Below are 56,250 nucleotides of genomic sequence, written 5' to 3'. Positions count from 1 at the left end.
AGACGGAGGACCCGATCCGTCCGGCCTGAGCCTTCGCCGCTGAACAGCAGCACCAGCTCGGGATGTCCGGCGATGTTCCGACTCGTCCAGCTCTCCATTCCGGTCGCGATGAACAACGTCCCACCGTCGACCACGAACCAGAGCGGGGTGATGAACGGACGCGCGTTCGCCGAGCGCGTCGCCACCAGCGCGACCATCGAGTGGCGGAGGAAGGCCCGCACCTGGGGATGGACGGGCGAGAGCACCGGTCACACCTCCCGCAGGGCGCCGTAGTCCCAGGCGTGGATACGGCGCGGCTCGACCAGGTACCAGGCGAGCGCGTCCGTCTCCCCCGACGCTGCGCGATCGATCCGCCTGGCCCGGCCCCGTACGGAAATACCACGGAGCTCGAACCAGGACTGCCCGTCGTCGATCACCAGCACGACCTCCCGATTGCCCAGGTCCGTCGCGGCCTGGGGGAAGATGCCGAATCGATAGGTATCGCCAGCGTATCGAGCCCGGACCGGAAGGACCTCGACTTGATCGCGGTCGACAAAGGCCACGGTGGCCCGCGGCGGCTGTTGGCGCAGATCGTCGAGGACGGCCGGGTCGACGTCGCGAGTCACTCCGCGCCTCGGGTTCCCATCACGGCTTGTCATCGCCTCGCGCCTCCCGCCGGAGCAGTCGTTCGTGCTCTCTCGGGCGATCATCTCATCGGTTGTCTGCGCCTTGCCGGGCAAGATCGAGACCCTCGATCGGGGCGCGCGCTGTGGGTGTACGCTTCGCACCGGAGAGACGCGGCGACTGGATGGCGGAACGACGGCAGGACTCGGGGTGACGGTGCAGACGCTGCAGTCCGTGTCGCGGTCGCTCGGCGCGCGCGGCGACCGGCTCGCCATGCTGATCTTCACGCGGCAGGGCCTCGAGCGGTGGTCGTTCTCGGCCCTCGACGAACACGTCCGCCGCCTCTCGGCGGGCCTCGCCCGGGCCGGCGCGACGGGAGAGCCGATCGGGCTGTTCGCCCCCAGCAGCCCGGAGTGGGTGGTCGCCGCCCTCGCCGTGCTGGACGCCGCCGCCGTGCTGGTGCCCATCGACGCCCACGCCCGCGGCGACGAACTGGCCCACCTGGTCCGCGACAGCGGGATCCGGCGCATCTTCACCGCGCAGGAACATCTGCACGAGCTGGAGGCCGCCGGGCTGCGCGCGCGCCTGGACATCTTCTTGCTCGACACCGACGAGCGGGACGAGCGGAGTTGGCGTCGGCTGCTCGCCGGAGACGGGGACGCGGGGACGGCGGCGCGGCGGGACGATCGGGCAGCGATCTTCTACACGGCGGGGACGACGGGCGTGCCGAAAGGGGTGCCCCTCACCCACCGCAACTGCGCCAGCAACCTGGCCGCCATGCTGCAGGAGAACCTGGCCGGACCGGACGATCGCGTGCTCGTGCCCCTGCCCTTCCACCACGTCTACCCGTTCATGATCGGCGTCATGCTCGTGCTGGCGACCGGCGCGGTGCTCGTCACGCCCGCGGGTCTCACGGGCCCGCAGATCGTCCGGGCGCTGCACGAGGGAGAGGTGACGGCGATCGTGGGCGTCCCTCGCCTCTACGAGGCGCTGGTGTCCGGCCTGGAGGCTCGAGTCAAAGGGCGCGGGCGGGTGGCCACGGCGCTCTACCGTGGCGCGCTGCGGCTCTCCAACCTGGCGCGACGCGTGACGGGGCTGCATCTCGGCCGCAGCCTGCTGCGCGGCGTGCGGGGGGCGCTCGCGCCGCACGTGCGCGTGGTGGCGTCCGGTGGCGCCGCCCTCGACCCCAGGGTGGCGAGCACGCTGGAGGCCCTGGGCTGGGACGTCGCCACCGGCTACGGCCTCACGGAGACCTCGCCGATCCTGACACTGAATGTCCCGGGCCGAAGCCGCCTGCACACCGCGGGCCGTCCGCTCGCCGGCGTGGAGCTGAAACTGGACGACCCCGACGGCGACGGCGTGGGCGAGGTGCTGGCGCGGGGCCCAGGCGTCTTCGCCGGCTACCTCAACCTGCCGGACAGGACCGCCGAGGCGTTCACCGACGGCTGGTTCCGTACCGGAGACCGCGGCCGCTTCGACGGCGCGGGCTACCTCGAGCTCGTGGGGCGCGTCTCGGAGATCCTGGTCCTGGCGGGCGGCAAGAACGTTCCGCCCGAGGACCTGGAGCGGCAGTACGCCGCCGAGCCGGCCATCCGCGAGATCGGCCTGCTGCTGCGCGCCGGCCGGCTGGCCGCCGTGGTGGTTCCCGAACCCTCCGAGGTGCGACGCCGTGGCGGCCCCGTCGAGCCGCCGGTGCGCGACGCCCTGGGCGCGGTGTCGCGGCGTCTGCCCACCTGGCAGCGCGTCGGCGAGTACGCGATCACGCACGAGGCGCTGCCGCGCACGCGCCTGGGGAAGTTGCGGCGCCACCTGCTGGCTGACATCTACGAGCGCGCCCGGCGCGGCGAGCAGACGGAGCCCGGCGCGCGTCGGCCGGCCCGTGTGGACGAGCTAGGAGCCGACGACCGCGCGCTGCTGGCGCAGCCCGCGGCCAGGGCCGTGTGGGACTGGCTCACCGCCCAGTACCGGCACGAGCGGGTCACGCCGGACACGAGCCTGCATCTCGACCTCGGCGTCGACTCGCTGGAGTGGCTCAACGTCACCGTCGCCGTGCGGGAGCGCGCGGGCGTTAACCTCACCGAGGCCCAGATCGCGACCGTCGAGACGGTGCGCGATCTGCTGTGGGCGGCCGTCGAGGCGGCGGGCACGGGCGCCGTCGGGCCAGTCGCGGATCCTCTGGAGCATCCCGAGGAGGTGCTGGACGCCGACGAGCTGCGATGGCTCGAGCCGGTTAGCGGGCCCGTCCGCGCGCTCGCTAGCGCTCTCGACGCGATCATCCGCGCCGTCGTGCGAGGTGCTTTCGCCGTGCGCGCCGAGGGCGGCGAGCGTCTGCCCGCCCGGGGCCAGGTCGTGCTGGTGCCGAACCACCGCAGCTACCTCGATCCATTCGTGCTGGCCGCGGTGCTCCCGCGGTCCTGGCTGACAAGGACGTTCTGGGCCGGCTGGGCGCCGCTGCTGTTCCGTAACCGCCTCATGCGGTTCTTCAGCCGCCTGGCGCGCGTGGTGCCGGTGGACCCCGAGCGCGGGGCGCGCTCCCTGGCCATGGGAGCCGGCATCCTGCGCCGCCAGCACAATCTCGTCTGGTTCCCCGAGGGTGGCCGCTCGCCGACGGCCAAGCTTCAGCCGTTTCAGCCCGGCATCGGCATGCTCCTCGAGCACTTTGGGGTCCCGGTTGTGCCGGTCTTCATCGACGGTACGGAGCGCGCCCTGCCCCCCGGACGCGCCCTGCCGCGGCGCGCGCGCGTCAGCGTCGTGTTCGGCGCGCCGCTGGACCCGCGAGAGCTCGCCACCCGGGGCCGCGGCGACGACGCCGCGCACCGGATCAGCGACGCGCTGCGCGACGCGGTGGCGGCACTGGACCCGCAGATGCCGCGCGCTCGAGCCGGCGCGTCGCCTGACCGCCCGTCTCAACGGTAAGCGCAGGGCGGGACCGCCGTGCGGAACGGCGCCTGGGTGAGATGGCCGCCGGGCGGGAACAGGCCGAGCTGCCGAGGCGCCGGGGCCGCCGCCAGCCGGTGACCGCGTAGCTGGAGGTAATAACCGGCGCGCACCGTGTCGATGCCGAGGCGACGCAGGTCGCGCGGGTCGCGGATCCGGGCGTGCCGCCGGGCCTGGACGAGGGCGCGGGCCGCCTTGGGGCCGACGCCCGGGACCCGAAGCAGAAGCTCGAGGGGCGCGCGCATGAGCTCCAGCGGAAAGCGCTCGGGGTGAGCGAGCGCCCACGCGGTCTTGGGGTCGTGCTCGAGGGGCAAATTGTCATCGGCCTCGAATGCCAGCTCATCCACCCCAAAGCCGTACTCGCGCAGCAGGTGCTCGGCCTGGTACAGACGCGCCTCGCGCGCGGCCGGGATGGGCGCCAGGCCTTCGAACGGCGTCCCCGCCACGGGCTGAAAGGCGCTGAAGTGAGCGTGGTGGAGCAGGCGCTGGGCCTCCAGCCGGGCGACCAGCCGGAGCACTTCGCGGTCGCGCTCCCCCGCGGCGCCGACTACGAACTGCGTGGTGACGCTACCGCGCGGCCCCGGCCCGCCCTCCTCGCGGGTCTGACGGTACAGGCGGCCGGCCAGCTCGAGCTTGGGCAACAAGTCGCCCGAGAGATCCTTTTCCGTGGCCAGCGTGCGGACGTGCGCGTCGGTCGGGCCTTCGAGATTCACCGAGATCCGCGTGGCCAGCTGCGCGGCCGCCTCGACCTGCGCGGTCTCGGCGCCGGGCAAGAGCTTGACGTGGATGTACCCGGTGAAGCGCTCCCGGCCGCGCAGGATCTCCAGCGTCGCCAGCATGCGATCGGTTGCGCGGGTGGGCCGACCGGGGACGCCGGAGGTCAGGAACAGGCCGTCGGCGAGCCCCTTGCGGTTCAAGTCCATGAACGTGGTGGCGACCTCCTCGGGGCTGACGGTCGCGCGCGGGACGTCGCCACCGCAGAACATCGGGCAGTACCCGCACGACAGCGAGCAGGCGCTGGTCTGCATGACCCGCATGAGGTTGACCGAGCCGCCGCCGGGGAGCCGGGCCTGGGCGATCCCCATGGATGCGACGGGCCGGCCGCTGACCGGCACGGACCGGCGATGGGTCGGCATGCCCTGCTCGCGATCGGGCAGCGCCGCCTCGGCGAGGAGCTCCATACGCCGGCGGAGGTCCATGGCGACTATATACCAAACAATTGACGAGTAATCCATCCAAGCCGGGTTTCTGGCTTGCCGCGAGCGCCGGGAGGGAGTAGAGCGTCACGACATGACCCGACATTTCGGCGTGCTGATTCCCTCCACCAACCGGACGGTCGAGATCGAGTCCCGGCTCTTGCCCGCCACCTACCAGGCGCACTTCGGGCGCCTCAAGTCGAGCGGCGGCAGTTTCTCGCCCAGCCGCGACGAGGACATCGACTATCAGTCGCAGCTGTTGGGGACGGCGAGAGTCGAGCTGGTGATCCTCGCCCAGACCTCGGCCAGTCTCTTCGCCGACGACTACGACGAGATCGTGACCAAGCGGATGAGCGTCGGGGCCGGCGCGCCGGCCATCACGTCGGCGCAGGCGGTCGGCCGCGCCGTGCGGGCTCTCGGCGCGCGCCGCATCGCCATCGTGTCGCCCTATACAGAAGAGGTGGGCCAGCGCGCCGCCCGCTACTTCGAGACGAAGCACGCACTCCACGCGGTCGCCGTCGAAGGCTTTCGCGCCACCGACGCCTATGCGATCGGCCAGCTCGGGCCCGAGCACGCGCTCGAGGCCTTTGCCCGGATCGATCGGCCGGAGATCGAGGTGTTCGTGGTCCCCGGGGGCAATTTCCCGACGATGTCGTCGGTGGCCTCCTGGGAACGGCAATTCAACAAGCCGGTGGTGACGACGAATCAGGCGTCGTTCTGGGCGATGTTGCGCGCGTTCGACAGCGCCGACCGCCTGCCGGCCTTGGGCCGGCTCCTCGCCGAGCTGCCGGCCGGCGCCTCATAGCATCGTACCGACGTTCGGCGCGACCGCGATCTCCATCTCCGTCAGCGCCACGACCTCTTGGGGAGTGAACCCCGGCGCCACTTCATCCAGGACGAAGCGGTTCCGCTCCCGGCGCAGCAGCGCCAGGTCGGTCACCACGTAGCTGACACAGGCTTTGCCGGTCACCGGATAGCTGCACTCCCGCCGCAGCTTGGGCCGGCCCTTGCTGTCCACGTGCTCCATCACGATGATGAGCTCGCAGCGTCCGGACAACAGATCCATGGCGCCGCCGATGCCCCCACGCCTGGCATCCGCCGTGCTCCAGTTCGCCACGTCGCCCTGCTGATCTACCTCGTAGGCGCCCAGGATGACCGTGTCGATCCGGCCGGCGCGCGCCATCTCGAAGGACGTGACGCTGTCGAAGAACGACGCGCCGGGGGTCAGGGCCACGAACTGGCCGGCGGCATTGTAGACATCCGGGTCGATCTCGCGCTCGTCGGTGACCATGCGGCCATAGCCGAGGACGCCGTTCTCGGCGTGGAGAATCACCTCGCGGCCGTGGAGATAGTTCGACACCATGGTGGGGATGCCGACGCCGAGATTGACGTAGGTGCCGTCCCGGACGAGCCGGGCCGCGGTCCTGGCGATCCCCTCGCGTGTCAGCGCCGGTTTGCCGCCGTACAGGCGCGGCTGATCCGCGGGCCGGCGGACGGGCCGGCGCCAGGTCTTGCCGTCGACGACGTGCGTCGTCTTGACGACGCGTGACACGAAGATGCCGGGGAGATCGACGAGCTCGGGAGGAATCTGGCCGGGCTCCACGATCTCATCCACCTCCACGATGGCGACCCGCGCGGCCTTGGCGAAGCTGGGATTGAAGTTCTGGCTGCCGCCGCGGAACTGGACGTTGCCGAGACGGTCGGCCCGATACCCCCGCAGCAGCGCGTAATCCACGCGGATGGCGTACTCGAGAACGTGCGGCTTGCCGTCGAAGTGTCGGATCTCCCGCCCCCCCGCCAGCGCGGTGTCGACGCCGGTCGGCGAGTAGAAGGCCGGTATCCCGGCGCCGCCCGCGCGGCAGCGCTCCACCAGGATCCCCTGGGGAACCAGCTCGACCTCCAGCTTCCCGGCCGCGATCTGCTGCTCGCTCGCCGTGGGCGTGCCGGGCCGCACCGAGAACGCCGCAATGAGCTTCCTCACCTGGTTGTTCTCCGCGAGGATCTGACCGCGGGTCGCCCCGGCGTCACCCAGGGAGTTGCAGACGACGGTGAGGTCCTTCGTGCCCTGGTCCCGCAGGGCGCAGATCAGGCTCGTAGCGAAGCGGTGCCCGACACTGAAGCCGGCGATGGCCACCGTCGCGCCGTCGGCGATGTCGGCGACGGCCTGTTGGGGCGACTCGACGATCTTGTTCATGGCAAGCGCTCCGGCCGGGGTTACGCGGCTCGTTTCGGCCATGCCGGCGGGTGGTAGCCGAGCGGCACCGTGGGCCGGGCCCAGTACGGGGGCGTTTCGGAGAGGCGCAGCACCGGCCGCAGATGGCGCAGCCGACCGACCGGGGTCTCGCTCGTCATCGACCAGCGCTCGAGCTCCAGCGGCGTGAACTCCTTCGGCACGTCCTTCAGCTCGGCCGCGGGCACCTCGCCGCGACCGACGAGCCACCGGCCGACCTGCGCGAGCGAGATCCGCACGAGCCAGCTGCCGCCCTCGCGCGCGCGACGCGCCAGGGCGACCAGCGCGCCGAAGGCCATCAGATAGCCGGTCAGATAATCGATCGCCGAGACCGGATAGAATTGCGGGCCTGGCTCCGGGCCGGGGAACAGCTCGCCCTGGCGGCTGCTGATGCCGCTGACCGTCTGCACGACCGTGTCGAAGCCGCGGCGCGACGCCCACGGGCCGGCATGGCCGAAGGCCGACAGCGACACGAACACGAGGCCCGGGCGCAAGCGGGCCAACTCCTCGGGTGAGAAGCCGCGATTGCCCAGGGTGCCCGGCCGGTAGCCCTGGGAGAACACGTCCGTCTCGCGCACCAGCCCCCTCAGGATCTTCACATCGCTCCGCTCTCGGAGATCGAGATGGGCCGAGAGCTTGCCGTGACCGGTGTCGTACTCCTGGTAGCCGATGTTCGGCAGGTGCGCCGCGGTGATCTTCAACACGTCGGCGCCGTGCTCGGCGAGCGTGCGAGCGCAGGTGGGCCCGGCCAGCACTCGCGTGAGGTCGAGCACCCGGATGCCCGACAGCGGCCGGTCGCCGTCGGGGAGCTTCTCCGGCGGGCTGTCGCCGATCTTGACGATCTCCATCAGCGGCAGCGACGCGATCGCGGCGGCCTGCGGGTGCCGGGCCCACTCGTCCCCGGTGCGCACCATGCCGCCCGCCCCGTTTGCGACGATGATAGCCTCCTCGAGCTCGAGGGCGTCCCACCTGGCCACGGCTCGCCGAACCGCCTCGCGGTCTTCCGCCACGCCGAGCACGCGGAGGGCGGCGGCCCGGTGGTTCGGGAAGTTGCAGTGGAGGTAGCTGAAGCGTCCATTCCGGGCTGGATAGACACCCATCACGACGTTGCGCTCGGTCGACACGTCCGCTCCGTTCATCTGCAGATAGTGCCCGCTACGGAGCGAGGCGGTCGCCTGCCGGGTGTCGACGGCCACCTCCTGGGAGCGTCCGGTCCGCAGGGCCCACACGTCCGAGACGGCGAGGCCGACCGCCGCCAGGGCAGCCGCGGCGGTCTCGCCGATGCGGAACGGCGTGGGCAAGATCGGATCGGTGCCGCCGGCGATCTCGACCGCGCGGGCGCGCTCGTCGTCCCAGCCGGCGACCGCCAGGATCGTACGCAGCGCGTGACTGGTCATGGTCGGAACTCCTCAGGAGCCGATCCGGTTAGCGGCGCGCTCCGGCTTCGCCCGGGCGCGCCGAACGTGGGCGGCATGGGGGCCATGTCGGGGCCCCCATGTCAATCAAAATCCGACAGATCGATCGCATCCCCCATGGCGCGGTAGCCCAGGTCGCTCGGGTGGAGGTGGTCGCCACAATCGTAGATCGGCAGCATCCGGGTCGGATGGTCGGGATCCCGCAAGGCCCGGTCGAAATCGGCGATGGCGTCGAAGGCGTCGGTCTTGCGCAGCCACTCGTTGACTTCCTGGCGGATCGCCTCGCGCTTCGGATTCCAGGCGCCGGGCAGGAAGGTTTCGTTCTCGAATGGCGTCAGGGTGCCGCCGATGACCCTGACGCCGCGCGCGTGGCCGCGCAGGGCGAGCTGCTTCAGCCCGGCGATCACCTGGGGCGCGGTGACTTCTTCTTCGAGTTTGCCGTGACGGTTCCGCAGATCGTTGGTGCCCAGCATGATGATGGTGTGGGTGACGCCGGGCTGGGCCAGCACGTCGCGGTCGAAGCGGCGCAGACCGCTATCGCCCCGGATGTCGTGCAGGACCCGGTTCCCGCCGAGCCCCTGGTTCATCACCGCCATCGGCCGCCCGCCCGGCCGGGCCAGGAGGCGGCGCGCGAGCTGGGAGGGCCAGCTGTGATGGCCGTCGTGGGTCGAGATGTTGGCGTCCGTCAAGGAGTCGCCGAGGGCGACGACGGCGCCCGTCTCTCGCGGGGCGATGACGTCGACCCCGCAGACGAAATACCAGTCGTCGGTGAGGCGGCCGACCGGCATGCGCTCGTCGGCGGTGAAATTCCCCGGCGGCGAGATGTAGTTGGTTTGCCGCGCGTAGCGCCCCGTGATGCCGAAGCTCACCGGCAGGTCGTCGGGCAGATGCACGCTGACGGCCAGGTCCGACAGCGGCGCGACCACGAGATCGACCGGATCGCTGACGATGAGCGCGCCCGCCGCGACCGTGGCGCTGGTGGCGCCGGCGAACGTGAGCTGCCGGTACGAGCCCGGCACAAGCGCCGGACCGGTGCTGCGCAGGCCAATCGACGCCGCGCCGATCGCCAGCGGCCTGGCGCCGTGCGCGTTCGAGATGCGCACGCGTAGCCGGCTGCCCCCGAGACTGACCCGCGGAATCATCCGCAGGGTATGGTTGCTGAAGGCCGCGCCTTCCGCGGGCGCGGGTGCCGCCGTCCAGGTCCCGACCCAGCGCGTGGTGTCCGTCATGGCCGCGAGCATAGCAGGGCCCGGGTCACTCTTTCACCTCGAAGAGCGCCAGGCAGGTTCAGCGCAGGGTGGCGGCGATCTGTCGAAGCTGGGCCGCCGAGTGCTCGCCGGCGAACGGCGTTCCGGGCACCAGATGCTTGCCCATGGTCAGGCCGCCGACCAGGACGGGCTCGAACCCGATCTCGCGAATGAGCATCTCGGCGACCGCGATGGCGTTCGCGTCGTCCCCAGCGATCGGAACCCCGACCGGCTCGCCCGCGCGATGCGCGAGCTGAGCCAGTCGTGCCGAGCCGATCGCGTTGAAGGCGCGAACGAGGCGCGCGCCGGGGAGGAGCTTGGCCGTGGCCAGCCCGGCCCCGCCCTGTTCCCTCACCCACGTGACGAGCGCCTCACCGTCACGCCGCGCGATCGGGTTGCTCACGTCCATCACCAGCCTTTTCGTCGCCAGGGCGGTGGCGTGCACCTTTCCGATCTCATCCATCGCGCTGTAGGGCACGACGACCACCACGACGTCCCCGAAGGCGATGGCCTGCGCGACGCTGCCGGCCTGCGCCAGCGATCCCAATCCGGCGACCATGTCCTTCAACCGCTCGGGATTCCGGGACGAGAACATAACCCGGTGTCCAGCCTTGACCAACAGCGCCCCGAGGGCACTGCCCTGGCGGCCCGCGCCGATCATCCCGATCTTTGCCGGCGCCTGTGCCCCGGCCAGGCGCGGCCCCGGCGCGAGCGCGATGATAGCCAGGCCGCTTCCGGCAAAACGTACAAAGTCTCGACGGTCACGGTCGGCGGGGTCATTCCGCGTCATGGAAGTCTCCGTTCCCGGATGCTCGCCTGCGCTCCGGACGGACCCAGGGTACACCGAGCGCCAAGCTTGACTTGCGCGCTTCCGCCGCCGACACTCTCGACCATGCGGGTCATCCTCTATGACCGGGCATGCGACTGCCCGTCCTCCGAGCTTGCCCGGCGCGCTCTGACGCGGGCGGGTGTCGAGTTCGAGCGCCGCCCCCTGGACACGCACCCGGTGGACCACGCGGGCGCGGTCGCCCTTGCCCGCAGCGCCCGGCGTCTCCTCGTCAAGACAGGCGACGGCTTCATCGAGCACGATGCCGCGGCCGAGCCCGTGGACGATGCACAAGCGCTCCGGTGGCTTCTCCACGAGGACGGCCTCCTGCGCGTGCCGGTACTCGTGCTGGGCGACACGCTGGTGCGTGGCTACACCGACGAGTTGTACGAGCGTGCCCTGGCCTCCCTGTCGGCGCGCTCCGGATCCTGACCTAGCCGGGAGACTTCCGCCTGACTGGCGGTCTTCCCTGCGCGCCGCCGCCGGAATCGCCGCTCTGCCCATGAGTGACGCCACGCTCCCGGACACCCTGAATGTTCTGGTGACGATGCCCTTCGACGAGGCCAAGCTCGACCGGATGCGGGCGGTATCCCCGCGCGTCACCGTGACCCGCGCCGACGCCCAGACGGCCGACTACGCGCGCGCCGACGTCCTCTACGCAGGGACGGTCCCCGCCGACCTGGTGGGCGGTGGCAACGGACGCTCGCGCGCGCCGCGGCTCAAGTGGGTGCAGCTTCACATGGCCGGGGTGGACGCGTTCCACACTCATCCCGTCTACACGCAGAGCGAGGTGCTGCTGACGACCACGAGCGGGGTGCACGCTCCGGCGATCGCAGAGTACGTCATCACGGTGCTGCTGGCGCTCGCGCATCGCGTCCCCCGCATGGTGGAGTGGCAGGCCAAGGGCGTGTGGCCGCCCGACCGGCAGCGCTGGCCCCTCTTCGTGCCCACGCCGGTGCGGGGCGCAACGCTGGGCATCATCGGCTACGGCAGCATCGGGCGGGAGCTCGCGCGCATCGCCAAGACGGCCTTCGCCATGACGGTGCTCGCCTGCAAGCGCAATGTGGCGCGCCGGGCCGACACCGGCTATCGCCTGCCCGGCACCGGCGACCCCGACGGGGCTCTGCCCGACGAATGGCTCGCGACCGAGGAGCTCTCGGTGCTGCTGACGCGAGCAGACGTCGTGGTCCTGTGCGCGCCGCTGACATCAGAGACCCATGGGATGATCGACGCCGCCGCGCTGGCGGCAATGAAACCGTCTGCCTATTTCATCAATGTGGGCCGCGGGGCCAGCGTCGACGAGTCCGCCCTCGCCCGGGCCCTGGCCGAGCGGCGGATCGCCGGGGCTGCCGTCGACGTGTTCGCCGAGGAGCCCCCGGCGGCGGGCCACCCGCTCTACGCCCTCGACAACGTCATCGTCTCGCCGCACGTGTCGGGCTTCATGCCCGGCTACGACGAGGCCTGCACGGCGCTGTTCGCCGAGAACCTGCGTCGCTATCTCGCCGGCGCGCCGCTCCTGAACCTGGTCGACCGCGCCCGCGGTTACTGAGGTCCCCGCGTTCTCCGCTCCACCGCGCGTGAGACGCCCGTCCAACTTGCACTTCGGGGCTTTTTACCGGAACCTGTAACCAGAAGGGATGGCAGGAAGATACCTTATGCGGTTGAAGCTCGGCCTCGGGGCGCTCGCTGCTGCGATTTTGCTCAGCGTGCCGGCCGCTGCCCAGCGGGTCGATGCGCCGGCCTCTGGCGGCGGAGGGGCTTCCGGACTGCGAGAGATTCGCCCGTCGGCGCCGAGCCCCGCTCGCCCGGCGGCGCCGAGCCCCGCGGCCCCGCCGGCATCGAGTGGAGAGTACCCGTCTGCCCAGGCGCGTCCGGGGTTCGAACGCCCGGCAGCGCCGAGCGGAGGAACTCCGGCGCCGGGTGGCGGAGGACCCGCGCCCGCCCAGTCGGCACCAGCGCGTCCGGGATTCGACTACACGCCCGCGCCGGGCGGATCGCGTCCGCGCCACGACCACGGGGTTGTCGTGGGATTCGGCACGTACTGGTGGGGCTGGCCGTATTCCTACTGGGATCCGTACTATCCCTACTATCCCTACTATCCGTTCTATCCGTTCTATCCGTACTATCCCTACGCTCGTTCCTATCCCTACTACACGTACAGCGCTCCCGCGGTCGTGGAGCCGCCTGTGTACGTCGAGCAGGCCCGTCCAGGCTACTGGTACTACTGCGCCAGCGCACGCGAGTACTACCCGAAGGCGGCCAAGTGTCCGGAGCCTTGGATCCCGGTCGCCCCGAAGCCCGGTGCCGGCTAGGCCCAAGAGGTGATGCCATGTCGTTGAGGTTTTCCGTGCTTGCCCTCGTCGCAGCAGTGCCGCTGGCCGCGTGCACGATGGCTCCCCGCGTAGTCGCGCTCCCCGGCACGGGAAAGACCTTCGAGCAGTTCACCGCCGACGATACCGCTTGCCGCACCTGGGCCTCGCAGCGGCAAGGCTCGAGCAGCCAGTGGCAGTACGACATGGCGTACACGCAGTGCATGTACAGCCGGGGCCACCGGGTGCCCATCTCGGGCGGGCAGTACGTGTCGCCGGGGGCGATGCCGGCAAGCACCCTGCCCGCCGATGCTCCGCCCCCGCCCCCGGGCACGCCGCCGCCCCCGCCCCCCGGACCCTCGCGGTAGCGCCGTCCAACGCGCCGGACCGCTAGTGTCCTGCACGCATCACGACACACCAGGGAGGACGAGCTGATGGACCCCAACGCGAAGAGGACCGCGCTGCGGATGATCCCCTATGGCCTGTACGTCCTCACGGCCGCGAACAAGAGCGGCCAGGTGTCCGCCGCCACCGTGAACTGGGTCACGCAGGTCGCGTTCGAGCCGCCGCTCGTCGCGGTCGGCGTCAAGGTCGACTCGCACGCGCACTCGCTCATCAAAGAGACGAACGCCTTCGCCCTCAACGTGCTGGGCAAGGGGCAACAGGCCCTCGCGTACACCTTCTTCAAGCCGGCCGAGGTCGCCAGCGGCAAGCTCTCCGGCGAGCCATTCCGTGCCGGGACGACCGGCGCGCCCATCCTGACCAACGCCCCCGCGTTCGTCGAGTGCACGCTCGAGGCGACGGTCGAGAAGGGCGATCACTCCGTCTTCGTGGGCCGCGTGGTCGAGGCCGGCATCGCGAAGTCGCCCGACGGCCGTCCGGACGACGCCACTCTCTGGCTCAAGGAGCTCGGCGACAAGGTCTTCTACGGCGGCTAACGACGGCCGCTGCCGACCGACCTATCAGGCGGGTTTGCCAGCCGTCTTGACGAGAGGCTGGGACAGGATCCACAGGCTGCTCACTGTGTACAACACCATCAGCACAAGCATCGGGATCTGGCTCCGAAGAGCCTTGCGCGCGTCGCCGTAGACCCGCAGCGCCATCATGTGCGCCAGGCAGACGGCGGACTCAACGTCGGTCCGGATGCGCACGTTCTTGGCCAGCGTATTCGGATACGGCCGAATCCCCGAGCAACCGGTCATCAGCCCGATGGCGAGAACCGCGAGCGCAATCCTGAGACGATTCGCCACGGTAACGTCCAGACCAGACTCACGCCCGATGCGGATGGCCCGCTCTAGCTCTTGGTCATATCCGGACAGCCGAGATCTTCCCCGGTGGCCCACGCCCTGACCGCTCGAATCAAGACCCCGTGACCAACGGAGGGCCTGAACATCTGCACTTTCGTCCGGCGCTGATCCACCGGGTAGGCATCGGCCACGAGCAGGTAGTACCCTCCGGCGGGCTCCTTGGTCACCTTCAAGACACCCGCCTTGTGATGCTGCTGCACGTGTAACTCGGCTCTCTTCTCGGTCACCACAACGGTCGGATTGAACTCGGTGACGATGACCTGGTAACTGGTGGTGGTTCGCGACGTGGTCCTGACCGTCACCTCCAGACATTCGGGCGCTTTCTTTCGAAATGTCGCCGCCACATCGCGAAACGGGCGATCGACCTCGAACGTCTCGGTCTTGGCCATGAACGCCCCCGGGACAGCTCGACGAAACTCCTCCGCTGTTTGTGGATGATGAGTGACACAGCCGCTCAACAATACCGACACGAGCGCACCTGCCGAAATCATGGACAGCCTCATCACATTCTCCGTTCTCCAAAGTCTATCTATTCCTGACACTCTCCCGGCGTGGGAGTCAAGAAATGGGGCGTGTCAAATGGGCTCCCGGAGGGGCTCGCGCGAGGGCGATGCCTTCCGGGCCCCGGGCGCGACGATCCCTGCACCAACGGGAAGCAGGGCGGCGCGCTCGCCTTGCCAGGAGATCGGAGAAGGGAGACAATCCAGCGCGCCGTAGCGTTCCGACGGACGATCACGATCCCGGAGTACGCACGGAGCTCACCGGCGTCGGCCGCCTCTGACCCGGCCACGTGATGAGAGTCGCTCGAGACCACAATGGACACGGAGGAGCAAATATGGATCGACCACGTGCCCGTCGATGGCACGGCCTCGCGGGTCTTCTCAGTGTGGCGATCCTCACCCTGCCGCTCACCAGCCCCGCCCAGACTCCCCGTGCGCGAGCCAAGGTATGGCACATCGGGCTGTTTCACGTTGGGCTCGACCACGTCCCACCATCGGTTCCGGCCCTACGCCAGACACTTGCTGAGCTCGGCTACGAGGACGGCAAGAACATCCGCTTCGATTTCCGAAACCAGAAGGACGAAGAAGCCGCACGGCGTACCGCCCACGACTTCACCCGTGAGCGTGTCGATTTGATCGTTGCGGTCGAGAACCAGGCGCTCCGCGCGGCGGTGGCCGCCAAGACCGATACGACGATACTATTCCTGCACGTCCTTGATCCGATCGGTGGCGGATTCGTGCGGAGTCTCGCGCGCCCGGGCGGGAACATCACCGGCTTCGCCTCGCCGGAGCTGATCGCCAAGCGGCTCGAGCTGTTCAAGGAAGCGCATCCGAACCTGCGACGGGTCCTGAGCCTGGCAAATTCGAAGGACCCGACCTCGGATCCCCAGCTGGCGGTGGCGCGTCGCGCGGCGCAGGCGCTTGGCCTCGTCCTGGTCGAGCGCACCGTGTCGACCCTGGCCGAGACCGAACGCGTCTACCGTGCCCTCCAACCGGGCGAGGTCGACGGCGTGCTGGTTGTCGCGTCGAGCTTGCGGACCACCTTCTCCAACGCTCTCATCCGCTTGAGTGTTGAACACCGGCTGCCAATCGTGGGGCACCGCAGGGAGTGGGCAGAGCGAGGGGCGCTGCTTTCCTACGGCGATGACTTCGCCGCCGTCGGCCGGGCCGCCGCCAGCTACGTCGACAAGCTGTTAAGAGGGGCCGCGCCGGCTGATCTCCCGGTGGACGAACGCTCGGGCATCTTGTTGACGGTGAACCTGCGGACCGCGAAGGCGCTCGGAATCACGGTTCCGCCATCGATCATCACCCGCGCCAACGAGGTGATCGAATAAACAAGCGCTGCTTAGGTGGCGGCCTACGATCAAGGGCACCCTCGTCATCGGCATCGTCCATGGCGCTATCGTTGGGGAACGGCTCACGACGATGCTTGATCGCCGACGCCGGCCATCACAGGCGACCCGTCCACAGTCGATCGTGTGCCACGACCACGGCGCGCATGCCGGACCAGCCGCGCTCTCGGGCCGCGCGACGCGCAGCCGCGATCATCTCCTCGGGATCCTGACTCGACGCGGGCACGACTAGCGGCAGCACGCCGCGCACGACGGCCAGTCGCCGACAGATCTCCGGGTCGCCGGTCAACGCGACGATCGGCTGCGCGGGACGATGCTTGGCGGCGAAGCGGGCCGTCTCGCCGGTCCGGGTCACCGTCACGACGACGTCGACGCTGCGATGGGCCGCGAGCTGACACGCCGCCTGGACCACCGCCTCCTCGTCGCTCCGGGGCAACTCCGCCGGCGCGCCGGGCGGTCGCGGGCCCTGGAGCGCGCCACGTTCCGTCTCCAGCGCGATGGCGGCCATGACCTGCACGGCACGCACCGGGTGCCTGCCGATCGCCGTCTCCTCCGACAGCATCACCGCGTCACTCCCGTCCAGGACAGCATTGGCGACGTCGGCGACCTCGGCCCGCGTCGGTTGCGGCGCGGACACCATCGAAAAGAGCATCTGGGTGGCCGTGATGACCGGCTTGGCCCGCCGGTTCGCCTCAGCGATCAGATGCTTCTGCACGATGGGAACACGGGCGAACGGCGTCTCGATGCTGAGATCGCCGCGGGCGATCATGATTCCGTCGGCGGTGTCGAGGATTTCGTCAAAGTGGTCCAGGGCCGCCTGGGTCTCGATCTTCGCGATCACGGGCACCTGGCCGCCGAGGCACTCGATGTGGGCCCGGGCGGTTCGCACGTCCTCGGCCCATCGGACGAACGACAGCCCGAGGTAGTCGATCCCCTGCTCCAGGCCGACGCGCAGATCACCCAGGTCCTTGTCACTGAGAATGGGCAGATCAGGCAGCCCCGAGGGGACGTTGACGCCCTTGCGGCTGCCGAGACGGCCGCCGACGACCACCTGGCAATGAATATCTTCGGCGGTGACGCGCTCGACGCGGAGGTGGATGACGCCATCGGCGAGCAGCAGCGTATCGCCCACCTTGACCGCGGCGGGAAGCCCCGCGTACGAGACAGACACGCGGTCACGGGAGCCCTCGACCGGGCGCGTCGTGAGGGTGAACCGGCGACCGGCCTCGAGCTCGACGCTGCCGTGCGCCAGCGTGCCGATGCGGACCTTTGGGCCCGCGAGATCCTGGAGGACCGCCGTGGGGATGCCGAGCTCTTTGCTCAGTGCGCGGATCTGGGCGAGGACGGCCCGGTGCTCCGCCGGCTCACCGTGAGAGAAGTTGAGCCGGGCCACGTTCATCCCGCCCTCGAGGAGTGCCCGGAGCTGCGCCGGGGACGACGTGGCCGGGCCGATGGTGCAGACGATCTTCGTCCTCCGCTCGATACCGGGGATCTTGTTCATTCGCCTTCCGCGCGCCGAGGATTTTACGTGACCTCCGTGAGGAAAGGGTCAAGGGGGGCGAGACCGCAGATCGGCCGACCACGCCGAGCCGGTGTGACGGCCGCGCCCGTCCCCGGCACCGACGTGGAGTTGACGGCCACGCGGGTCGCGGCCTTCGCGCCGTGCGAGCTGAGCGCTAGCCCGCCGCCCACCAGAAAGGCGAGCACCCGCAAGGTGGGGTCGAAGTCGGCGAAGGCCGTGGCCGCAAGGACGGCGCCCGGTACGCGGATGAACGTGTGGATCGCGTCCCACGCCGAGTCGACCATCGCGATCTTGTCGGCAAGAAACTCGACCAGGTACAGCGCCGCCGCGACACCGATCACCCACCAGTCGGACAGCACCACGAGGTCGCCCGGCAGGCGGGACAGGCCATCGTCGTCAGCCAGTCCACGGCGCAGTCGCTCCTCTCTCATTGAGCCTAACCCGACGGTCAACGAGGTAGGGCCGCTCGTTCCCGACCGACAGCCCGCTCCGCCCCTGTGGTGGCGGCGCCGCCGCGCAGCAGCGAGGAGGAGTCCGGACCCTGTCACCGGAGGCGAAGGTGCTCTGTACGACCCGCGCGCAGTCCCAATGCCAGAGGAACGGCCGTGGCGCAGAGCACCGCCATCACCAGGAACCCCTGCGCGCCGAGCCTCGCATAAAAGCCTCCCTGACGCGGCGGTCAGCAGGGCCGTGGTCGCCGTGGCGCCGACCGCGTACGTCGCCTGCGCCGTCGCCGCAAGGTGCTGGGGGACGATCGCCACGATGAGGCGCATGCAAGCGAGATGTAGCGCTGCGAACGTGACCCCATGCAAGGGCTGCACGAGGGCGAGGGCCACCGCCTGGGTCGTGGAGGCCATCACCACCCAGCGCAGAACCCCGGCCGTCGCCGCGAGCACCACGACCCTGGCCGGGCCAAGGCGCGTCACCAGCGCAGGACCGACCAGCACGAAGAGCGTAGAGAGCGATGAAACGGAGCAGCACGCTCATCGGCCGTCGTGCTCACCGGCAAGAATACACCGGCGCCAATCCACGGCGCTGAGGCTCCTGCGCCCGGACGTGAGGTTACGGGACGCGACACCACCCCACCAAGCCGCTCGGTACCGCGGTAGGATCTGATCAACCTCAAGGCTGGCGTCAACCCGTTAGCGGCAAACACCCAGCATCTTGATACAGGGGAGGTTAGCATGCAACGTGTATCGGTCCGCGCATTCGGGCTCGCCGTAGCGTTCATCGTCACAGGCATCATCGCCATTCACGTGACGCCTCAGGCCTCCGGCAACGGGCAAAAGACCGTGGACATCAGGAACGGCAGTAGAATCCGTTTCCCTGACGGTTGCAGTTTCTACATGCCGATCCCCTCTCGACATGATCGGACGCTGTTCGTCATGTCCGTGACGCCTCCCGTCCGGTAGTTCTCTTCTTTTCTGCATTCGAGGATGGCACACGTCCTGCTGCCGGCCGCCCGATGAGAGGAGACCTGATGCCTCTTCGTGTTCCGAAGCTTCCGATTCGCCTGCTGCTCGCGGCCCTCCTGACTGCACTCTTGGCGCTCTCCGCAGGCGCGGCCCAGCAGCAAACGTTTGGCCGGCTGTTTCCCGAGCTCCCAGCCTATGATGCGCCCACCGACGCGGCATTGGACGCGCTCACCGTCGCAGGCGGGCCACTCGCCGATGATGGGGATGGCAGTGGTAACAACCCGGATCGGGTGCCGGCCTTCTTCACCTACTTCGGGCAGTTCCTCGATCACGACCTGACGCTGGATAGTCTTCCGCTGCCGGTGGACTTCGTAGACCCCACCACGATCCCCAACGACCGGGATCAACGCCTGAACCTCGACAGCGTGTACGGCAATCGCAAGAAACCCAATCCCGCGCTGTACGAGGCAGCTGGCGAGCACCTCAGGATCGGTGGCCCCGATGGCCTCGACCTGCCGCGCAATCCCGACGGGTCGGCGATCATCGGAGACCCCCGTAACGATGAGAACCAGATCATCGCCCAGATCCATGTCGCGTACCTGCGCGCCCACAACAAGCTGATCGACGATGGCTTCAAGTTCAAGGACGCCCGGCAACTGATGGAGTGGCGCCACCAGTGGATCGTCGTCCACGAGTTCCTGCCCGAGGTGCTCGACCCCGACGTGTACGAGGACGTCTTCATCGCGTCCGGGAACGGCACCGTCCGCAAAATCCGCACTCGCTACTACGATCCGAAGAAGGCCGCGAAGGCCGAGATGCCGGTGGAGTTCTCGGTCGGCGCCTATCGCTTCGGCCACTCTCAGGTGCGCGCGGCCTACCGCCTCACCGAGGCTGGGTCCTTCATCCAGGTGTTCAACCCCGCCGCGTCAGACGACCTTCGGGGCGGTCGGCCGATCACGTCCGACCATGTGATCTTCTGGCCCAACTTCGTGAACGTCGACGGGTTCCCTCTGGCGGTGAATGTCAGCCGGAAGATCGACACGCTGCTGTCGGCCGGCCTGTTCACGCTACCGATCCCGGGTGCGGAGGCGAGCGGTTCGGCCATTCTGGCCAAGCGCAACATCCAGCGGGCCCGTGAGTACGGGCTGCCCAGCGGACAGGCGGTCGCCGAGCGTCTCGGCCTCCGCGTCTTCACCAACGAAGAGATCGCCGAGGCGATTCCTCGGTTGGCAGCCCTGCGTGACGATCCTGCCTACGAAGAGCAGACGCCACTGTGGCTCTACATCCTGGCCGAGGCGGAAATCGTCCATCAGGGAGCGAAGCTGGGCCCGGTCGGCAGCCGCATCGTGGCCGAGGTGATCGGCGGGCTGCTGGCGGCCGACAAGAACTCCTACATCCGAAAGGGCTTTGTGCCTGAGGGCGGATCGTTCCGCGTGAAGGACTTGCTCCGCGAGGCCGGGGTCGTGCAATGAGGTGATCTGCCTGCAGGCGGGGGTCAGCCCCGGTTCCGCACATCGGAGCCGGGGCTACCGTCTCACCCTTGTGCCCCGCCTTCTCGCTGCCTGCGCAGGAAATCCTGGAGATCCTGCATCAGCTTCTCGGAGTCCAGCTCTCCGCCAGGTAGCGGTGGCGGCTCCTCGCGTGCCTCGGCGTCGTATTGCTGCTCCAGCTGCCGCACGTGCTCTCGGGTCGCGCGGTCCCGAGCCACCGCCTGATCACACTGCGCGCGGAACTCCCGGATGGCCTCGGCGAAGTGGGACAGGTCCGGGCTCAGATCGAGCAGGCGCGCCGTGCAGGACACCAGGGCCTGAATCGCCGCCGGGTTCTCGGTATCTTGCAGATAGTGCGGCGCTTGCCCCATGAAGCCGACGTACTGCATTCCCCGTCGCTCCGCGGCGTCCAGCAGGGCCGTCGAGATACCGGTCGGTCCTTCGTAGGTCGGCGGACGGTACATGCCCCATGCTTCGAGCAACGAGCGGGTGGAGGCGTCGCTGCAGCGGGCTGTGACACGCACCGGCCGCGTATGAGGAGCGCCGGCCAGGAGGGCTCCGAGCGAGACGATCCGTCTCACCCCACAGCGCTCAGCCACGTCCAGGAACGCCTTGCTGTAGGCGCGCCAGCGCAGATGTGGCTCGGGGCCGCTGAACAGCAGGAGGCCGTCACGGCCCTGCCCTGGATGCCACGAGAAGAACTCGCTCCGCGGCCAGTGAATGTCACGACCCCCATCGGCCTTCAACCGGACCTCGGGGCGTTCCAGGGTGAACACGAAGAATTCTTCAGGGTCGATCCGGGCGAGTCGTGTGGCCCCCAGGTCTCGGGCCAGGTGTCGCAAGGCGCCCGTCGCCGCCCGGCCGGCATCGATCCATCCCCCGAATGCCATGACCATCGTCGTCAACCCGGCCGGCGGCTCGCGCTCGAACTGCACGTTATCCATGGCGATCCTCTGAACCTCTCAGGGGTGCGGTCCCCACGGCGCCGCGGTCAGCAGCTTGACCTCCTGGGACACGACCAGGGGCCGGAATTTCGCGGCAAAGCCTTCGATGAAATCCTTGTTGGCGAACACCGACGCCCAGTGCGCGCGCCGGTCGGCATCGTCGTCGAACTTCCACAGATGGACGAGCTGGTTGATCGTGCCCGTGTCGGCCTGGAAGTAGCCGATCAGCTTCTTGTCCTGGCCGCCCTTCTGGAGCGCCGGGAACCCGAACTCCGTGTACAGCTTGACCGCCTCGGCCATCTTGCCGACCTGAAGGGTGTAGGTGCGTAGCTCATAGACCGTCATGGCGACTCTCCCTGTTTCGTGGTCCCTCGGCGAGCCGAGTCTCGATAGACAGCAAGGTAGTCCGGCGCCGCGGAGCGGTCAAGGATACGGAGCGCCGGGCGCCGGGCAGCCCGGCGGCGCTATACTGGCCTCGGCATGGCGTACAACGCCTGGTTTCAGTGCATCAACGGGTGCCCCGCCGAGTTCGATCTTCGCGAGGTCATCTACCGGTGCCCGACGTGCGGAGACCTGCTGGAGGTCCAGCACGATGTGGAGGCCCTGCGGTCGCGGTCGGCGGCGGCCTGGATCCAGCTCTTCGACGACCGGTACCGTCGCAACATCTACCCCTACGGCTCCGGAGTCTGGGGCAAGAAGGAGTGGGTGGTGCCCTTCATCGACAACGAGAACATCGTGTCGATGTACGAGGGCAACTCGAATCTCCTGTGGGCCGACCGCTATGGCAAGCAGCTCCGCATCGAGGACCTGTGGGTCAAGCAGTGTGGCAACTCGCACACCGGGTCGTTCAAGGACCTCGGCATGACGGTGCTCGTCTCGCTGGTCAAGGAGATGATGCGGGGTGGCGTGGCCGTCGACGCCGTGGCCTGCGCCTCCACCGGCGACACCTCGGCGTCGCTCGCGGCCTACTGCGCGGCCGCCGGGATCCCGGCGGTGGTGCTGCTGCCCAGAGACAAGGTCTCCGTGGCCCAACTCGTCCAGCCGCTGGCCAACGGAGCGCTGGTGCTCGCGCTCGACACCGACTTCGACGGCTGCATGGCCGTCGTCCAAGAAATCACGAAGGAGAAGCGGATCTATTTGGCCAACTCGATGAACAGCCTGCGCATCGAGGGTCAGAAGACGGTGGCCATCGAGATCGTCCAGCAGTTCGACTGGGAGGTGCCGGACTGGATCATCATCCCCGGCGGCAATCTCGGCAACGTCCACGCGCTCGGGCAGGGGTTCGTCATGATGCAGGATCTGGGGCTGGTCAACCGGCTCCCCCGGATCTGCCTGGCCCAGGCCGAGCGGGCCAATCCACTGTACCGGTCCTTCCTGGAGGACTTCAGGCGCTTCGAGCCTGTTACGGCCCGGCCCACGCTGGCCACCGCCATCCAGATCGGTAACCCGGTGAGCGTCAAGCGCGCCATCCGCACCTTGCAGCGCTTCAACGGCGTGGTGGAGCAGGCCACCGAGCAGGAGCTGGCCGACGAGGCGGCGCGCGCCGATCGCACCGGTATGTTCAACTGCCCCCACACCGGGGTGGCCCTGGCCGCCCTCCGCAAGCTGGTCGACCGCAAGGTGGTCCGGTCCAACGAGCGGGTGGTCGTGATCTCGACCGCCAACGGGCTGAAGTTCGCCGACCAGAAAGCCGCCTATCACATGGGCGACCTTGCCGGCCTCACGGCGACGCACCGCGCCAAACCCGTCGAGCTGCCCGCCGACCCGACGCGGGTGGCCCGAACGATCGCGCGCCACGTCGAGAAGGCGCGCCTGCTGGTGTCGTGATGGACGAGCGGGTCGCGCCTCCTCGCAGCAGGCAGGTCGAGCCGCCCAAGCAACCGCTCGGCCCCAGCACGTTGGCCGTGCACGGCGGCGAGCCACGTCCCAAACCGGCCCACGCCCTGGCCACGCCCATCGTGCAGACCGCCACCTACACTTTCGCCAATACGCAGGAGCTGAAGGACCACTTCGACGGTAAGATCGAGCGCATCGAGTACGGGCGCTATGGCAACCCCACCCAGCGCGTCGCCGAGGCCAAGCTCGCCGCGCTCGAGGGCGCCGGGGATTGTCTGCTCTTTGCCAGCGGCATGGGTGCGATGACCACGGCGCTGTTCGCCTTGCTCGCCCGCAGCACCCACGTGGTCGTTACCGATGACAGCTACCGGCGGACGCGCCAGTTCCTGAACCAGACGCTTTCCCGCTACGGCATCGAGGTCTCCACGGTGCCGGCCGGCGATTACGAAGCCCTGGAGGACGCCATCCGGCCCACCACCCGGGCCCTGGTGAGCGAGTCGCCGACGAATCCCTACAACCGCATCCTCGATCTGGAGCGATTCGCCGCGATCGGTCGTCGGCACCGGGTCAAGACGGTCATCGACGCCACGTTCGCCACGCCCTACAATCAGCGCCCCCTCGAATGGGGAGCTGACGTGGTCGTGCACTCCGCGACCAAATACCTGGGCGGCCACAACGACCTTCTCGCCGGCGCTGTGCTGGCCTCCCGCGAGCTGGTGGATGCCATCCGGGGACTGCAGGGAATCACCGGCGCCGTCGTCGATCCCTTCGCGGCGTACTTGCTGGTGCGGGGGCTCAAGACCTTCGCGCTGCGCATGGAACGGCAGAACGCCAACGCGCAGGCCGTCGCGGAGTTTCTCGCCGCCCACCCCCGAGTCGCCGCCGTTCACTACGCGGGGTTGCCGAACCACCCCGAGCACGACATTGCCAAGCGACAGATGCGTGGCTTCGGCGGCGTCGTCTCCTTCGAGGTGCGCGGCGACATCGATGCCGCCTCCCGGGTGGTGGACGCCTGCACCATCCCGCACATCGCGGCCTCGCTGGGCGGGGCGGAGAGCCTCATCGAGCAACCCGCGATCATGAGCTTCTACGAGCTGACCAGCGAGGAACGCCTCCAGATCGGGATCAAGGATAATCTCATCCGTTACGCGGTCGGGATCGAGGACGCCGACGATCTCATCGCCGACCTCGCTCAGGCCCTCGATCGGGCGTTCGCCGAGAGTTGACCACCTCCTGAAACCGGTCACGACCTCGTCCCTGCGATCGGGCCTCCGATGGCTGACGGCCGGCGCGGGGCTGGCCGCCGCCGCCTACGCGATCTACGTCGCGACCGCGTGGTCCCGCTATGGGCGCGCTCCACGACCGGCCGCGAACGAAGCGGATCCACTGCTCGACCGGTTCATGCCCGAGTACGAGGTCGTCGAGCGGCATCACGTCCTGATCGCCGCGCCGGCCGCGGTGACCTTCGCGGCCGCGCGCGAGATGGATCTCCTCCAGAGCCGGATCGTGCGTCTCATCTTCAAGAGCCGCGAGTTGATCCTCGGCGCCACGCCGGACGAGCACGTGCGACCGCGCGGTCTGCTGGCGCTGGTGCAGTCGCTCGGATGGGTCGTTCTGGACGAGCTGCCCGGACGAGCGGTGGTCGTGGGCGCGGTCACGAAACCCTGGGAGCCGAACCCCACGTTCCGCGGCGTGCCCGCCGAGGCCTTCGCCGCCTTCGCCGAACCCGGGTACGTCAAGATTGCCTGGACGCTTCGCGCCGATCCGGACGGGCCGGCCGCTTCGATCTTCCGTGGCGAAACACGCGCCATCGCCACCGACCCCGCAGCCCGCGCGCGGTTCCGCCTGTACTGGTCATGCCTGTCGCCCGGCATCATCCTGATTCGACGACTGATGCTCGGACCGCTCAAGGTCGAAGCCGAGCGCCGCGTGACCGGAGGCCGCATCGGGCCGGAAGGTTCCGCTGGCGGAGCGGAGGTGTGAGGAGGTACTGTCGCCGCCGGGAGGTCCAGGATGACGGACAAGATTCGCGTGGGAATCGTGGGAGCGACCGTGACACCAGGGGGCAGCGGCTGGGGGGCCAATGCCCACGTCCCCGCCCTGAAAGCTCTGCCCCAGTACGAGCTGAAGGCGGTCTGCACCGCGCACGAGGACACGGCCAGGGCCTCGGCCGCGGCGTTCGGCGTCGAGCGGGCATTCCACCGGTTCAGCGACATGGCGGCGCATCCGGAGGTCGACCTCATCGTCGTCTGCGTGCGGGTGCCCGGGCACCGCGATCTGGTGATGGCCGGCCTGCAGGCGGGAAAGGCCGTGTTCTGCGAATGGCCGCTGGGCAGGACGCTGGCCGAGGCGGAGGAAATGGCGGGCCTCGCCGGCCAGCGCTCCATCAAGACGATCGTCGGTCTGCAGGCGCGCAGCGCCCCGGCGATCCTCTACGCAAGCGATCTCATCCGGGAGGGCTACATCGGCGACGTGCTCACGGCGAACCTGACCTGCGTCGTGCCGGCCCAGCTCCAGCGGGGTCCGGGTCGCATCTGGCAGGGCGTCCGCGCGAACGGCGCCAACGTACTGACCATCACGGGCGGCCACGCCATCGACGCGCTCTGCGCCGTGCTCGGCGAGTTAGCCGAGGTCTCGGCCCGGGTGACGACGCGGATCCCGGAGTGGCGAACCCTGGAGGGAAAGGCGGTCCCGGTCGACTCACCGGACAGCATCAACGTGGTCGGCCGCATGGTGAGCGGCGCCGAGGTGTCGGTCAATGTCGCCGCCGTCCCCTCGAATCCCGGTGGTAACCGGATCGAGATCTACGGGCGCGAGGGCGCCCTGGTCATCCGTGCGGAAGGCTCGTTCAACACCGGAGGCAGCGAGGTGCACGCGGGCAGGGGCAAAGAACCCCTCGCGGCGATGCCCGTCCCGGCCAGGTACAAGGTCGTTCCGGCCGGCACGCCGAGCGGCCAGCCCTACAACGTCGCCCAGGCGTACGCGCGCGCCGCCGAGGCTCTGCGCGGCCGTGGCTCCTTCGACGTCGACTTCGCCCTCGCCGTCCGGCGCCACAAGCTGATCGACGCAATCGAGCGATCCTCCGCCACCGGCCGCTCGGTCAGGTTGGACCAAACCTTCGCCAGCTAGTCGGCCTTCCTTGCCATGCGCTCGATCCGCGCCCACTCCGCATCGGTGACGGGCATCACCGACAGCCGCGCGATGCGGACCAGCGCAAAGTCCTTGAAAGCTGGGTCGGCCTTGAACTCGGCGAGCGTCACCGGCCTGGGAAGCCGCTTGACCGGCGCGATATCCACCGCCACATACTTGCCGCTTGCGTCCTCCGGATCCGGATAGGCGGCGGACAGCGCCCTGGCGATCCCGACCACCGCCTTCTCATCGCCGGTGTGGTAATAGAAGATGTGGTCGCCCTTCTTGATGGCGCGAAGATGCCTCTGGGCCAGCGCGTTCCTGACGCCGCTCCAGACGGCCTTCCTGTCCTTCACGAGCGCCTCGAACCCGTAGTGGGTGGGTTCCTCCTTGACGAGCCAGTTCATGCTCTCACGAGCGCTTGTTCCACCTTCGGCTTGACCTCGCCGATCATCAGCTCCATCGAGCGCATCGCCGCCTTGTGCGGCGTATTCCCGACCTTGAACGAGAAGCACACCTGCACGAACTTGGTCGCGTGGACCTCGGCGACGAGCTTCTCGGCGATCGTGTCGACATCACCGATCAGCAGATTGTCGTGGATGGTCTCGAGCGACGGCTCGTCGGGGTACGGGACATCGACCAGCACGGTGCCGCGCATGACTTCCTGCCGGCGCCTGAGACTCGACGCCAGCCGCGTCTGATAGCGCGCGTTCTCGGCAAAGCGCATCCCCTCGTCGCGGCTGTCGGTGATGTGGGCGAAGCGGTTGATGGTGATGTGCGCCCGCGACAGGGGCGCGTTCTCGGCGGCGAACGCGGCGACCATGTCGGCATACTGCTCGGCCAGAAACGTGGGGCCGCCGACCCGGCCCGACGACAGGACTCGATAGCCACGCCGCGCGGCGGTCTGGAACATCGCCGGGCTGTGGCCGGCGACGTAGATCGGCAGCGGGTTCTGCACCGGGCGGGAGGGGATATGCGTGTCTGGCATCCGGTAGTGTTTGCCGTTGTAGCTGAAGAAATCCCGGCTGAAGGCCAGCTCGAGGATGTCGCAGAGCTCCTCGGTCATTTCGAGATTCTGCGCGATGTCGATCCCGAACCGCTCGAATTCGTAGGGCTGATACCCGGATCCGACGCCGAGCATCAGGCGGCCGTTCGATAACGCGTCGGCCGTGGCGATCTCGGCGGCCAGCCGCGCCGGGTTGTACAGGGGCAACACCACGACCGCGGTGCCGAGCCGAATCCGCCTGGTGATCGAGGCGCAATGGGCCACCATCATCAACGGCGACGCGCACAAGCAATAGTTCGAGAAGTGGTGCTCGGCGAACCAGGCAGTCGTGTAGCCGAGCTCGTCGGCCAGCCTCGTCTGCTCGGTGACTTCACCGAACACCTGCGCGGTCGGCTTGTCCGCCTCGCGCGACCCCATCAGATTGAAGATCCCGAACTCCATCGGCTCATCCTCCAGTCGAGAGCGGGGCGGATCTGGGAGCCGCGCACTCATGTTCGGAGCAGCTACTTCAGCGGGGGGTCGACACCGGCCGGCAGGGGGACGCGCGCGACGTTCAGCACCATCGATACGAGGCTGTAATAGCCGACCGCGCCCACCAGGTCCACCACGCCGCGCTCACCGAAGGCCGCCTTCACGCGCGCAAAGGCGGCGTCCGACACCTGGCCCGTCGCCAGCAGCTCGGCGACGAAGTCGTACACGATCGCCTCGTCCTCCGCCATGCCGGCGGGACGGGTGCCGGCGGCGATAGCATCGGCGATGGCCGGCTTGAGGCCCGCCTCGATGGCGAGCCGCCGATGCGCGTAGAACTCGTACTGCGCCGTCCACTTCCGCCCGGCCATGATGATGGCCAGCTCGTTGACCCGCGCCGGGATCGACGTGTTGAACCGCACGAAAGCGCCGACCCGCTGGACGAGATCGCACAGCTCCGGACTACGCAAAAGTGCGTTGAACGGCCCGCGAAGGCCCGCGCCGCGTGGCCCCGACTGGATGGCTTCCGCCACGCGCTTCTGCTCCGGCGTCATGGTCTCGGCCGTCAACGTGGTGAAGCGTCCCTCGCTCATGGTCACCTCTGCCCCCGGTGGGGCGCGGCTCCGCGTTCCTAAGCTCTGACGGGTTCGTGCGCCTTGAGGAAGCGCCGCGCGTGCTCCACGACCTGGTCGATGTGCTCCTGCGAATCCTTCCAAGGATAGATCGTCACCTCGGCATTCGGGGCGAGGCTGGCCACCTCCATCGCGACCTTGTACGGGTGCGCGGGCACGTCGTCGGGCGCGATCAGCAGCGGCGTCCGGATGGAGCGCACGAAATCGCGCGATACGGTGAACACGAAGTCGGCACGCTTCGTGTACATGCTGGTGAGGAAGTCGTGGACAGTGGCCATCGTGACCTCGGGGCGCCTCGCGCAGAGCTGCGGTCCCCACTTCGTCATGTTGTTCTGGTAGAAGAGGTCCGGCATCTCGGGCCTGAACCCGCTGGGTTGCATCATCGCGGCCGCGACGACGCGCTCTGGTGCCCGCTTGAGAAGGTTGTGGATCATCGGCCCGCCGATGCAGAAGCCCATGACCATGAACTCCCGGATGCCGAGGTGGTCCATCAGCCCGAGCTGGTCGTCCGTATAGGCGTCCCAGGGGCGGTCGATCTCGAGCGGGCCGCTGGATTGCCCGGGGTCGGCGTTGCGCAGGTCAGCGCAGATGCAGCGGAAGTCGTCGTGGTACCGTTCCATCGGGTTGAAGGGCGAGGCTGTCTGCCAGGAGGAAAGTGCCGAATTGAGCCCGCCGCCCGGGATGAGCAACAGGGGGAAGCCGGAACCCACCTCTTCGTAGTAGATACGGACCGGGCCTCTTTCGTAGAACGCCATGAGATTCTCCTCCCCTCCGCGAGTTCGCCGATAGTCTAACTCACGGCGACTCCGAGCGCTTTCCAGGCCCATCCGCCGTCGCCGGCAAGCTCGAGGATGAAGTGGTAGTCGTCCGTCCGGTCGCCGCCGCCCCCAACCGTGATGTACGTGATCGACCGCTCCCGGAGCAGGCGCAAGACCCGATCGACCTGTGGGGCCCCGAGGGCCGCGCTGGGTCGTTCGAGGAAAACGAAGCGAGGCGCGGCGAGAACCACCCGGGCGATACAGAGCAGCTGCTGCTCGCCGAGCGAGAGCGCTTCGCCCCAGTCCCGCTGAACGCTCAGGCCGCCCATTCGCTCCAGCACATCATCGAGTTCCAGTGTTCGCAGACTCCGGCAGCAGCCCATAGTAGGCCCGTTTCTCCGGCGTCGGGAACTCGGCCGTGAGGCGCTGGCTGCGCAGCGCTTCGATCCGATCGACGGATCTGGCCACCACCGGCCACATCTCGGAGAGGAAGACGCGATCTCCGGTGAAGCGGAAGTACTCCATGACGGCGTAGATGAACTCACCCTGGCTGTCGTATTCCGCGAGCCAGTCGGGGCCGTTACTGTCGACGCAGCACGGGATGGTCCCGTCGGGGGCCTGATGGCGCCCGTACCAGCGAAGATAGTCCCGGACCTCCTCGGTGCAGCCTGCGCGCAGCAGGGTCGCCGCCATGGTCGCGCCGTCGCGGATCCACGATCGCGCGTAACGACGGGGACCGGGCTGCAGCGCGGCCCCGTCGCGATTGACCAGGATGTGCGCGCCGCCGTCCTGAACGTATCGGTGAAGGCTCGAGCGGACTCCGGCAGCGGGAACGACAAGCGCTTGCGGGCCACGACGAAGCCGCCACTACCTTTGAAATCGAAGTCGAGCCGCATGGCGCCGTCCCGGGGCCCTCGATCCCCGGAAATGCGGAGTTGCGCCTGTCCCGACGTCACCGGGCTCCAACCGGAGAGCTCGGTGAAGTCGTCGAGCGTCGTACTCGTCACAGCTCGACCTCGATCACGTCCCGCTGGCGGCCCAATAACGCCGATAGCTCTGCCGCCGGCACGCGCCATCCTCCGACGCGGTAGGGATTCTCGTCACGCGCGGTGAGAGAGATCCGCACGCCATTGACGACGACTCCCGAGGGGCCGACGCTCGCGTCGCGCACGCGATATCGAACTTCGACGGGCCTCTCCAGCAGCGTCAGCTGTGCGATCAAGCCGTCGAGCCGATGGGGCAGCACCGGATCGAACACGACATCGCTGAACGACTCGCGGACCCCCAGCAGACACGTGCGCACCTTGTGCAGGAACAAACCGGGACCGCTCGAATAGAGTCGCCAGCCGCCGCGCACGGCCACACGACCGGTGCGCAGCTCATTCCAGCGCGTCGCCGCTTCGAGGCGATCGGCGAAGTCGGCGTCCGAGCTGGAAAAATAGACATTGCTCTGGCGCGGCGCGGCGTTGGGAACGACGTCAGTCAGTCCCACGGGAGTGCAGACTCGCAGCGCCCACCAGAGCGCCTCGGCGTTCCCGGTCTTCGCCATGGCCTCCGCGTACCGCAGGTGGGCGTGGACGTACTGCAGGCCGATCTCGCGGCCGACGTTCGCCGCCGTCTCCGCGCGCTTGAAGAGGCGCTGGCACCCGCCGTGATACGGAACCGGCTCGCTCATCAGCCGGACGCCGTCGGGGAACCAAAGCTCGCGGGCAATGATATCGAGATGCCGCTGCGCTTCCACCGGGGTGAACAGCTCGGCCAGGATGGCACGCGTCATGGGCAGGAGACGGTACCGGATGCCGGTCAGCGCGTCCGCTGGATGCAAGAGCGGCCGCCAAGCGCCGTCGGCCTCGTGCACCATGAAGCCGGCCACCGTCCCTCCAGGCATCAAGTATTCGTGAAAGTCGGCCCGCATGCGCTCCAGCAATGCGCGGACCCGCCACGCGCGGGCGTCCTCGCCTGCGCGCCGGCAGACCTCCGAAAACTGGCGGAGCGTCTGGTACGCGAGCGCGACCGTCCAGGCGCTGACCATGCGCGTCCTCATCGCCGGATCGGCAGGCTGCAGGGTGTCATCCCAGTCGCCGTCCCCGTAGTCGACCAGCGCCGTCCCCCTCACGAAGCGCGCCTGGCATTGAGCGAGCGCCCGGTCGCAATGCGCCCACAGCGTCTCGTGCGGGCCCGTCGGCTCGAAGCATGCCGGATCGGTGTAGCCGATCTCGTGTTCCAGGAAGGCCAGATCGTTCGTCGCCTCCACGTAATCGCAGAGGGCCTTCACCGGCCACAGACACACGTCGCCGTGGCTGTGCGCCTGCTGAATCCTGTGAAACGGCGGATGCATGAACCACTGCGGCCATCCCCCGTCGTGCGGATACTGCTGAGTGAACACCGTCTCCAGGGCCCGCCGGACCGTCGGCGCCTCGGCGGACGCGAGCAGCCACTCGACCGATCCCTGGCAGACGTCCCGGACACCCCAGGCGGCGCCGCCATACTGCTCGAGTCCGTGCGGGGCTGAGAAATGAATCCCGGCATTGTGGGTGAACCAGGGCAGAATCTCGTCGATCCGCGCGACGGCCGGATCGACCCCGCCGCTCAGCCGCACCGGCGCATCCAGCGCGCGCGCGGCGGCCCATCCTTCCCGACACTCCTGCCGCGCCGCCGCCACCGCGGCTGGCAGCGCCGCGGTCCCCACGAGCGACCCCAGAAGGATGACGGCGCACCGCGTCACCGCCCGGGTCTGCACGACGGCGTACGGCCCGCCGCGACGGACGCCATCGAGATAGAGCAGCTCGTCGCCACCGATCGCCGCGACATCGGCAGGCTCGGCGGCGGCGATGGCGAAGCACAGACCCGGAAGCCCCTCCGCCGTGACCCCTTTGGGATCGAAACTGCAGCTCAGCCAGCCGGTTTCCGCGTGAAGTCCAAGTTCACCGCCCTGGTCGAACTCGTTGGCGCCGAGCGCGAGCTGGTGCGTGATGAGAAACTCGCGAGGCGCGCCCGTGGTGACCCGCAGCTCCAGGAACGCGGCGGCGTGATGTGATGAGCACCATACCCGCGCCGCGATCACGTCGTCGTCGAAGCGATAGATCCACCAGGCGTCGCCCGGCGTCATCGCGAACGCCGATGGCACGCCGAGCTGACGCCACTCTCCTGCCTCGCGGAGCCACACACGCTGGCCCGCCGCACGCGCGACGTTGAGATGGTTGCGAACGACCGACAGCAAGCGCGTCAGACTCGGGTTCCCCAGATAGACCTGGGCGGCGAAGATACCCGCCGCGTAGCACGTGAGACCGAGATGCTCGCGGTCGACCCATCGCGGCTCACCACTACGCAGGATGTGCCCGTGCGGGCGCATGACCGTCTCCTCCTTGACGCGGCCGACGACATGCGTTTCGGCCCCGTGGAAGAACGCGAGCAGCGTGCCGTCCGCCCCTCGCTCTTCGTGGCGCCGCCGGCCGGGAAACCACGCCTCCCAATCGGCTGCCGTCGGTGCCGCCCCGTGCAACCACGGGGCTCCCACGAAGAGCGACGTCCGGCCAGACGCCTCGGGAGCCAGGAGCCGAACCGGCCCCCGGCGGGAGGACACGATCCCGGTCAAGCGGTTCACATCGTCCGGCGCGGAGGCGGACGGATGATCGTCGAGATAGCAGGCGACGAATGTCACCTCGCCGGTGGCGCCGGGGACGAGCTCGACGGCCCGGCTCTGCAGCCCGGCCAGGGCAAACTCGTATTGCAGTCGCCGCGACGGCAAGGCTGGCACCCGCACCGCGAGGGGCTCTCCGGTGACACGATGGTCGCCACCGAAGAACTGCCAGCCGTCCGTGCAACAGGCCTCCGCGCCCGACGCGCAGGCCACCGCGAGCCACGGATGAAGCCCGCCCGCCATCGGTTGATTCTGGCGCGCGAGAACCACCCATCCGAGGGTTGGGGTGGACAGGGGAAGGAGGTCGAGGTATTGGGAGACGTAGGCCTCGTTGTTGCGCACGGCGGCTTCGTCCGCGAGGCCCAGATCCAGCGCGTGGAGCACATCGATCCGAAGAGCTGACGCCGAGGTGTTGCGTACGCGAATGCGCCAGCTCCAGTGGGCGAGCTTCGGATGCAGCACGAACGTCGTCGTGGACGCCAGCGTTCCGGCCATCCCCGCCGCCCACGTGACCGCGCGCGGGCCGACGCGCCCGAAGGTGAGCCCGGGCCCGGCCACCGCCGTCCAACCGTCTGGCGCCCGTGGTTGGGCCTTCCCGCCCGGCCACCAGCGCACCAGAAGCCGGAACAACCCGTCCTCGGCCGGGCCGGGCAATAGCTGATTGATCAGCGTCTGGCGATGTCGCAAGGCGAACAGGGCACCACTCGCAAGAAATTCCGCCCGCAAGCCGCTGCCCGACCCGAGCTCGACCAGGCCAAAGCCCTTCGCGTCGGCGATCGGGATCGAGTCACGTCGGGAGGGCGCGGCCATGGCCGTTCGGCGGACCTTCCTCGTGGACGATGATACACGCGGGTGCCAGGCCCCTCGTGCAGGAGTAGCTCATGAGGCCCGCGTGTCGATTTCGTCGAGCCCCGTTCGACTAACAGGCGGCCCGAATGCAGAGAAAGGGCACTATGGCATCACAAAGGAGACCCCGGCATGTCCACAAGCACCGTCCGGCTTCACCGAGTGCTTCGCGCGGCGCCCGAGAAACTCTATCGGGCATTCCTCGATCCCGAGGCAATGGCCAAATGGCTTCCGCCGAACGGCTTTACGGGCAAGGTTCACCATATAGACACGACAGTGGGCGGCACCTACAAGATGTCGTTCACGAACTTCACCACGGGCCACAGCCACTCCTTCGGCGGAACATTTCTTGAACTGGTGCCACACGAACGTATTCGCTACACGGATAAGTTCGACGATCCCAACCTACCCGGAGAAATGCAGACGACGGTCACCTTGAAGAAGGTCTCCTGCGGTACTGAGGTGAACATCGTTCAAGAAGGGATACCCGAGGCCATTCCACCAGAGGCTTGCTATCTCGGCTGGCAAGAATCGCTCATCCTTCTCGCGCAACTCATCGAAGCTGAGATTCCGGGGTAACGGGGTGCTGCCCGGTGGGTTCTCTGTGTTGCCGTCCAGGCTTCCTCGGCCGGCTGCGCGAACGCAGGAACGAGCCCCGTGGCGAGGATCAAACCAGCACATCGCCGCGATCAGCGTGGTCATGTCCAGACCCCTCCTCGACGTTCCGCTCCAGGCAGGCCTCCGTGGGCTCGGCACAGACGAACGTGGGCTCCGCGGCGGCGACGATCTGGATCCTGCCCGGGGCGATTCCAGCCGCGACGAGCGCCTCGCGGACAGCGATGGCCCGCTTCTCCCTCACCGCCGTGTCCTGTTCCACGGTCTCCCGCTGGTCGAGATAGCCGCGGAGGCTCAGGGCGGTCTGGAGCTGGTCCTTTAGCCAGGCCACAAGGAGCGCGATCTCATCGGCGCACCGATCGAGCAGCGCCGCGCTCCGGGGCTCGAAGTGAAACGGCTCCACTGCGCTGTACAGCCGCTGCTCCGCGGAGCTGCTGGGCTTCAGGCCGCCGGGAGGGCCGGGAGGGCCGGGAGCTCCAGGAGGGCCAGGGGCCGTGGAGGCTGGCCCCGGCGACCCGGTGGGCCCGGCGAGGCCGGCGGGCCCGGGCGTCCGTTTAGCGTACCGCACGGGGCTGGGGTGCAGGGCAAGGGCGCATAACCGTCGTCGCTCGCGACGTAGCCCTCAGACGGCCATGGCGCCGTTTTTCGCCAGGTATCCACGGCACGACCGTAGTCCCAGCCGCCATCTGTCCACGGGGCCGTGGCCCGCCAGGCATCCGCTGCCTAACCGTCGACAACCTCGACGCAGCCGTCACGCCACGCATACAGGGGCGGGCCGCTGTAGCCGAGTTGCATGCCGCAGCCGGTCACTGCCATCAACACGGCGGCGCCGGCGACCCTACGCGGGCCCGTCGGATCATGCGCCTGGGTTCTCTCACGGTCACCGGGCAACGCCTGCCTCGACGAGGGCCTCCGCGACTGCCGTGGTCCGCTGCTCGCTCAGCTTCGTGTTGTGGGCATCGCTTCCGCGGGGGTCGGCATGGCCGTTCGGTGCCCCGAACAGTGGGACCCTCGTCTCAGGGACCTTTGGCCACGGGGTCGGCCCATTGAGCCGATCGACACCAACCAGCACGCCATCGGCCGTTTACGGCCAGGGCAGGCCGTAGATCCCGGCGGCGTTTCCCCCGAGCACCCGGCCCCCGACCGCGAGCGCTTCGCCGCCGTCGAGCGCGCCGAGGGCGACCAGCTCGTCCAGCACCGTCCCGAGCCCGCGCCGCCCCCAGCGCGCGGCCAGCCAGAACAGCTCGGGGATCTGCGAGGCGTCGCTCGAGTACACCACCTTGGTCGACGGGGCGAGGCTCAGCAGCTGACGCAGCATCGTCGGGATCTCGGCGGCGAGATGAGGGATGGCGAGCCCCACGTCGGCGTAGACGTTGGCGTAGATGGCCGTCAGGTATCCGAGCTCGCGGACGTAGGGGTAGCTCGCGTGCAGGAGAACGAAAGGCACGTTGGCATACTGGCCGCTCTCGAGCAGCGGGCGCAGGTGCAGCGGGTTCGCCTCGCGGAGGTCGAGATCGGCGTCACCAAAGCCGGTGTGGATCTGCGCGGGCATGGCCTGCCGCTCGGCGATCTCGAGCGCGCGCAGGAACAGGTAGTCGTTGAGCGGCTTCGCGGCGAGACGCACCCGACCGTCGCGTCGCGCGCGCTCCTTCACGGGGCCGAATGCAGCGCCGGCGGCGGCGCGCGACGTCGGTTGCGCCGCAAGCCCCGTCCGGTACGCGATGATGCTCTTGACGGCCACAAAGCCGTCCGCCCGCGCCCTCTCGATGCACGCGGAGTATGCGTCGAGGAGAGCATCGAACGTCTCGTGGCGGACGATCAGCTCCTGCGCGAGCGCCTCGAGACGCAGCACCGGCAAGACGCGACACGGCAATCGCGCCGCTAGCTCGGCCGGCGGCCAGGTCTCGTCGGTGCGATAGCCGTGATCGACGAGGAGGACCGCGATGTTCGCGGCGCCGAGCAGATGCCGGGCCAGCGCGTCGGCCGACATGCCCCCGCGCGCCGCCAGCACCGCCTCGGTCGTCGGCGCGCAGGCCAGGATCGTCGCGAGCTCCCGGATGGCCCACCGGTAGAAGACGGTCTCGGGGACGTGGCGCGCGTGCATCTTCGGATCGCCGCTCTCGGTGAAGAACCGTGCGTAGGTGGCGGCGTCGGCGACGGTCCCGTCGCGTAGCAGCGCGTGGCAGTGCTGATCCAGGATCGGGACGGCGTCGAGGTCCAGCTCAGAACTTCCAGAAATGGTGTTTCGTCTCGAAGGCCGCGTCCTCGCGGGCGAACGCCTCCGCCTCCGAGCGCTTCACGGCGAGGTACGCACGGGCCAGTGTCGGGCCCAGGGCCGGCATGAGCACGGCGTCCGCCTCAAGCTGGTCGAGCGCCGCGCGCAGCGTGGTCGGGTACCGTTGGATCCCGCGCTCGCGCCGCTCAGTCTCGGACAGGGCGCCCGGGTCCACGAGCACGGGCTCGCCCGGTTCGAGCGCGCGCCTGACGCCGTCGAGGCCGGCCGCCAGCAATCCTCCCAGCGCGAGGTAGGGATTCGACGACGAGTCCGACGCCTTGAGCTCGGCGTTGGTCGAGCCGGCGCGGTCGGAAGGAAACGTCGACGGCACCCGCACCGCCGCCTCGCGATTGTCGGGCCCCCACGCCGTGTAGGCGGAGCTCCAGAAGTGTGGCTGGAGCCGGCGGTACGAGTTCACGCTGGGACACGTGAGCGCGAGCAGGGCCGGCAGGTGCTCGAGGACCCCGGCGATGAAGCGATAGCCGAGCGTGCTCACGCCGTAGCGGCCCCGCGGGTCGTGCATGCGAGATCGACGGCCTGCCGCGTCCCACAGGCTGAAGTGGATGTGGGCGCCGTTGCCGGCCTGGTCGACGAAGGGCTTGGGGGCGAGCGAGGCCCAGAATCCGTGGCGGTGAGCGACGGCCCGGACGGTCTCACGATAGAAGACCTGCCGGTCGGCGGCCTCGAGCGCCGGCGCGTGGGCGATCGACAGCTCCTGCTGGCCGTGGCCGAGCTCCGGGTAGTACTGTTCGACCGGAATGCGCTGCGCCTCGAGCGCGGACACGATGTCGTCCATCACGGGCGCCGCCGTCGTCATCCCGACGGTGGAAAAGCAGAGGCTCGCGTCCAGCGGCGCGAACCCGCCGTCGGCCCGCTTCACGGCCAGGGTGAACTCGCATTCGAAGGCGGCGCGCACGCTGAACCCTGCCGCGCCGCAGGCAGCGATCTGCCGCTTGAGAAAAGCGCGCGGGCACGCCTCCCAGGGCGCCCCCTCCAGCGTGCGCATGTCGCTCGTCATGGCCGCCGCGTGGGGCGCGTACGGGAGGACGGTGAACGTCTGCGGATCAGGGATCAGCCGGATCTCACCCACGGGGCCGAGGCCCTCCACGGCCTGGAGCTGGTCCAGCATGTTCATCGCCTGCATCGCCACCGTGAGCCCGATGCCGTCGGACAGGCGATGCGCGAGCCCGTCCACGTGCGTGGCCTTCCCGCGCGTGATGCCGCCGTTGTCGGTATAGAGGAAGCGCACGAGGCGGACACCCGCCCGCCGGGCCTGCTCGGGCAGGTCGGGACCGCGTCGTCGGGGACGCCGGGTGGCCATGGCGTGCGTAGGATAGCGCGTCCGTCTCCTATGGCGGGGGTCGCGCCGCAGACCATCGCCGTCGTCAAGCCCCGCCCGTACGAGCCCGGTCCGGGGACTGGACCGACCGCCGGATTCCGGGCACGATGCTGGCCGTGACCATGCGATCACGACGGCCATACTGGAGCGACACGGAGGCCGCAGCCCCGGATACGGGCTATGCCTGGGTGATGCTGGCGCTCGGCACCGTCCTGGTGGCGCTCAATCTCGGCGCCCTCTCGAGCCTTTCGGTCTTCCTCAAGCCGCTCTCCGAGGAGTTCGGCTGGCCGCGTGGCGCCACCGCCCTCTCCTACACGACCGCGGCCGTCACCATCGGCGTCGCCGGCGTCTTCTGGGGGCGCGTGGCCGACCGGTACGGAACGCGCCCGGTGGTGCTCGTCGGCGTGCTGGCGCAGCCGACGGCGCTGCTGCTGCTCTCGTGGCTCGCGTCGCTCTCGCAGTTCTACGTGCTCTACATGGCGCTCGGCGGCTTCGGCTTCGCCGCCGTGAACGTGCCGATCATCGCGAACGTCGGCCTCTGGTTCGTCCGCCGGAAGGGCCTCGCGCTCGGCATCCTGTCCTCGGGCGGCCCACTGGGCCAGGCGCTCGTGGCGTTCCTGGCCGCCCACGTCGTGGAGGCTTACGGCTGGCGCACTGCCTACCTGACCCTCGCGATCCTCTACGCGCTGTTCGCGGTGCCGCTGGCGCTCCTGGTGCGGACGCCGCCGCTGCTCGCGGCCGGCGAGCCGGCAACGCGCGGCGGCAGCCAGGACGAGCTCCCACTGCCCGCCCCCGTCGTGGTGGCGTGGCTGAGCGCGGCTGCCGTCTTCTGCTGCACCACGATGTCCATCCCGATCGTCCACACGGTCGCGATGCTGACGGACCGGGGCCTGCCGTACGCCGAGGCGGCACGCATCTTCGTCGTCATCATGGGCTCGGGGGTGCTCGGACGGATCTTCCTGGGCCGGCTCACCGATTACCTCGGCGGGCTCCGCTCCTACTTCCTCGCCTCGGCCCTGCAGACGGCGCTCGTCTTCTGGTTTACTCGCGTGGAGTCGCTGCCGCTGCTCTACCTGCTCAGCGCCCTCTTCGGCCTCGGGTTCAGCGGCGTCATGACGTCGGTCTGGGTCTGCGTCCGCGAGATGGTTCCTCCGCGGTTGGCCGCCACGTCGCTGGCCGTGGTTGTGATGTTCGCCTGGTTCGGCATGGGACTGGGCGGCTGGCACGGCGGGCACGTGTTCGACCTCACGGGCGGCTACACGCACTCGTACTTTCACGCCGTGCTGAGCGGCCTCGTCAACCTCGTCATCCTGGGTGCCCTCTACTGGCGCGTCAGCCGCGCCCGCGCGCGAGTCGCCGCCGTGGAAGCCGCCGGCCAGCCGTTGTGACCTGATCGCTGGCGCGGCCGCTTCATCGCGGGTCCTCGTCCGTGCTGGACCACGGGGATCATCATTCCGGCAGCTCCACGAGGCCACTGCCGACGACCGACAGCTCGCTGTCCCGGTTCCTGCCTTCCTGCTCGATCTCCACGAGGTGCCGTCCGTCCTCCGCGACCTTGCGCTTCACGGTGCCGTCGATACGCAGCGTATCGCCTTCAGGGTTGTGCCGGCCGACCTTGCACTGCGCGTGGCGCAGGAAGCCAGTCGTACGGGCCCGGGGCCCCGACCATCGTCGCTACCTCGCTCTCCCAGTGCACGCGCTCGGGACAGTCCGGAATGCCGAACCGGTTCCTGATGCCGAGCCCGGGATGACGGTGGATCTGCTTCCACGCGAGCTTCTTCGCTCGGATGTACAGGCCTCCCCACCCCTGCGCGTACGCGATGAAGCCGGTGACCGTCATCGGCCCCTTCGCCATCGTCGGCGGCCCCCTGGCCCTCGCGCACGTCGCTTCCAGCGACGCGGCAGCGCGCCGCGTACTTCCTCGTTCGGTAGAGCGCAAAGTGCGCCTCGAGCTCGGCGTCCGAAGGTCGTGTCCCCACGCCGCCGACGAGGGACAGAAGAAGCGGTCGCCTAGTCCGTCAGCCTCTTCGATGCGCGCTACCGCGGCGTGATCGGACCACGGCTGCCGGTATGTTGTCAATACGAGCGATCGCGATCCTGCGCCTGCTTGGCCGGCGCGAGGCCGCGCGCGAGCTCGTGCCGAGCACGTGCCTGCACATCTTGCGCGCTCTCGCCGCCGAGGAGCTCGTCGCGTTCGACGCCGGGACGAAGCGCTGGCGCCTCGGCCCACCCGCACAACGGGTCCTCCCCGAACGCATCACCGCTGGCAGCCCAGGCACGCGCCCGAGAGCCGCCGCACAGGATGCGAAATTCGCATGCGCCGCAGCGACCTCGGAGAAGCGAGGGTGTGCGCAGTGCGCGGAAGATCGGCGCGTCGCGGTACACGTCGAGCGGGCTGACTTGGCGGACGTTGCCTGCAGCGAGGGGCAGGAACCCCGACGGCATCACGTCGCCGCCCGCGGAGATGAACATGATGCCGTTGCCGTCGCGGATGCCCCAGCCGCGTCCGCTCGTCGGAATATCCACGGTGCCTTTCCCGGCGGCACGCATACGCTGGATGAGGACGCGACGATAGTGGGGGGCCTCCGTCGTGCTGGCCACGAACGGCCAGCGCTCGGCGTTGGCGGCCAACCACCGCAGGCGTCGCTCGCATGTCACCGAATCCACCGGCGTCAAGGCTCGGCCCCGGCCGACGGTCACCAGGAAGAACAGGCTCCAGCGGGCGGCCCCCAGGCCAACCACCACCTTGACGGTGTCCTCCAGCAGGGGTTCGGTGTCCGCGGTCACCAAGGTGTTGATTTGCAGCGGGATGCCGGCCCCGACGATACGCTGTCCCGCCGAGAGCGTCCAGCCGAAGCAGCCCAGCACCCCCCGCAGGGCATCGTGATGCGCGGCGCTCGGTCCGTCCAGGCTCAGGGACATTGCGCTCACCCCGGCGCCCTTCAGCTCGCGGACGACCGCGCCGGTGATCCCGGCGGTCGCACTCGGGGCCACCGACACGGCGAACCCGCGCGCCACCGCCGCTCGCACCAGCATCACGAGATCCGGGCGCTTGAGCGGGTCGCCTCCGGTGAAGATCAGATGCGGCTTCGGAGCGGCCGACTGTGCGAGCGCGTCGAGCACGCGCTCGCACTCCGTCGTGGTGAGCTCGTCGGGGGCGCGCTCGCGGTACGCCTCCGCGCGGCAGTGGCGGCACGCCAGGTCGCACGCACGCGTGAGCTCCCAGTACACGCGCGCGGGCGCGCTGGCGTACATGCTGGTCTTCATCGGCGCGCTCCGGGCGGGACGAAGTCTCGACGCGGAGGACCGACGTAGAGCTGGCGTGGGCGCGCGATCTTCTGTTCGACGTCGCCGAGCATTTCCTGCCACTGGGCCAACCACCCGGCCGTGCGCGGGATCGCGAACAGCACTGGAAACATCTCGACCGGGAAGCCCATGGCCTCGTAGATGAGCCCGGTGTAGAAGTCCACGTTCGGGTAGAGCCGGCGCGTGACGAAGTAGTCGTCCTCGAGCGCGATCCGCTCCAGCTCCAGCGCGACCGGCAGCAGCGGACTCGGCTGTGTTGCCGCGAAGACCTCGTCGGCCACCCGCTTGATGATCCTGGCGCGTGGATCGTAGTTCTTGTACACGCGGTGGCCGAAGCCCATCAGCCTGGCCTCGCCCTTCTTCACCCGGCCGATGAACTCTCCGATGCGGGCCGGGCTGCCGATCTCGCGCAGCATGCGCAGCACAGCCTCGTTGGCGCCGCCATGGAGCGGCCCATAGAGGGCCGCCGCGGCCGCGGCCACCGCCGAATAGGGATCGACGCCGGAGGAGCCGACACTCCGCATGGCGTTGGTCGAGCAGTTCTGCTCGTGGTCGGCGTGCAGGACGAAGAGCACGTCGAGCGCGCGCTCCAGTGCGGGCTCCGGCTTGTACTTCAGCTCGGTCATCCTCCACACCATGCTAAGAAAGTTGCCCGCGTACGTGAGGTCGTTGTCCGGGTAGACGTACGGCCGCCCGAGCGTGTGCCGGAACGCAAAGGCCGCCAGGGTCGGCACCTTGGCGATGAGCCGGTAGATCTGCAGCATGCGATGCCCGGGATCGCGGTAGAGCCTGGCGTCGGGATAGAAGGTGCCGAGAGCAGCCACCGACGAGATCAACATGCTCATCGGATGCGCGTCGGGATGGAAACCGTCCATGAACTTCTTGACGTTCTCGTGCACCCACGTGTGGTGCGTGATCTGCCACGTCCAGTCCTCGAGCTGCCGGGCCGTCGGCAATTCCCCCTGAATGAGGAGGAAGGCGACTTCGAAAAAGGAAGCGCGTTCGGCGAGCTGCTCGATCGGATAGCCGCGGTACCACAGAATGCCCTTGTCGCCGTCGATGAAGGTGATGGCGCTGCGCGTCGAGGCAGTATTCATGAAGGCGGGGTCGTACGACAGCAGACCGAGCCGTTGCAAGTCCGTCGCACGCAGCGCCCCCTCGACGATCGGTAGCTCGCAGGTCCGTCCGGTGCGGTTATCGATGATGGTCACAGTGTTCGTCATGGCGTGCCCTCCGCTTTCACCGTGCCGTGCGCCGCACCTCGACGGCAGAGCTGCGGGCAAGGACTGTGCCACTCGCCCGGGCCAGCTTTGGCCCCAGCCCGTCGTTGGCATTCTCATCGAAAAGTCACGATTTGGACGAAGTCCGTCGTGGGAGGTGGACGGGCCAAACGCGGGTGTTGGGCCGCGCGATGCGGGGCGTTGGGGCCCCACCGGGGCGCGATCACCCCAGCCTATCCCGAGCGATCTTGCGGCCCGAGTCGCCTGGAATCGCCGCCAAATCCTGCCTGTCCGACCCAAACAGTTCGGACACGCCGATCAGGTACATGGCTTGCACCCAGCGCCGGTTCACAAGCAGCCGGCGCCATCACGGTCGGCGGAAAGGGGGCACCGATGCGAACGCGCGCAATGACGTCAGCCGGGACAACGGCCCTGTTGTTCCTCATGCTGACCGCGACTCCGGCCCTGGCCCAGAAGTCGCTGGTCAGCGTCAAGACCGACAAGGCGCCGACCATCGACGGAGTGGCCGACGCGGCCTGGGACAAGGTTCCCGCGTACAAGTTCACCGTGGACCAGACGTCCTACAAGCCAGAGAACTACAAGGGCATTACCAAGAGCAACGTGACGATGAAATCGATGTACGACGCCGAGAACATCTACTTCCTTGTGCAATGGGCCGACCCGACTGAGAGTCTCGAGCGCGGACCCTGGGTGAAGCAGCCCGACGGTAAGTGGAAGAAGCTCGCCGCCCAGGACCGCACGGGGCACGAGAACACCTACTACGAAGACAAGCTTGCCGTGTTCTGGAACATCAGCGCCAAGGGATTCGACAAGAAGGGGTGCGACGTCGCCTGCCACAAGGCGCGCGGCGGCAAGATCGCCGGCATCGAGGACAAGTCCCCGGGCCGCAAGTACACCGACGCTGGCGGCGAGACCATCGACATGTGGCACTGGAAGGCCGTCCGGACGAACCCGGTCGGCCAGGTCGATGACCAGTACGTGGACAACACCAAGGACCCGGCGAAGAACGCCAACTGGGGCCGGAGGACCGACGCCAAGACAGGCGGGGGGTACGTCGACAACGTCAAGAAGGACAAGAGCGGCCCCACGTGGATGAGCAAGACGCCGGCCGCGAACAAGTACTGGATCCTCGACGAGCAGAAGACGGACTTCGTCGACACGTTCAAGCCCGGTGACGTGGTCGCCGGCATCGTCATCGCCCCCTTCGACGGCTCGCGCGGTGACATTGCGGCCAAGGGCGTGTGGAAAAACGGCGCCTGGACGCTGGAGATGAAGCGCAAGCTCGTCACGAGCGGAGACAAGGCCAAAGAGCAGGACGTGCAGTTCAGCGACCTCAAGAAGCCGTACCACTTCGGACTGTCGGTGTTCGACAACACGGCGATCAATCACCTCTACCACGAGGGTGTGCACCGGCTCACCTTCAAGTGATCGGGCTTCCCGGCGAGGGGCCCCTCGCGCCGAGGGGCCCTTCGAGGAAAGGAACGGGTGGGTTCGATGAGGCCTGGGGCTCGATACTGGCGGTGCTTCGTGCTGTCGCTGTGCGTCGCGGCGGCCCTCTCGGCGTTGCGGTCGTCGACCCCGGCGCCGAGCGTCTCGTGGGCGGCGGACACCCCGGGGCCGGTGACTCCGGCAACCGCGCCCGCCGCCAGCGCTTCGAAGCGCCAGACCCGCCAGGAGGCCGATGAGGCGCTCGCCCGTCTCATGGAGAGCCGCAAGCCGGTCCGGGGTGCAACCGCGCGGGGACAGACGACGGGCGATGCGCCCTCCTTCACGGTCGTCCCGCGGCAGGATCGGATACGGAACTTCCCCTGCACCAAATGCCACGACAACAAGTTCGTGGACCGCCGCGTGCGCGAGTTGGTCGACGAGCACACGAACCTGACCTTCGAGCACGGCGGGGGCCGCTTCTGGTGCTACGACGCCTGCCACAAGGGGACCGACATCGACAACCTGGTGTCGATACGCGGCAGCCGAATTCCCTACGATGAGTCCTACAAGCTGTGCGGGCAGTGCCACTACCAGCGCCTGGACTGGTTCTTCGGCGGCCACGGCAAGCGCCAGGGAGCCTGGGAGGATCAACGGAAGATCCCGGCGGTCGCCGAGGAGCTGAAGGTCGAGGATCGCAGCCAGATCGGGCGGTGGGGTGGGGAGCGCGTGATCCTCAATTGCACCGAGTGCCACAACCCGCATTCGCCATCGATCAAGCCGTTCGAGCCGAGCCCGCCACCCAAGGTCCGGAGCGGCCTCAGCCGGCAGCCTCTGCCACGGGCCCCGATTCCGAAGATCTGGGAGCGGCTGGGCGACGAGAAGGGAAAGCCCCGATGACAGATCTCAGTCGGCGCGACTTCTTCACCCGGGGGGTGCCCGGGCGCGCTGCGGCGCTGCTCGGGACCGGGGCCGCCGTGGCCCCGGGTGCGGCGGCCGTAGCGGCCGCGCGGCCGGCGACCCGCGACGTGTCAGTGCGGGACCTGCGCAAGATGAGCCGCGCGGAGGTGAGGCAGGCGCTGGGCCGCATTCGCGCCAAGAGACGGGCACGCTGATGGCCGAGCACCCCGGGTTCGGCTCGCGCACCTTCGGTGTCACCCGTCGTCTGGTGCTGGGGCTGGGCGCGCTCGTGGGCGCCGTCGCCGCGCTGTTCGGCGGGCGGTCGGCGCTCGCCCAGGCCGCGAAGGCGGCCGGAGCGGATGCCGAGCCGCTGTCCGACATGCTCGGACGGCTCTTCCAGAAGCACTATCAGAGGATGAGCTCTGACGAGGTGAAGGAGGCCGTCGCCCGCATCGAGCGCCGGGCCAAGCGCCAGTACGGAGAGGACATCACCGTTGGAACCGAACCGGCGTTGGATGGGGTCGTCTTCGGCTACGCCCTCAACATCTCCAAGTGCAAGGGTGTGCGGAAGTGCGTGGAGGCCTGCGTCGCAGAGAACAACACCGGCCGTGACTCGTCGATGCAGTACATCCGGGTTCTCGAGCTCGACCACGGGGACATGAACCTGAACCGCGCCGACCACTACTACGAGGCTGAGACCGTCCCCCGCCCCGGCAAGTTCTACCTCCCCGTCCAGTGCATGCAGTGCGATAACCCGCCCTGCGTCAAGGCGTGCCCGGTGGAGGCGACATGGCAGGAGCCGGATGGCATCACCGTCGTCGACTATGACTGGTGCATCGGCTGCCGCTACTGCATGGCCGCCTGTCCCTACTGGGCGCGCCACTTCAACTGGAACGAGCCGACCGTGCCCGCGGAGGCCCTCAACACGGACACCCACTTCCTGGGAAACCGGCCCCGGCCGCGGGGCGTGGTCGAGAAGTGCACGTTCTGCATCCAGCGCTCGCGCAAGGGACGCCAGCCGGCGTGCGTGGAGGCCTGTCCGACCGGCGCGCGCATCTTCGGCAACCTGCTCGATCCCAACAGCGACATCCGGTACGTGCTCGAGAACAAGACGGTCTTCCGGCTCAAGGAAGATCTCGGTACCGAACCCAAGTTCTGGTATTTCGCGGACTGAGGGCCATGCGCGCCGTCACCGCGTTCTTCGCCGATGGGGTGAGAGAAGTGTTCCGGGGCGGCCGCGTCTACTGGACCTGGGTCGGTGCTCTGGGCGTCGTGATTCTCACCGGCCTCCTGTTCTACGCGCGTCAGCTGGACCAGGGGCTGATCACGTCGGGCATGAGCGATCAGGTGTCGTGGGGCGTGTACATCGCCAATTTCACGTACCTGGTGGGCATCGCCGCCGCCGCGGTGATGCTGGTGATCCCCGCCTACGTGTTCCACCGCGAGGACGTCAAGCACGTGGTGCTGATCGGCGAGGGCATCGCCGTCGCCGCGGTGATCATGTCGATCCTCTTCGTCGTAGTGGACCTGGGACGGCCCGAGCGGATGTGGCACATGATCCCCCTGCTCGGACGGCTGCATTTCCCGGAGTCCCTGCTGGCGTGGGACGTCGTCGTTCTCGGCGGCTATCTCCTGCTCAGCGTCACGATTCCGTTCTACATGCTCTTCAACCGCTATCAGGGGCGCGAGCCGCGCCTCAACGTGTACTTTCCGGCGATCCTGGTCTCCATCGCCTGGGCGATCTCGATCCATACGGTGACGGCGTTTCTCTTCTCCTCGAACGTGGCCCGCCCGTACTGGCACACTGCGGTGCTCGGACCCCGGTTCCTGGCCTCGGCGTTCACGTCGGGGCCAGCCTTGATCGTGCTGGCCTTGCAGGTCATCGTCCGTCAGACGCCGTTCAAGATCCAGGCGTCCGTGATCCAGCTGATGACGCTCATGGCCACGGTGGCGCTCCAGATCAACCTGTTTCTCCTGGGCGCCGAGCTCTTTACCGATTTCTACTTCCGCACCGAGGAGGTCACCGCGGCCACGTACCTGTACCTGGGACTGGACGGCGCCAACCGGCTCGTGCCATGGATCTGGAGCGCCATCGTCTTGCAGGTCGTGGCCGCGACGATTCTCACCCTGCATCCGCTGCGGAGACGCCGGGCCGCCGCGAGCATCGCCTGCGTCCTCGCCATCGTCGGCGTCTGGATCGAGAAGGGAATGGGACTCGTCATCCCGGGCTTCGTGCCGACGCCGCTCGGTGAGGTGTTCGAGTACACGCCGTCCTGGGCAGAGGTGTTCGTCTCGCTTGGGATCTGGGCCCTCGGGATGCTGGTCTTCACGCTGCTCGCGAAGGTGGCGATCCCAATCGAGCTCGGCGTCCTCTCTAGCCGCCGCGGAACAGGTGTGGCGCAGTGAGGCCCGGTCGGAGCGCGTCGCCCGCGTGATGCAGGTCAGCGTCTCGCTCGCGATCCTGCTCCTGACCTAGGCGCGCGCCCCCGCGGCGCGCGCCGAAGGCCGCCCAAGCGCGAATACGTCGTCGGCCCGACGCCCACGGCGGGCCCGCACCCCGATGCGAGCCCCCGGCACCGCCCTTCGCTTGTCCGGGGCTGGCCACGTCCATCGCACGCGAGAGGTGCGGGCCCGACCCAGGCCGCGCTGCAGAAGGGCAGGGCGGCGCTCGCGCACGGTCGGTGGCAGGAGGCATTGGAAACGTCCACCCCATCCGCCCCTTGTATGCCTGCAGCTTCGTGAGCGGCGCCCGCGACACCGCCCCAAGCATGACGTCGTGGTTGGCCAGGTGGACGACGAAGCCGTCGAACCCGTCCGCGATCGCCGAGCAGGCCGGACACCCCGCCGTGTAGTCAGGCCCGAACATGAAGTGGTAGACGAGGAGCTGCGAGCGCCCTCGGAAGCGTGCTGCCAGCGAGGCGCTCCCCTCGTCCGTCTCGAATCGGTACTCCTTGTCGATCCGTCCCCACGGCAGCTCCTGCCGCCGCCGCGCCAGCTCGTCGCCGCGCCGGGTGAGCTCCTTCTCCGCCTCGAGCAGCTCGAGCCGCGCTGCGAGCCACTATTTCCGTGTCCCGGTTCCGTCCTTCGTCATCGCCTTTCTCTCCTTCCCCGGGTATCCTTCACCGTGCGTGCCCTTCCGCCCCGCGTTCGGTCCACCTTCTCCGCCGGCACCAGTTCACGCTTCCGTTCGCCGCCCATCGCTCGTTGCTGGTCATGAGGTAGATTTAGCGCCAGGTAGCGAACGGTGGGAGTTACAAGTGTGACGGGATTCCCATGGACTCGCTGATCACTGCCGCGGCGCGTGCACTGGCGGCAGGTGATCCCCTGGGCGCCTTGAAGCGGATCGCCCTGCGCGACGACGCGCCTGCTCTCGCGCTTCGAGGCATGGCGATGGCGCAGCTCGGCGATCTCGTTCGAGCGAAGGCTCTCCTGCGACGTGCTGCGCGCGCCTTTGGGACGAACGAGGCCGTGGCCCGCGCGAGGTGCCTCGTCGCCGAGGCCGAGATCGCGCTCGTCTCGCGCGACCTCGGCTGGTCTGCGAAGGCGCTCGACGCGGCGCGGACGACGCTCCAGGAGCACGGCGACCGCGTGAACGCCGCGTATGCGCGGTATCTCGAGGTCCGACGCCTCCTCCTGATCGGTCGCGTCGACGAGGCCGAGCATGCGCTCGACGAGCTCGACCCCGCGCCCCTCCCTCCCGCGGCCCGGACCGCCCACGAGCTGGTGGTCATGGGGATCGCGATTCGACGCCTCAGGACGAAGGTGGCGCGCGCTGCGCTCGCTCGGGCCAGGCGCGAAGCGCACCGGGCACGCATCCCTGCGCTGACGGCGGAGGTAGAAAGCGCATCCCTTGTTCTGAACACGCCCGCTGCGCGCCTGATTGCGAATGGCGGGGAGCGAGCCCTGCTCCTCGAAGAGGTCGAAGCCTTGCTGGCGTCGAAAGCGTTCATCGTGGACGCCTGCCGACATGTCCTGCGCTGTGCGAGCAAGGTGGTCTCGCTGGTAACGCGTCCGGTGTTGTTCGCGCTCGCACGCGCGCTGAGCGAAGCATGGCCGGGAGACGTACCGAGGGACGCGCTCGTTGCCCGGGCATTCGGATCGACCCTCGCCGATGAATCGCATCGTGCGCGGTTGCGCGTCGAAGTCGGGCGCCTTCGCGCGGTGCTTCGGACGCTGGCCGACGTGCGCGCGACGAAGCGAGGGTTCGTGCTGGCGCCGCGCCGCGCACGCGAGGTGGTCGTCCTGGCCCCGCCCGTCGAAGAGGAGCATGCGCAGGTGCTCGCCTTCCTCGGCGACGGGGAATCGTGGTCGAGCTCAGCCCTTGCCCTGGCGCTGGGAACGAGCCAGCGCACCGTGCAGCGGGCGCTCGACGCGCTCGAGGCGGCAGGCAAGGTGCAGTCGTTCGGTCGCGGGCGAGCGCGTCGTTGGATGACCCCGCCCGTGCCGGGATTCACGACCACCTTGTTACTCCCCCCGCCTCTGCCGACGGACTAAGATGGCCGCATGGGCCGATCAACCGCCGAGATCGTCCGTGAGTATGGACCCTTTTCGGGTGTCGACCAGGTGCATGGAGTCACGTATGACGGTCAGAACGTCTGGGTTGCGGCTGGAGACAAGCTGACCGCCTTCGATCCCGCGAGTGGGAAGACGCTGCGCTCGATCGATGTCGCCGCGGGTGCAGGAACGGCCTTCGACGGCCAGCACCTGTTTCAGCTCGCCGGGGATCGCATCCAGAAGATCGACCCGAAGACCGGGCGTGTGCTCGCCACGATCCCGGCGCCCGGCGGCGGCGGTGACTCGGGGCTCACGTGGGCCGAAGGGACGCTCTGGGTGGGGCAGTATCGGGACCGGAAGATCTACCAAATCGATCCCCAGACAGGGGCGATTCTTCGGACGATAGAGTCCAACCGCTTCGTCACCGGGGTCACCTGGATCGACGGAGAGCTGTGGCACGGCACCTGGGACGGCGACGAAAGCGATGTGCGGCGAGTCGATCCTCGAACGGGAGAAGTTCTAGAGACGCTCGAGATGCCGCCCGGAGTGGGCGTTTCGGGGCTCGAGTCCGATGGCGGCGATCTGTTCTTCTGCGGAGGAGGCGGGAGCGGCAAGGTGAGGACCGTCCGCCGGCCCAAACGACGCTCCGCGACCGGCAGCGGCTCCGGCCGGCGACTAGCGAGACGTGCTGACGTTCAACCGTTCCAAGACCCTTCCAAGGGTCCAGCATGAAACGGCAACTACGGCTACGTCAGCGAGCTGCGACGCAGACCGTTCCGCCACCTTGAAGAACTTGGGCAGGCGAGAGAACTACGATCCGGGCCTTGGTACGGGCGGCGCGCGCCGATCGAATTGTCGGCCCGGATACGTGCGGCGGGTGTACGCGGTGACCTCGTCGACGAACGCCCTGGCATAGGCGGGCATGAAGCGGCGTGGATCCCATATGATCGAGCCCCAGATGCCGAGGGAGGTACCGGCATGGAGGATCGGCGCCGCATGGACCCTTCGCCCGGCGAACAGAACGGTCGACGGAACGATCGCGACTCCGCGGCCCGATTCGGCGAGCGCGACGAGCGACTGCGGGTCGCCGGACTCGAGGACGATTCGAGGTCGTATCCGCGCGAGCCGGCATGCTGCGTCGAACGCATCGCGCGTTCCAAATTCCTGGCGTAACAGCAAGACCGGCTCATTTCGCAGCTCGGCGATGTCGACGATCGCGCGTTGTCTCAGACGATGTATCAAGGACACGACGGCGAGCGTTCGTGCCGCGAAGAGCAAGCGCCCTTCGAGCGGCTCTTCGCCGCGAAGGACTCCGAAGGCGAAGTGGACGTCACCCCGCTCGACCAGGGTGGGAAGCCGCAGACCGCCTTCTTCGAGCAGATGGACCTCGATCTGGGGCCGTGGTTTCAAGTACCGGGCCAGGAACGGCGCCAGGAAGCTCTGGATCGCCTGTGGCGACGCGCCGATGCGAAGAACACCCGCCTGGCCCCCACGCATGGCCTGCGCGTGCTCACCGAGCTGTGCTGCGGCGGTCAGGAGGTCGCGACTGCGCGACAGGAGTCCCTCGCCGTGATTCGTCAATTGGATGCGGCGCCCCGTGCGTTCGAAGAGCCGGACGCCGAGCTCCAGCTCGAGGTCGCGCACTTGCCGGGACAGCGCCGGCTGCGTGATGCCGAGACGGGTCGAGGCGCGAGAGAAAGCCCCCGCCTCGGCAACGGCGACGAAGTAGCGCAGATGGCGAAGCTCCATCACGCCATGCCCAACAGGCATGGATTATAGCCCTTGCAATGCATTGGACACGAGGCAAGCGCGCCGCTAGGGTTGGCCCCAGCGACCTATTCTTTCGCGAGGAGGAACGGCCATGTTCGACGTCGATCGTTTCGTCGCTGACTGTCGCGCCGCGCTCGCCGAGCACTCCCCGGAGCTCGCCATCAAGGAACTGCTCGAGCGCGCCGTGGCCCATCCCGGTGAGGTGGAGGCGGCCCTCGGCACTCCGCCGGAGGGACAGATCGTTACCCTCCACCATTCCCCCGACCTCACGATCCTCAAGGTGATCTGGACGCCGGGGCTGGTGGCCTACCCGCATGACCACCGGATGTGGGCGATCATCGGGCTGTACGGGGGCCGCGAAGACAACACGTTCTATCGCCGCGCCCCCGGAGGGCTGGCTGCCGTCGGTGAAAGGCAACTGGACCGCGGGGATGTCGCGGTGCTCGGCCAAGCGGTCATCCATTCGGTCGTGAACCCGCTTCGCGACTTCACTGGAGCCATCCACATCTACGGCGGGGATTTTTTCCATATGCCTCGAAGTGACTGGGACCCCGAGACGCTACAGGAGCGTCCCTACGACATCGAGCGGGCCCGGCGCTGGTTCGCCGAGGCGAACGAGCGCTGGCGCGCCGAGTGCGCTAGAGCGGGAACGCCCTCGGCGAGGTGAACGGCTCACTCCGCCTCAGCGCGGCGGGCGGTCGTCCCATTTGCGAATCGCCTTCAGCACACCGTCCGCGATCCGGCGCGGTCGCTCACTGATACCCCGACCAGGCCCAAGGCCGATGGTGAGGCCTGCCAGCCCGCACTGACCCTGTGGCGCCTCGTGCTTTCGCATCCGGGCATCCACCAGGACGGCAGGGGCAACCTCCTTCAGGAGCGGCTCGAGCGCCCCGACGTACACCGGGATAGCCTCACGCGCGGCGAGCAGTCTCCGGACGTCAGTGGTGTCTCGCGCTCGGATCGCGTCGATCCCGTCCAGGCTGGTCCATCCGTCGAACACGGCATCCGTGAAGGCCATGCCGCGCCTCGTGGTCGTCGGCGTGGGGTCTTCCTGGATCACGACGGCGCACGCCTCTCGGACGAGTTGGTGGGCGACCGCCGACCCGATGTCCCCTGACCCACGCACGACGACCTTGAGCCCGTCCACATTCACGCCGACATCGTACCCCGAGTCGCGAATGACGGATCGGGCTCATCGGCTGGCCAGGTTGCCCCAGGCAACCCACACCCAGCCAAACACCGAGCCAGCCCAAGTGCCCCCACGTTCCGGATGTCACGCGCCCCGGCCGAGCCAGATCACGAGGCCGGCCGCCGCTGCCGCCAGCACGACGATGGGCTCAGGGATCCTGTACCGCCACAGGATGGCCAGGGTGGCCAGCGCAATGCCTGCCGTCGGGATGTCGTAAATCGCGCGCGTCGCCAGCACGACGACCGCGCCGCTCAGAGCGCCCGTTGCGGCGGCGGTCGCACCCTGCACGAAGGCCCTCAGCTGGACGTTGTCGCGGTTCCGGCTGAACCACGGCGCGGGCACCACCGTGAAGACATACACGGGGAGAAAGATGCCGACGGCCGCCGCGATCGCGCCCAGGAGTCCGGCCACCAGAAAGCCGATGAAGACCACGGTGATGACGACGGGGCCCGGCGTGATCATCGCCACCGCGACCGCGTCCAGGAACTGATGGTCGGTCAGCCACCCGAACTGTTGCACCACGCCCTGCTGGAGGAATGGAACGATCGCGAGGCCGCTGCCGAAGACGAATGCACCCGCCTTTGTGAAGAACAGCAAGATCTGCAGCAAGACGTCCTCGCCGCCAACCCCGACGGTGAGGAACCATCGCTCGATGAGCCAGATCGCCGCCACCACGCCCAGGCCGCCGACGCCGGCCATGAGCGCCTCGCGGCGTCCCGGACGTACGCGCACGAACAAGACGGCCAGTCCCGCTAGCACGAAAAACTCGGCCAGTTCCGCCTGGGCCACCACCGTGACGATGCTCAAGGCGCCGAAGATCCCCCACAGCAAGGGGTCGCGCTTGTTCGTCGAGCGCGAGAGCCGGTAGGCCGCGATCGCGATGATGGCGATCACGGCGGCGCCGATCCCGTAGAAGAGCGCCTGCATCCACCAAAGCCCGCCGAACCGTACGTAGGCCAGGGACACGCCGACGACCATCAGGAACGAGGGCACGGTGAACGCGAGCCCGACCGCTGTGGCCCCGACGATGCCGTGTTGGAAGTAGCCCAGCGCGATCGCCAGCTGCGCGGCCAGGGGACCGGGCATGATCTGGGCGAGTGCCAGCGCGAGCTGGTACTCCTCCTCGGCCACCCACCGCTCCTTCTCGACCAGGTCCCGGTGCATGAAACCGGCGAGGGCCACCGGTCCACCGAATCCGAGACTGCCGAGATACAGGAAATAGCGCACGAACTGCCCGAGGCCGACGCGTCGAGCCGTGAGCGGCATTGTCGTTGACATCAGTCCCACCCTCCTCGAGACAGCACAAGAGACGAGCGCAACAGGCGGTGTTACGGCTCGTCACGGTACACGGCCGCGCGATGGCTCGCCGGGAGAAACGCGCACACGATGTTGCGCGCGGCGTCGAACGACAGCGTATGCGCGCCCGCCTCCGTCGCGATCGTCTGGTGTCGCCTCAGCGGCAGCGTGTCGAAGACCTCGATGACGCCGGGATCACCGATCGCCACGTAGACTCGGCCCAGCGCGACGTTGTAGAACACGACGTCGGGGACGCCGGCGATGGTTTCCGCCGCGAGGACGTCGCCGCAGTCCGCATGCACCTCGAGCAGCACGCCCGCATCGCAGGCACAGAACAGCCGACGTCGCGCGACGTCAATGTCCAGGCCGTGCGGGCCGGCATGGGGTATCGGCACGACACGCCGTATCCCGGCGGGGTGGCCCACGCCGGCGTGGCTCATGCCAACCACGACGATCTGTGGCGGATCCAGGATGTTGACGTGAAATGTCTCGGCAATCGGGTCGTAGATGGTCCAGCGGGTACGGCCTGTAACGGGGATGTCGGCCGTCGGCTTCCGCGCCCGAACATCGATGATGGACACCGTGCGGGATCCCGGAATGGCGGGATCTCCAACGTGGGCGACCAGGAGCTGCCCGCGTTCGGGATCATACGCAAGACCATTCGGCCGGACGCCGACGGCGATCTTCTCGACGGACGCGGGGTCATCGGGCCGGAAGAAGCCGACCGTGTCCTCGCCGCGATTCGACGTGATCACGAGATCGGACGACGCGGACACCAGCGCGCCGGCCACCGCGATCAGCCCGGGGATGGACCCGATGCACTTCCACGCTTCCACGTCGATCACGTCGATCGCGTCGTTCGCGGTGTGAGCGACGTAGATGCGGCCTGTCGGCTCGTGGACCGCCGCGTGATCGAAACCACCCTCCTTCACGTGAGCGGGCAAGTCGATGAAGCCGAGATGGCGCAGCGACATCGTCAACGTCCTTCCGCAAGCTCGGCGACGAGCCGCTCGACGTTCCGCACGATCCGGTCACGCGCCGCGTCATATCCGTCGCTGATGGCGGGGACGTCCCACTGGTCGATCCGCTGGCCCTTCGCCGGGGTGTCGCAGCCGAAGCTCACCACGCGCGCCGCGCTGTCCAGGTCGTACAGCGTGACCGGCCGTGGCCGGGCAGGTCTCGGCGGCAACCCCTCGCCTGCGAGCCCTTTCACCGCCGCCGGTGTCAGCTCCGCGCCCGGTTCGGTGCCGGCCGCGACGGCCTCGATCGTGAGCCCGCGCGCCGCCGCCAGGCGCCGGAAGTGGGCGGCCGCCACAACGCTCTTCCCCGCGCCGTGGAGGCAGACGAACAGGACCCGGGCCTGCTGTGCGGCCGGCACTTGCGTCTGACAGTACGCATAGAGGGCGTCGTACATCGGGAACTGGCGCGCCATGTTCTCGAAGTCGTCCCGGCTCGTGGCCTGAAAGCCGGTCGCCGCGGCATACAGCCCCGCCGACTCTGGCCTCAGACCACGGTCATCCGTGTCGGCGCCACGCACGATGGGCGCAAGCAAGCCGAGCGCCGGATCGGCGAGCTCGTACCGCTCGATGAAGGCATCGAACGAACATTTCGGGCCGTGGTGTCCGAGCTCGACGTTCGGGATGTCGTACGGGATCGCATTCTGACGCTTCGCCTCACCGAGAACCTCACCCGACGGGCCGAACACGAACTCCGGCCGTGGATCGACGAACCTGGTGATCAGCCACGGGCAGGCGATGCGGTCGACACGCGCGCGCTCACGCGTAATCCATTTCATCTGACTCTCCTGTTGGCATGAAGGGCGACGGAGGCCCAGGCGGCCCGCCTCACCGAAGAGCCGGTCCTGCTCCCCTGCCACCGTGTGGCCCCTGACTCAGTCATCGAGGTTCACCTCGGTCCCGCGCTCCATCGCCCTCGCCTTGTCGTAGACCACAATCGCGGCCGCCACGTCCTGCAGCGCGGTGCCGGTGCTGTCGAACACGGTGATCTCATCGTCACGCGTCCTGTCTGGCCGGCGGCCCACGACAACCTCGGCGAGCTCGGCATGGACCTGGTCCCGGGTCATCAGACCCGCAGCAAGAGCGTGTTGCAGCTCACCGATCTCCGCGCATTGCTCGAGGACGTCGACGACAAGCGTCGACGAGGCCAGGAGCGACGGCTCCAGCTCCTGCTTGCCATAGCTGTCGGCGCCGACCGCCGCGATGAACGTGCCGGGCGCGACGTCGTCGCGGGACACGAGCCAATGCCGCGATGGTGTACAGGTGACGCAGACGTCACACTCGCGACTGGCGGCATGAAGCTTTGTGGCCGCCTCGACGTGGATCTGGAGAGCCGCTCGGGCCCGGGTGGCGAGACTCTCCGCGCGCACGCCGACGGTGTCGAACACCCACACGTGCTGCAGCGGCAGCACCGCGGCGATTGCGGCCAGCTGGATCTCCCCCTGAGCGCCACATCCGACGATGGTCGCGGTGCGGGCGTGATCGCGCGCCAGGAACTTCGCGGCCACGGCCGTCGCCGCCCCCGTCCTCAACGCCGTCACGCTCGCAGAATCCATCATCGCGAGCGGCTCTCCCGTCTCCGCCTCCGCGAGCACGACGGTGCCGCGGATCGTCGGTAAGCCGAAACGGGAATTGTCGGGGAAGTTCGCATTCGTCTTCGCGGCGAAGTAGCTGCGCTCGCCGACGAGCCCGGCCGCCTTGATGTGGAAGCCGCCGCGACCGGCGGGCACACCGAGCACGCCTGGCGCCAGCGTGCGGCCCTCGGCATGCAGGCGG

General features: G+C 68.7%; 52 protein-coding genes and 5 pseudogenes (1 of these 57 only partly in view). 23 read left to right on the top strand and 34 right to left on the bottom strand.

From position 1 onward, the window contains the following. Both VFR64_05965 and VFR64_05960 read right to left on the bottom strand, forming a co-directional pair. A protein-coding gene (locus tag VFR64_05965) for a pyridoxamine 5'-phosphate oxidase family protein (GenBank protein HET9489279.1) crosses the window boundary here: on the bottom strand, window positions 1-245 show its 5' portion. 226 nt of this gene lie to the left of the window's left edge; the window shows 245 of its 471 coding nt (coding positions 1-245); its start codon is at window positions 243-245; the stop codon falls past the left edge of the window. 3 nt (window positions 246-248) lie between these two features. Next, window positions 249-605, bottom strand: coding sequence for a hypothetical protein (locus VFR64_05960; GenBank protein HET9489278.1), 357 nt, complete (start codon window positions 603-605; stop codon window positions 249-251). Between the two features lie 208 nt (window positions 606-813). Between VFR64_05960 and VFR64_05955 the strand changes: the two genes are divergently transcribed. Continuing rightward, window positions 814-3,519, top strand: coding sequence for an AMP-binding protein (locus VFR64_05955; protein HET9489277.1), 2,706 nt, complete (start codon window positions 814-816; stop codon window positions 3,517-3,519). Here VFR64_05955 and VFR64_05950 read toward each other — a convergent pair. Beyond that, window positions 3,510-4,739: a hypothetical protein gene (locus VFR64_05950; protein HET9489276.1), complete on the bottom strand. Its 1,230-nt coding sequence runs from the start codon at window positions 4,737-4,739 to the stop codon at window positions 3,510-3,512. The genes VFR64_05955 and VFR64_05950 overlap by 10 nt on opposite strands. Before the next feature lie 91 nt (window positions 4,740-4,830). Here VFR64_05950 and VFR64_05945 point away from each other — a divergent pair, with 91 nt between their 5' ends. Further along, window positions 4,831-5,541 (top strand): hypothetical protein, encoded by a 711-nt coding sequence (locus VFR64_05945; GenBank protein HET9489275.1) that lies wholly within the window; start codon window positions 4,831-4,833, stop codon window positions 5,539-5,541. Here the strand turns inward: VFR64_05945 and VFR64_05940 are convergent. From VFR64_05940 to VFR64_05925, 4 genes are all read right to left on the bottom strand, one after another. Then, the gene (locus tag VFR64_05940) at window positions 5,536-6,930 is read right to left on the bottom strand and encodes a 3-oxoacid CoA-transferase (GenBank protein HET9489274.1); all 1,395 of its coding nucleotides are present in this window, start codon (window positions 6,928-6,930) and stop codon (window positions 5,536-5,538) included. The genes VFR64_05945 and VFR64_05940 overlap by 6 nt on opposite strands. A gap of 20 nt (window positions 6,931-6,950) precedes the next feature. Continuing rightward, the gene (locus VFR64_05935; GenBank protein ID HET9489273.1) at window positions 6,951-8,363 is read right to left on the bottom strand and encodes a CoA transferase; all 1,413 of its coding nucleotides are present in this window, start codon (window positions 8,361-8,363) and stop codon (window positions 6,951-6,953) included. 101 nt (window positions 8,364-8,464) lie between these two features. Continuing rightward, window positions 8,465-9,610, bottom strand: coding sequence for an SGNH/GDSL hydrolase family protein (locus VFR64_05930; protein HET9489272.1), 1,146 nt, complete (start codon window positions 9,608-9,610; stop codon window positions 8,465-8,467). Window positions 9,611-9,668: 58 nt separating this feature from the next. Then, window positions 9,669-10,769, bottom strand: a complete 1,101-nt coding sequence (locus tag VFR64_05925; GenBank protein ID HET9489271.1) for an NAD(P)-binding domain-containing protein — start codon at window positions 10,767-10,769, stop codon at window positions 9,669-9,671. A gap of 187 nt (window positions 10,770-10,956) precedes the next feature. Between VFR64_05925 and VFR64_05920 the strand changes: the two genes are divergently transcribed. The 4 genes from VFR64_05920 to VFR64_05905 all read left to right on the top strand — a co-directional run bounded on the left by VFR64_05920 (window position 10,957) and on the right by VFR64_05905 (window position 13,701). Further along, window positions 10,957-12,003 (top strand): D-2-hydroxyacid dehydrogenase, encoded by a 1,047-nt coding sequence (locus tag VFR64_05920; protein HET9489270.1) that lies wholly within the window; start codon window positions 10,957-10,959, stop codon window positions 12,001-12,003. Window positions 12,004-12,478: 475 nt separating this feature from the next. Further along, window positions 12,479-12,766: a hypothetical protein gene (locus tag VFR64_05915; protein ID HET9489269.1), complete on the top strand. Its 288-nt coding sequence runs from the start codon at window positions 12,479-12,481 to the stop codon at window positions 12,764-12,766. Window positions 12,767-12,801: 35 nt separating this feature from the next. After that, window positions 12,802-13,131: a glycine zipper family protein gene (locus tag VFR64_05910; GenBank protein ID HET9489268.1), complete on the top strand. Its 330-nt coding sequence runs from the start codon at window positions 12,802-12,804 to the stop codon at window positions 13,129-13,131. Between the two features lie 66 nt (window positions 13,132-13,197). Continuing rightward, window positions 13,198-13,701, top strand: coding sequence for a flavin reductase family protein (locus VFR64_05905; protein HET9489267.1), 504 nt, complete (start codon window positions 13,198-13,200; stop codon window positions 13,699-13,701). 24 nt (window positions 13,702-13,725) lie between these two features. Here the strand turns inward: VFR64_05905 and VFR64_05900 are convergent, their stop codons facing one another. Both VFR64_05900 and VFR64_05895 read right to left on the bottom strand, forming a co-directional pair. Then, on the bottom strand, window positions 13,726-14,013 hold the full coding sequence (locus VFR64_05900) for a hypothetical protein (GenBank protein ID HET9489266.1): 288 nt from the start codon (window positions 14,011-14,013) through the stop codon (window positions 13,726-13,728). Between the two features lie 44 nt (window positions 14,014-14,057). Continuing rightward, complete coding sequence (locus tag VFR64_05895; protein HET9489265.1) at window positions 14,058-14,573, bottom strand: hypothetical protein; 516 nt, start codon at window positions 14,571-14,573, stop codon at window positions 14,058-14,060. A 383-nt stretch (window positions 14,574-14,956) separates the two neighbouring features. Here VFR64_05895 and VFR64_05890 point away from each other — a divergent pair, with 383 nt between their 5' ends. Continuing rightward, window positions 14,957-15,904, top strand: a complete 948-nt coding sequence (locus VFR64_05890; protein ID HET9489264.1) for an ABC transporter substrate-binding protein — start codon at window positions 14,957-14,959, stop codon at window positions 15,902-15,904. Window positions 15,905-16,019: 115 nt separating this feature from the next. On the opposite strand, the gene pyk is transcribed toward VFR64_05890, so the two are convergent. Both pyk and VFR64_05880 read right to left on the bottom strand, forming a co-directional pair. Further along, on the bottom strand, window positions 16,020-17,423 hold the full coding sequence (pyk, locus tag VFR64_05885; protein HET9489263.1) for a pyruvate kinase: 1,404 nt from the start codon (window positions 17,421-17,423) through the stop codon (window positions 16,020-16,022). A gap of 23 nt (window positions 17,424-17,446) precedes the next feature. Next, a complete protein-coding gene (locus VFR64_05880; protein ID HET9489262.1) occupies window positions 17,447-17,875 on the bottom strand; it encodes a DUF4126 domain-containing protein in 429 nt (142 codons plus the stop codon). Window positions 17,876-18,909: 1,034 nt separating this feature from the next. Here VFR64_05880 and VFR64_05875 point away from each other — a divergent pair. Beyond that, a complete protein-coding gene (locus tag VFR64_05875) occupies window positions 18,910-20,331 on the top strand; it encodes a heme peroxidase family protein (protein HET9489261.1) in 1,422 nt (473 codons plus the stop codon). Window positions 20,332-20,393: 62 nt separating this feature from the next. Here VFR64_05875 and VFR64_05870 read toward each other — a convergent pair whose 3' ends face one another. Further along, a complete protein-coding gene (locus VFR64_05870) occupies window positions 20,394-21,293 on the bottom strand; it encodes a PAC2 family protein (protein HET9489260.1) in 900 nt (299 codons plus the stop codon). 18 nt (window positions 21,294-21,311) lie between these two features. After that, a complete protein-coding gene (locus VFR64_05865; protein ID HET9489259.1) occupies window positions 21,312-21,638 on the bottom strand; it encodes an NIPSNAP family protein in 327 nt (108 codons plus the stop codon). Window positions 21,639-21,773: 135 nt separating this feature from the next. Between VFR64_05865 and thrC the strand changes: the two genes are divergently transcribed. The 4 genes from thrC (at window position 21,774) to VFR64_05845 (ending at window position 26,258) form a co-directional block, all read left to right on the top strand. Continuing rightward, window positions 21,774-23,120 carry a threonine synthase gene (gene thrC / locus VFR64_05860; protein ID HET9489258.1) on the top strand — a complete coding sequence of 449 codons (1,347 nt, stop codon included), beginning with the start codon at window positions 21,774-21,776 and terminating at the stop codon, window positions 23,118-23,120. Next, window positions 23,120-24,355 (top strand): aminotransferase class I/II-fold pyridoxal phosphate-dependent enzyme, encoded by a 1,236-nt coding sequence (locus VFR64_05855; protein ID HET9489257.1) that lies wholly within the window; start codon window positions 23,120-23,122, stop codon window positions 24,353-24,355. The genes thrC and VFR64_05855 overlap by 1 nt, the downstream gene beginning before the upstream one ends. 175 nt (window positions 24,356-24,530) lie before the next feature. Continuing rightward, window positions 24,531-25,112, top strand: a complete 582-nt coding sequence (locus VFR64_05850) for a hypothetical protein (GenBank protein ID HET9489256.1) — start codon at window positions 24,531-24,533, stop codon at window positions 25,110-25,112. Window positions 25,113-25,142: 30 nt separating this feature from the next. Beyond that, entirely contained in the window at window positions 25,143-26,258 is a 1,116-nt protein-coding gene (locus VFR64_05845; GenBank protein HET9489255.1) for a Gfo/Idh/MocA family oxidoreductase, read from the top strand. Here the strand turns inward: VFR64_05845 and VFR64_05840 are convergent. The 7 genes from VFR64_05840 to VFR64_05810 form a co-directional block, all read right to left on the bottom strand. After that, the gene (locus VFR64_05840) at window positions 26,255-26,665 is read right to left on the bottom strand and encodes an EVE domain-containing protein (GenBank protein HET9489254.1); all 411 of its coding nucleotides are present in this window, start codon (window positions 26,663-26,665) and stop codon (window positions 26,255-26,257) included. The two genes, VFR64_05845 and VFR64_05840, sit on opposite strands and share 4 nt — an antisense overlap. Further along, the gene (locus VFR64_05835; protein ID HET9489253.1) at window positions 26,662-27,705 is read right to left on the bottom strand and encodes an LLM class flavin-dependent oxidoreductase; all 1,044 of its coding nucleotides are present in this window, start codon (window positions 27,703-27,705) and stop codon (window positions 26,662-26,664) included. Before VFR64_05835 ends, VFR64_05840 begins: the two co-directional genes overlap by 4 nt. Before the next feature lie 62 nt (window positions 27,706-27,767). Then, entirely contained in the window at window positions 27,768-28,325 is a 558-nt protein-coding gene (locus VFR64_05830) for a carboxymuconolactone decarboxylase family protein (GenBank protein ID HET9489252.1), read from the bottom strand. 38 nt (window positions 28,326-28,363) lie between these two features. After that, window positions 28,364-29,119: an alpha/beta hydrolase gene (locus tag VFR64_05825; GenBank protein ID HET9489251.1), complete on the bottom strand. Its 756-nt coding sequence runs from the start codon at window positions 29,117-29,119 to the stop codon at window positions 28,364-28,366. 35 nt (window positions 29,120-29,154) lie between these two features. Beyond that, window positions 29,155-29,451, bottom strand: a complete 297-nt coding sequence (locus VFR64_05820; protein HET9489250.1) for a hypothetical protein — start codon at window positions 29,449-29,451, stop codon at window positions 29,155-29,157. 13 nt (window positions 29,452-29,464) lie between these two features. Further along, window positions 29,465-29,833 (bottom strand): amylo-alpha-1,6-glucosidase, encoded by a 369-nt coding sequence (locus VFR64_05815; GenBank protein ID HET9489249.1) that lies wholly within the window; start codon window positions 29,831-29,833, stop codon window positions 29,465-29,467. A 292-nt stretch (window positions 29,834-30,125) separates the two neighbouring features. Continuing rightward, on the bottom strand, window positions 30,126-33,572 hold the full coding sequence (locus tag VFR64_05810) for a cellobiose phosphorylase (protein ID HET9489248.1): 3,447 nt from the start codon (window positions 33,570-33,572) through the stop codon (window positions 30,126-30,128). Window positions 33,573-33,740: 168 nt separating this feature from the next. On the opposite strand from VFR64_05810, the gene VFR64_05805 reads away from it, so the two are divergent. After that, complete coding sequence (locus VFR64_05805; protein ID HET9489247.1) at window positions 33,741-34,187, top strand: SRPBCC family protein; 447 nt, start codon at window positions 33,741-33,743, stop codon at window positions 34,185-34,187. Window positions 34,188-34,275: 88 nt separating this feature from the next. Here the strand turns inward: VFR64_05805 and VFR64_05800 are convergent, their stop codons facing one another. The 3 genes from VFR64_05800 to VFR64_05790 all read right to left on the bottom strand — a co-directional run bounded on the left by VFR64_05800 (window position 34,276) and on the right by VFR64_05790 (window position 37,819). Next, complete coding sequence (locus VFR64_05800) at window positions 34,276-34,626, bottom strand: OmpA family protein (protein HET9489246.1); 351 nt, start codon at window positions 34,624-34,626, stop codon at window positions 34,276-34,278. 681 nt (window positions 34,627-35,307) lie between these two features. Beyond that, a complete protein-coding gene (locus VFR64_05795) occupies window positions 35,308-36,327 on the bottom strand; it encodes an amidohydrolase family protein (GenBank protein ID HET9489245.1) in 1,020 nt (339 codons plus the stop codon). 118 nt (window positions 36,328-36,445) lie between these two features. Further along, complete coding sequence (locus VFR64_05790) at window positions 36,446-37,819, bottom strand: glutamine synthetase family protein (GenBank protein HET9489244.1); 1,374 nt, start codon at window positions 37,817-37,819, stop codon at window positions 36,446-36,448. A gap of 140 nt (window positions 37,820-37,959) precedes the next feature. Between VFR64_05790 and VFR64_05785 the strand changes: the two genes are divergently transcribed. Continuing rightward, window positions 37,960-39,225 (top strand): MFS transporter, encoded by a 1,266-nt coding sequence (locus tag VFR64_05785; protein ID HET9489243.1) that lies wholly within the window; start codon window positions 37,960-37,962, stop codon window positions 39,223-39,225. Between the two features lie 61 nt (window positions 39,226-39,286). On the opposite strand, the pseudogene VFR64_05780 reads toward VFR64_05785, so the two are convergent. Then, window positions 39,287-39,763, bottom strand: a pseudogene (locus VFR64_05780) (acyl dehydratase). A 144-nt stretch (window positions 39,764-39,907) separates the two neighbouring features. On the opposite strand from VFR64_05780, the pseudogene VFR64_05775 reads away from it, so the two are divergent. Then, window positions 39,908-40,060: pseudogene (locus VFR64_05775) on the top strand (IclR family transcriptional regulator). Between the two features lie 576 nt (window positions 40,061-40,636). Here the strand turns inward: VFR64_05775 and VFR64_05770 are convergent. Next, window positions 40,637-41,092: pseudogene (locus VFR64_05770) on the bottom strand (radical SAM protein). Between the two features lie 8 nt (window positions 41,093-41,100). Further along, on the bottom strand, window positions 41,101-42,366 hold the full coding sequence (locus VFR64_05765) for a citrate synthase (GenBank protein HET9489242.1): 1,266 nt from the start codon (window positions 42,364-42,366) through the stop codon (window positions 41,101-41,103). 390 nt (window positions 42,367-42,756) lie between these two features. Between VFR64_05765 and VFR64_05760 the strand changes: the two genes are divergently transcribed. The 5 genes from VFR64_05760 (at window position 42,757) to nrfD (ending at window position 47,115) form a co-directional block, all read left to right on the top strand. Then, window positions 42,757-43,812: an ethylbenzene dehydrogenase-related protein gene (locus VFR64_05760; protein HET9489241.1), complete on the top strand. Its 1,056-nt coding sequence runs from the start codon at window positions 42,757-42,759 to the stop codon at window positions 43,810-43,812. A gap of 66 nt (window positions 43,813-43,878) precedes the next feature. Then, window positions 43,879-44,709: a hypothetical protein gene (locus VFR64_05755; GenBank protein HET9489240.1), complete on the top strand. Its 831-nt coding sequence runs from the start codon at window positions 43,879-43,881 to the stop codon at window positions 44,707-44,709. Beyond that, on the top strand, window positions 44,706-44,924 hold the full coding sequence (locus tag VFR64_05750) for a hypothetical protein (GenBank protein HET9489239.1): 219 nt from the start codon (window positions 44,706-44,708) through the stop codon (window positions 44,922-44,924). The genes VFR64_05755 and VFR64_05750 overlap by 4 nt, the downstream gene beginning before the upstream one ends. Continuing rightward, the gene (locus VFR64_05745) at window positions 44,924-45,883 is read left to right on the top strand and encodes a 4Fe-4S dicluster domain-containing protein (GenBank protein ID HET9489238.1); all 960 of its coding nucleotides are present in this window, start codon (window positions 44,924-44,926) and stop codon (window positions 45,881-45,883) included. The genes VFR64_05750 and VFR64_05745 overlap by 1 nt, the downstream gene beginning before the upstream one ends. 5 nt (window positions 45,884-45,888) lie before the next feature. Beyond that, window positions 45,889-47,115, top strand: a complete 1,227-nt coding sequence (gene nrfD / locus VFR64_05740) for an NrfD/PsrC family molybdoenzyme membrane anchor subunit (protein ID HET9489237.1) — start codon at window positions 45,889-45,891, stop codon at window positions 47,113-47,115. 289 nt (window positions 47,116-47,404) lie between these two features. Here nrfD and VFR64_05735 read toward each other — a convergent pair. Beyond that, window positions 47,405-47,800 (bottom strand): annotated as a pseudogene (locus tag VFR64_05735) (DUF899 family protein). A gap of 182 nt (window positions 47,801-47,982) precedes the next feature. On the opposite strand from VFR64_05735, the gene VFR64_05730 reads away from it, so the two are divergent. Beyond that, complete coding sequence (locus VFR64_05730) at window positions 47,983-49,203, top strand: HTH domain-containing protein (GenBank protein HET9489236.1); 1,221 nt, start codon at window positions 47,983-47,985, stop codon at window positions 49,201-49,203. Window positions 49,204-49,212: 9 nt separating this feature from the next. Further along, the gene (locus VFR64_05725; protein ID HET9489235.1) at window positions 49,213-49,935 is read left to right on the top strand and encodes a PQQ-binding-like beta-propeller repeat protein; all 723 of its coding nucleotides are present in this window, start codon (window positions 49,213-49,215) and stop codon (window positions 49,933-49,935) included. Between the two features lie 78 nt (window positions 49,936-50,013). On the opposite strand, the gene VFR64_05720 is transcribed toward VFR64_05725, so the two are convergent. Beyond that, window positions 50,014-50,952, bottom strand: coding sequence for a LysR family transcriptional regulator (locus VFR64_05720; GenBank protein HET9489234.1), 939 nt, complete (start codon window positions 50,950-50,952; stop codon window positions 50,014-50,016). Between the two features lie 112 nt (window positions 50,953-51,064). On the opposite strand from VFR64_05720, the gene VFR64_05715 reads away from it, so the two are divergent. Further along, complete coding sequence (locus VFR64_05715; GenBank protein ID HET9489233.1) at window positions 51,065-51,640, top strand: hypothetical protein; 576 nt, start codon at window positions 51,065-51,067, stop codon at window positions 51,638-51,640. A 15-nt stretch (window positions 51,641-51,655) separates the two neighbouring features. Here the strand turns inward: VFR64_05715 and VFR64_05710 are convergent, their stop codons facing one another. From VFR64_05710 to VFR64_05685, 6 genes and pseudogenes are all read right to left on the bottom strand, one after another. After that, on the bottom strand, window positions 51,656-52,126 hold the full coding sequence (locus VFR64_05710) for a hypothetical protein (GenBank protein ID HET9489232.1): 471 nt from the start codon (window positions 52,124-52,126) through the stop codon (window positions 51,656-51,658). A gap of 120 nt (window positions 52,127-52,246) precedes the next feature. Further along, window positions 52,247-53,440, bottom strand: a complete 1,194-nt coding sequence (gene chrA / locus VFR64_05705) for a chromate efflux transporter (protein HET9489231.1) — start codon at window positions 53,438-53,440, stop codon at window positions 52,247-52,249. Between the two features lie 50 nt (window positions 53,441-53,490). Beyond that, window positions 53,491-54,432, bottom strand: a complete 942-nt coding sequence (locus VFR64_05700; GenBank protein ID HET9489230.1) for a YncE family protein — start codon at window positions 54,430-54,432, stop codon at window positions 53,491-53,493. 2 nt (window positions 54,433-54,434) lie between these two features. Next, a complete protein-coding gene (locus VFR64_05695; protein ID HET9489229.1) occupies window positions 54,435-54,836 on the bottom strand; it encodes a hypothetical protein in 402 nt (133 codons plus the stop codon). Between the two features lie 6 nt (window positions 54,837-54,842). Further along, window positions 54,843-55,253, bottom strand: a pseudogene (locus VFR64_05690) (chromate resistance protein ChrB domain-containing protein). A 96-nt stretch (window positions 55,254-55,349) separates the two neighbouring features. After that, a partial coding sequence (locus VFR64_05685) for an ornithine cyclodeaminase family protein (GenBank protein HET9489228.1) occupies window positions 55,350-56,250 on the bottom strand: 901 nt, incomplete at its 5' end.

Source organism: Candidatus Methylomirabilota bacterium, from assembly GCA_035709005.1.
In the GTDB taxonomy this organism is placed as follows: Bacteria; Methylomirabilota; Methylomirabilia; order Rokubacteriales; family CSP1-6; genus 40CM-4-69-5.
This window is presented reverse-complemented; position numbering and strand designations above follow the sequence as displayed.

What these genes read in the sequence shown, in the direction of transcription:
- VFR64_05950 (HET9489276.1), bottom strand. Translation starts at nt 4,739, where the DNA reads ATGGACCTCCGCCGGCGTATGGAGCTCCTCGCCGAGGCGGCGCTGCCC.
- VFR64_05945 (HET9489275.1), top strand. Translation starts at nt 4,831, where the DNA reads ATGACCCGACATTTCGGCGTGCTGATTCCCTCCACCAACCGGACGGTC.
- VFR64_05940 (HET9489274.1), bottom strand. Translation starts at nt 6,930, where the DNA reads ATGAACAAGATCGTCGAGTCGCCCCAACAGGCCGTCGCCGACATCGCC.
- VFR64_05935 (HET9489273.1), bottom strand. Translation starts at nt 8,363, where the DNA reads ATGACCAGTCACGCGCTGCGTACGATCCTGGCGGTCGCCGGCTGGGAC.
- VFR64_05930 (HET9489272.1), bottom strand. Translation starts at nt 9,610, where the DNA reads ATGACGGACACCACGCGCTGGGTCGGGACCTGGACGGCGGCACCCGCG.
- VFR64_05920 (HET9489270.1), top strand. Translation starts at nt 10,957, where the DNA reads ATGAGTGACGCCACGCTCCCGGACACCCTGAATGTTCTGGTGACGATG.
- VFR64_05905 (HET9489267.1), top strand. Translation starts at nt 13,198, where the DNA reads ATGGACCCCAACGCGAAGAGGACCGCGCTGCGGATGATCCCCTATGGC.
- VFR64_05895 (HET9489265.1), bottom strand. Translation starts at nt 14,573, where the DNA reads ATGAGGCTGTCCATGATTTCGGCAGGTGCGCTCGTGTCGGTATTGTTG.
- pyk (HET9489263.1), bottom strand. Translation starts at nt 17,423, where the DNA reads ATGAACAAGATCCCCGGTATCGAGCGGAGGACGAAGATCGTCTGCACC.
- VFR64_05880 (HET9489262.1), bottom strand. Translation starts at nt 17,875, where the DNA reads ATGAGAGAGGAGCGACTGCGCCGTGGACTGGCTGACGACGATGGCCTG.
- VFR64_05875 (HET9489261.1), top strand. Translation starts at nt 18,910, where the DNA reads ATGAGAGGAGACCTGATGCCTCTTCGTGTTCCGAAGCTTCCGATTCGC.
- VFR64_05870 (HET9489260.1), bottom strand. Translation starts at nt 21,293, where the DNA reads ATGGATAACGTGCAGTTCGAGCGCGAGCCGCCGGCCGGGTTGACGACG.
- VFR64_05865 (HET9489259.1), bottom strand. Translation starts at nt 21,638, where the DNA reads ATGACGGTCTATGAGCTACGCACCTACACCCTTCAGGTCGGCAAGATG.
- thrC (HET9489258.1), top strand. Translation starts at nt 21,774, where the DNA reads ATGGCGTACAACGCCTGGTTTCAGTGCATCAACGGGTGCCCCGCCGAG.
- VFR64_05855 (HET9489257.1), top strand. Translation starts at nt 23,120, where the DNA reads ATGGACGAGCGGGTCGCGCCTCCTCGCAGCAGGCAGGTCGAGCCGCCC.
- VFR64_05850 (HET9489256.1), top strand. Translation starts at nt 24,531, where the DNA reads ATGCCCGAGTACGAGGTCGTCGAGCGGCATCACGTCCTGATCGCCGCG.
- VFR64_05845 (HET9489255.1), top strand. Translation starts at nt 25,143, where the DNA reads ATGACGGACAAGATTCGCGTGGGAATCGTGGGAGCGACCGTGACACCA.
- VFR64_05840 (HET9489254.1), bottom strand. Translation starts at nt 26,665, where the DNA reads ATGAACTGGCTCGTCAAGGAGGAACCCACCCACTACGGGTTCGAGGCG.
- VFR64_05835 (HET9489253.1), bottom strand. Translation starts at nt 27,705, where the DNA reads ATGGAGTTCGGGATCTTCAATCTGATGGGGTCGCGCGAGGCGGACAAG.
- VFR64_05830 (HET9489252.1), bottom strand. Translation starts at nt 28,325, where the DNA reads ATGAGCGAGGGACGCTTCACCACGTTGACGGCCGAGACCATGACGCCG.
- VFR64_05825 (HET9489251.1), bottom strand. Translation starts at nt 29,119, where the DNA reads ATGGCGTTCTACGAAAGAGGCCCGGTCCGTATCTACTACGAAGAGGTG.
- VFR64_05820 (HET9489250.1), bottom strand. Translation starts at nt 29,451, where the DNA reads ATGGGCGGCCTGAGCGTTCAGCGGGACTGGGGCGAAGCGCTCTCGCTC.
- VFR64_05810 (HET9489248.1), bottom strand. Translation starts at nt 33,572, where the DNA reads ATGGCCGCGCCCTCCCGACGTGACTCGATCCCGATCGCCGACGCGAAG.
- VFR64_05805 (HET9489247.1), top strand. Translation starts at nt 33,741, where the DNA reads ATGTCCACAAGCACCGTCCGGCTTCACCGAGTGCTTCGCGCGGCGCCC.
- VFR64_05795 (HET9489245.1), bottom strand. Translation starts at nt 36,327, where the DNA reads ATGCACGCGCGCCACGTCCCCGAGACCGTCTTCTACCGGTGGGCCATC.
- VFR64_05790 (HET9489244.1), bottom strand. Translation starts at nt 37,819, where the DNA reads ATGGCCACCCGGCGTCCCCGACGACGCGGTCCCGACCTGCCCGAGCAG.
- VFR64_05785 (HET9489243.1), top strand. Translation starts at nt 37,960, where the DNA reads ATGCGATCACGACGGCCATACTGGAGCGACACGGAGGCCGCAGCCCCG.
- VFR64_05765 (HET9489242.1), bottom strand. Translation starts at nt 42,366, where the DNA reads ATGACGAACACTGTGACCATCATCGATAACCGCACCGGACGGACCTGC.
- VFR64_05760 (HET9489241.1), top strand. Translation starts at nt 42,757, where the DNA reads ATGCGAACGCGCGCAATGACGTCAGCCGGGACAACGGCCCTGTTGTTC.
- VFR64_05755 (HET9489240.1), top strand. Translation starts at nt 43,879, where the DNA reads ATGAGGCCTGGGGCTCGATACTGGCGGTGCTTCGTGCTGTCGCTGTGC.
- VFR64_05750 (HET9489239.1), top strand. Translation starts at nt 44,706, where the DNA reads ATGACAGATCTCAGTCGGCGCGACTTCTTCACCCGGGGGGTGCCCGGG.
- VFR64_05745 (HET9489238.1), top strand. Translation starts at nt 44,924, where the DNA reads ATGGCCGAGCACCCCGGGTTCGGCTCGCGCACCTTCGGTGTCACCCGT.
- nrfD (HET9489237.1), top strand. Translation starts at nt 45,889, where the DNA reads ATGCGCGCCGTCACCGCGTTCTTCGCCGATGGGGTGAGAGAAGTGTTC.
- VFR64_05730 (HET9489236.1), top strand. Translation starts at nt 47,983, where the DNA reads ATGGACTCGCTGATCACTGCCGCGGCGCGTGCACTGGCGGCAGGTGAT.
- VFR64_05725 (HET9489235.1), top strand. Translation starts at nt 49,213, where the DNA reads ATGGGCCGATCAACCGCCGAGATCGTCCGTGAGTATGGACCCTTTTCG.
- VFR64_05720 (HET9489234.1), bottom strand. Translation starts at nt 50,952, where the DNA reads ATGGAGCTTCGCCATCTGCGCTACTTCGTCGCCGTTGCCGAGGCGGGG.
- VFR64_05715 (HET9489233.1), top strand. Translation starts at nt 51,065, where the DNA reads ATGTTCGACGTCGATCGTTTCGTCGCTGACTGTCGCGCCGCGCTCGCC.
- chrA (HET9489231.1), bottom strand. Translation starts at nt 53,440, where the DNA reads ATGTCAACGACAATGCCGCTCACGGCTCGACGCGTCGGCCTCGGGCAG.
- VFR64_05700 (HET9489230.1), bottom strand. Translation starts at nt 54,432, where the DNA reads ATGTCGCTGCGCCATCTCGGCTTCATCGACTTGCCCGCTCACGTGAAG.